We start from the raw sequence: 57,435 nt of genomic DNA, 5'->3' as shown, positions 1-57,435 counted from the left end.
TTCCTCCATCCCTGGTCCTGGTGGCACCCTGACGTCGTTCATTTAGGTGTACGAAGAAAGGAATGCCGCGGTGACGGAGCCGTACGTGACGGGGGCCGCGACAGCGGCCCCGGACACCCCACCCGCCCGCCGCGGCCCCGTAGTGGCCGCCCTGATGCTCGGCATGGGGCTCGCCGCCATCGACGGCACGATCGTGTCCACCGCCGTCCCGCAGATCGTCGGCGACCTCGGCGGACTCGCCGTCTTCTCCTGGCTGTTCTCCGGCTATCTGCTCGCCGTGACCGTCACCCTGCCGGTGTACGGGAAGCTCAGCGACACCTTCGGCCGCAAGCCGGTCCTGATCGCCGGGGTCGTCCTCTTCCTCATCGGCTCGCTCCTGTGCGCGGCCGCCTGGAACATGGCCTCCCTCATCGCCTTCCGCGTCGTCCAGGGCCTCGGCGGCGGCGCGCTCCAGGGCACGATCCAGACGATCGCCGCCGACCTGTACCCGCTGAAGGAACGCCCCAAGATCCAGGCGAAGCTCTCCTCCGTCTGGGCCGCCTCCTCAGTCGCCGGCCCGGCGGCCGGCGGCCTCCTCGCGGGCTACGCCGACTGGCGCTGGATCTTCCTGATCAACCTGCCGGTGGGGGCGGTGGCGCTGTGGCTGATCGTCAAGCACCTGAAGGAACCGGCCCGCACCACGCCACGCGCGCGCGTACGGATCGACTGGGCGGGCGCGCTCGCCATCTTCGCCACCGGGGCGCTGCTCCTCACCGCCCTGGTCCAGGGCGGCGTCGCCTGGCCCTGGCTGTCCGCCCCGTCCCTCGGCCTCCTGGCCGGAGCGGCGGCCCTCGGCGCGGCGACGGTGGCGATCGAACGGCGCGCGGCCGAACCGATCATCCCCGGCTGGGTCTGGCGCCGCCGCACGATATCCGCCGTCAACCTCGCCCTCGGCGCGCTGGGCCTGCTCATGGTCGCGCCGACCGTCTTCCTGCCCACGTACGCGCAGTCCGTCCTGGGCCTCGGGCCGATAGCGGCCGGTTTCGTGCTCTCGGTGATGACCCTGAGCTGGCCCATCAGCGCGGCGTTCTCGAACCGGATCTACGGCCGGATCGGCTTCCGCCTGACGGCCGTCATCGGCATCTCACTCGCCCTGGTCCTCCTCCTGGCGTTCCCGTTCCTCCCGTTCCCCGGCGAACCCTGGCAGCCGGCCCTGCTCATGCTGCTGCTCGGCGCCGCCCTCGGCCTCTTCCAACTGCCGCTGATCGTGGGCGTGCAGTCGACGGTCCCGTACGAGGAGAGGGGCACGACCACCGCCTCCGTCCTCTTCTGTCGCCAGGTGGGCCAGAGCGTGGGCGCGGCGCTGTTCGGCGCGGTGGCGAACGGCGTCCTGGCCGCCCGCCTGGGCGGCGGCGACCTGGACACCCTGGCCCGCGCGCTGGACGCCCCCGACTCCCTGACGGCAGGGGCGATGGACGGCCTGCGCCGCGCGGTCGACGCGGCGGTCGACTACGTCTTCGTCGGCGCGGCGGGGGCGGCGGCCCTGGCACTCCTGGTCCTGCTGACCCTGGCACCCCGCCGCTTCCCGGTCCTGAAGGAGGCGGCGGGCGAGGACCGGAACGCCCACCGTGACCCAGAGTGATGCCCGTTCGGGCTGGCGCCACGAGCCGTCGCCGTGGGCCGCTCCTAGCGTGAGGTAACGCATGCAGGGCCCTGAGAGGCCGGTTCGTGAGCCTTTGACCGCTCGGTCAGCGGCCATCAGGGCACCTACGAGATGCGCGAGATCGTCAACGCGATCCTCTACCAGGGCCGGACCGGCTGCCAGTGGGCCTACCTCCCGCACGACCTGCCGCAGAGGAGCGCGACGTACTACTACTTCGCCGCCTGGCGGGACGACGGCACCGACCAGGTCATCCACGAACTCCTGCGCTGCCAGGTCCGTGAACGGGCCCGGCGATGAGAGAACCCGACCCTGGTGGTGCTGGACACCCAGAGTGTCCACGCGGCCGTCGGGGTCCCCGCGTCCACGACCGGCCGGGACCCGGCGAAGAGGGTGCCGGGCCGCAAGCGGGGACTGGCCGTGGACGTGCTGGGCCTGGTCATCGCCGTCATCGTCATAGAGCTGCTAGAGCTAGGGCCAGCCCACGTTGGTGGAGATCGTTTCCCACGTTCCTGGCGTACTGCGTGGTGCTTACGGCGTAGCTTCGGGGCAGTCGGCTGGGACCCATGTGGTGGTGGAGGCTACGGATCGAGGGCGGCATGACCGCACACCTACACCCGGCCAGGCCCGAGACCTCAGCACCGGATGGCTTACCGCTGCCGCGTAAGGATGTACCGCTCACCCGAATCCGGCTCGCCGATCCAGGTGAAGACCGTCGGGTGTTCCTCCGTACCGCCGATGCCCCAGCCGGAGGACAGGCTCTCGCAGTCCGCGATGCTGAGCTCGAACGGCCGACCGGCACCGTCGTTCTCGGTCAGCTGCCACTTCCCGGTGCAGTTGGAGGCACCGGACTGCTCACCCGTGGCCTCGTACTCGTTGACGCCCTTCGCCGTCACCGTGCCGTCCGCCTCGAAGCGGAGGCTTCCGCCGTCGCTGTCCGTCCAGGTGCCGACCATGTCGGCTTCAGTGAGCCGGGGCGGTTCGTAGATCTTGAGGATCCCCGAGCTGTACGCCGCGACCCCGACCGCAAGCGTCACCGCGAGCAGCCCCAGACCGCCCAGCGCCACGCCCCCGAGCACCCGCCATCGGGCCCCGGGCTTTCCGGGGTTCCCCGCCGCCCGGGCGCACAGGGTCGCGGGTGCCAGCCCGACGATGAGGCTGAGGGCAAGGACGGGATAAACGAGCAGGTCGCCGGGGCCGCCGAAGCCGGCCAGGAGCATGCAGGAGCCGATGAGCAGCGCCAGGGCGGCGGCAACGACCGCCACAGTGGCCAGGGTGAGCTGCCAGCTGTCGCGCCGCCCCGTACGGCGGGCCACCGCACGCCCGAGGAGGACTAGGGGAAGCACCGCCATCGCCGAACCGGCCAGCCCTGCGATCATCGAAATGACTGCCAGCAGCACGAGCGCGAATATGGTGCCGAACAGCCATCCCAGGCCGCCTTCGCCTCCGTGGGACTCGGACTGCAAGCTGTACAGGACGGCGACCAGCGCGGCGATCACGGTCTCAGCCCCGATTGCCACAGCCCCGACGGTGAACACCGCAGCGTTCCCGCCGTCCGGAGGCCGCACGGGCATGAACCCCTGCGGCGGCACACCCGGATTCCCAGGAGCCCCCGACGGTGGCAGCCCCCATCCCGGCGGCGCGGTCTGCGTCATGCGTCCCCTCTATGTCCAGGCACATCATGCACCTAGGCACACCGGCGTGATCAAAGAGGGGGCAAAGCGCTCGCTTCCCGCGATCGAGCAGCGACCCCGGCAGGAGGTCCGGACGAACCACGAAAGGTGCCCCGCCACCAGCGACTTCCGTCACAGGGACGAAGCACCTTTCGTCGGTGCTTCGCGGGAGGCAGAGACCCACCTCGAACACCTCGCGATCACCCGGAAGACCCTCACTGGCCTCGCCGACCGGCTCCCGGCCGTCCCACCGCCTGGTCAAGCTCGGCATCCTCGCCGAGATCGACACGGGCAGCTTCGCCAGGAAGCAATAGCCGACCGAGCCCCGCGACCAGCGGTCCTGCCCAACCTCACCGGGAAACGGACATCAGACCACGAGCCGCCTTCTGAGGAGGTCGTCCGATGAGCAGTCGCAGCATGGTGGCCGGCCTAGCCCTGGCCATCGTCTCCGTCGCCCCCTGTCCGGCATCGCCCACGCCCAGGATCTCGACTGCGTGGACTTCCGCTACCAGGAAGACGCACAGGCCGAGTTCAACCGGAACACGAGTGACCCGCACCGGCTCGACGAGGACCAGGGCCCGACGACAACATCGCCTGCGAGAGGCTCCCGCGGCGCAGCGACGCGAACATGGTGCCGGTGAACCCGAGTCCCGCCACCGTCCCGACGCCGGCCCCCGTCGCCCCCACGGCGCTCCCCGTCGTACCGGCTCCCGTGGTCCCGACGCCCGTCGTCCCTGCCCCCGTCGTCTCTGCTCCCGTCGTCCCTGCTCCCGTCACACCCAGTCTCGGTACGCGGGCGGGGATCGGTGGAGCATCCGGTCCGACCGACCTCAGCGTGGCGATAGGCCTCACCCTGACCATCGGTGCCACAGCGGCAGTTGGATACCTCACAGCACGCCGCCTGGCCCGCAGACCGAAGCGGTCGTGACCGACGGACGCCCGGCGGTACTCCGATCAGACGTCGCCCTGGACCAGGGCGTGCAGATGCTCGTCGTGCCAGCCGTCGGCGTGCAGAAGCGCACTGCGCATGGTGCCTTCGAGGGAGTACCCCGCCTTCTCCGCCACGCGGCAGGAGGCCGGATTGGCCACCGAGTGGCACAACCGAAGGCGATGCAGGCCGAGATCGTCGAAAGCCCACCGGCTGACACGCTCCGTCGCCTCGGCGGCGACGCCCCCGCCCCGCGCCTCCGGCAGCAGCCAGTAGACGATCTCGGCGCTACCGCCCGCGAGATCGATGTCGCCCCAGCCGATCAGACCCGCCGCCTCGCGGCCCGGCCGGGCGATGGCCCAGATCGCGCTGAGCTCGCCCTGCCACCGCCGGCGCATGCGCTCGATCCTCTGACGGGCTCCTTCCGAGGAGTCCACCAGCAGACGGTTCCAGTGGCGGATCGCCTGGTCCTGGCCGGCAGCCAGCAACGCGTCGGCATCGCCGAACTCCCAGGGCCGCAGCTCCCACCCGCTGGGCAGGCCGAGTACGGGTTGCTCCATCCCGGCCAGACGGCCGGCGGGAACGACGGGAGGTATGAGCGAGGAGGCGGTCATCGCGGCATCGTGCCACACCGCCGGAGCCGGAAAGAGAGCCCTGCTGTCCGGCTCGGACGGCAGGGCTCTCACACGTACAACGGCGGGCTGTACTACTCCGCCGAGGCGAGCCCGACGAAGCCGGTCCACGCGTCGCGCGAGACGGTGAGGGCGGGCCGGGCCACGTCCTTGGAGTCACGGACGTGCACGGTTCCCGCACCGGTCGCGACCTCGATGCACTGGCCGCCCTCGCCACCGCTGTAGCTGCTCTTGAACCAGGCGAGGGATTCCATGTCGTTCATAGCTCTCCTAGCAACTTCTCGATGAACTGCAGCGACTCTCGCGGGGTGAGAGCCTGCGACCGGATGATCCCATAGCGGGCGGCGGCGAGAACGGCTGGCTTGGGGTCGGTCTCCAAGACGCTGGCGCCCTGGGCCTCGGCGTAGACGAACCGCTTGCCGTCCTCGCTCGTGATGACGGTGAACGGCCCGTCTACGCCCGCATTTTCCGCGCAGTCGAGCGGCATGACCTGCAGCTCGACGTTCTTCCGCTGCCCGACGAGAAGGAGCTGCTCCAGCTGCCCGCGCAACACGTCCTTCCCGCCGAACTGACGCCGCAGTACCGACTCGCACATGAGGAAGCTCAGCAGCGGTTCAGGACGTCGGTCGAAGATGTCCTGCCGGGCCAATCGGGCGGTCACCCGTTGCTCGATGGTCTCCGCGTCAAGCGGCGGACGACGATTGCCCATCATCGTCCGTCCGTACTCCTCGGTCTGGAGTAGACCGTTGACCACCAGCGTGTCGTACGCCAGTAGCTCTATCGCCCTCTTCTCCAGCTGCGCCATCCCCTGGAAGAACGCCGGATACTGCGCCTTCTCCAGCTGGTCCTTCCACACGCTCAACAGTCCGCCCGCGTCCAGCACTTCATCGCAGCGGTCGATCGCGCGCGGCGGGGGAATTCTCCGCCCCTGCTCGAACGAGGCGATGGTGGAGGCCGAGTAGCCCAGCCGCTTGCCGAACTCCTCCCGTTCCATCCCCGCCCGCGTCCGTAGCGTCTTCAGACTCTGCCCGAACGCGGCCACCACACCGCGCCCGGACTTGTCCGCCGCCTGGGCGCCGCCCTCCGCCTCATCGGCCTCGGGCTCCACCTGCTCATCCGCCATCGCACCCCACCTCTCGTACCGGCACCGACACCCCGCGTACAAGGCGGTCGCGTCAGCGCGTCACCACTGGTCACGCTACGCGACGAAGAGGAGCTTGGGGGGCATGACGAGCAACAACCTCAGCCCAACCGACACCACCCAACTCTCCGGCGCCTCCCCTTACTTGGGGAGCAGGGTCTTCGCCCTGCGGTTCACGTCGACCGCCCGGGGCGCCCGGCTCGCGCGCCGTCTCGTCGCCGTCCGGCTGGACGAGTGGGGTGTCCCGTACGGGACCGGGGCGCACGAGACCGTCGTCGTGGTCGCCTCCGAGCTGGCGACGAACGCCGTACGGCACGGGCACGTGCCGGGACGGGACTTCCACCTCTCCCTGCGCCTCACCGACGAACCGCCCGTCGCGCGGATCGAGGTGAGCGACACGAGGGCGGAGCGCGTACCGCCCCGGCCCGGAAAGCTCCCCGGCCCCGGCCCCGGTCCGGAACTGGCGGACGGGGGCCGGGGGTTGCGACTGGTGGAAGAGCTCAGCGCGCGTTGGGGGTGGCATCCCCGGCTCCGAGCCCCAGGGAAGACGGTCTGGGCCGAGTGCGCCCTGCCCTGACACGCCCCCGGCCCCCCTACTCCCAGGTCGCGGTGTCCGGGTCGATGCCGTGGGCGCGCGCCGAGGCGTCGACGATGCGGCGGAACCACGTGGCGAGGCCGGCGCGGATGCCGTCGTAGTGGGCGGCGAAGCCCGGATCGGACGCGTACATGCGGCCGAGGCAGACCTGCATCTGCCGGGTGAGGGGAAAGTACGAGCCGAAGACCTCGCGGTGCCGTTCGACGAGTCGATTCGCCTCCGGGCTGCCGGGTGCGACGCCGGCGTCCATCGCGTCCCCGAGCGCGCGGTCGAAGTCGGTCATGGTGTCGGCGACGGCCTGCCATTCCTCCGGGCCGCGCGAGGCGGCGCGTTCGGCGTACTGGCGCCATTGAGTCGTGTCGCCGTAGCGCCGGCGGGCTTGGGCGGGCGAGTCCGGGTCCCAGTCGGGGCCGAAGATCGCCGCCTGCTGCTCGGCGGTCAGCAGCAGTCCGCGTTCGTGGGCGTCGATCATCCGGTCCAGTCCGGCGCCGAGCCGCTGGAGGCGTTCGATCCGTTCGGCGACCTGGGCGCGCTGGGCGCGCAGTTCACCGGGCACGTCGGTGGCCGGGTGGTCGAGGACGGCGCCGATCCGGTCCAGGCCGAGGCCGATCTCCCGGTAGACGACGATGCGGTGCAGTCGTTCGAGGTCACCGGCGGTGTAGAGCCGGTATCCGGCGGCCGTGCGCAGCGAAGGCCGCGCCAGACCGATCTCGTCCCAGTGGTGCAGCGCGCGGACGGTCACGCCCAGGCGTGCCGAGACCTGGCCGACGGTCAGGCCATCGGCGTCGGCGTCGGTGGCATCAGGCATGCTCCCCATTGTCTCCGTCGCCATCTCCGTCTCCGTCGCCATCTCCGTCGCCGTCTCCGTCGTCGACGCCCGGCGGGGTGATCCCGATGGCCGCGAGGTTCCGTGCTTCCTGGCTGTCCGGGTCGAAGGGCTTCGCCGCGGTGAGGATGATCCGGGCGTTCTCGGGGGTGATCACGGTGATGTCGCGGGTGTTCCAGGGCGTGTCGCGTGGTCCGTCGACGGAGTCCGGGCGCAGGGCTCGGCAGGCCTCGGCCAGGGGCTCGGTCTGGCTGAGCACGCACGCGAAGCTGAGGCTCATCGTCGGCGCCTGCTCGGGCACGTTCCCCTCCGCGACGAGGAGCACGTCCTGGAAAGCCCACCGGCGCAGATGCACCAGCGTGCCGGGGATCCTGAACAGCTCGAAGAACCCGAGCCCGCGCCCCCAGAAGTCCACCGACGCGTCCAGGTCGTTCGTGGGGATCGTCGCGAACGCGGGCATTCCGTAGATGCCGTGGAACGGCTCCGGCGGAACGGTGTCCGGGCCGGGGGTGGGTACGGGGCTCATCTCGAACGCGTTGTAGTAGTCGCTCATGTGGTCCACCCTCCGGCCTCACGCAACGTGAGGGTCAAGCCGGATCCGTGGATCCGGCTCGACCCCCACGATGCGGCCGCGTGCTGTGGCCGGCCAGGACGCCTAGAAGGCGGTGTTGTAGGGGACGCCGCTCGTGACGTCGGTCTTCACGCCGCCCTTGAGGGGGGCCTTCCAGTCGCCCGTACCGGCGTAGAAGGTGGCGCCGCCGGACGAGGCGATCAGGTCGGCGCGGCCGTCGCCGTCGGCGTCTCCCACGCCGACGAGGTCCTTGAATCCGCCCCAGCCGGCGCCGATCCGGGTGCGGGCGGCGAATGTGCCGTCGCCCTTGCCGAGGTAGAGCCAGAGGACACCGGCGGTGTCCCGGGCGAGGAGGTCTCCGGCGGGGCCTCCGGCGAGGTTCCCGACGGCGGCGATCTCGTTGTAGACGGCCCAGCCGCTGCCGATCCGCTTGCGGGCGGCGAAGGGGGTGGTGGTGTTCCCGGTGCCGGGGTAGAGCCACAGGACGCCGGTCTTGTCGCTGGCGACGAGGTCGGGGCGGCCGTCGCCGGTGACGTCGCTGCCGGCGGCGAGCCGGTCGTACGCCTGCCAGCCGCCACCGATCCGGGTGCGGCCGGAGAGCGTCGTGTCCCGGTCGCTCGTGCCCTGGTAGAGCCAGAGGACGCCGGCGGTGTCCCGGGCGAGGACGTCGGGGGCGGTGGTGCCCGCGATGTTCCCGGCGGTTTCGACCCGGTCGTAGGCCTGCCAGCCGCCGCCGACCCGCGACCGGCCCAGCGATGTGACCGAACCGCCCGTCGCGGCGGGCAGGGTCCGGAGGGACCACAGCGTGCCGCCGGCCTCGCGGGCCAGCAGGTCGGCCGTTCCGTCGCCGTCGAAGTCGTGCGGCGCCGCGGGCCGGTTCACGGTGAACCGGCCGGTGGTGACCAGCTCCGGGCCGACGCCCTCCTCAGGCCGGACGGTGATCTCCCACTCGTACTCGCCCGCGCGGGCCGGGCCCGGCCCGTTCGTTCGGTCCGGGTCCTTGCCGTCCCAGTGCCAGGTGACCCGGCGCGCGGCCCCGTCGGCGGCGTCGGCGGGCCACTCCTGCGTGAGCGCGTTCCCGCCGCTGACGTGCTTCAGGCTGACGCGTACGGCCGCGTCGCCCCGCGACAGGTCCCAGCGGAAGTCGACGCCGCCCGCGAGCTGGTCGGCGGAGAGCGTCTTCGGGGTGTCCGAGCCGGTGAGGGTGACGACGGTGGTCTGACCGGTGGAGGCGACCAGCTCGACGTCCGGCCTGCCGCCGTCGGCGCGCGGCGAGATCCGGTACAGGCCCTCGCCGTGCTCGGGGGTGCCACCGCGCACCAGGATGCTGCCGCCGGGACCGGCGACGGCGGAGGAGAACGCGGTGAGGGCGACGGACTTCTCGCCGGTCTCGATCGACTGGAGGGTGAAGGGCCGCACGGTCGCGCTCGCCGAGGCGCCCGCGGCCGACGCGTCGATGTGGGCCTGCTGGCCGGTCGCCATCCAGCTGCCGACCAGGTACAGCGGGTCGTCCAGGTGTTCCGACGGGAACCACCGCTCGCCGTGCGTGCCACGCTGGTGGGCCACGATCCCGTTCCCCGACAGCCGTATCTCGCGCCAGGCCACGTGGGTGGCGGATATCGCGCCGTCCTGGGCGTACTCGTTCTCCATCTGCAGGTACATGGGCCCGTAGTCCGTGGCGAAGTCGACGACCACCCGGGTGGACATCCGCTCACTGCCGATCCAGCACTGGTAGAGCGCCGAACCGGTGTCGGTCCCGCCCCAGCCCTCCTTGCCCGAGAAGCAGTCGTACTGGGGATGCGCGAGCACGGCGCGGGGCTTCGGAGTGCCGCTGCCGAGGGCTGCGGCGTACTGCGACCACATGCCGTCTTCCTGCCGGGTGAGAAGGAGGGTGGAGCCGGCCAGGCCCGTCAGGTGGTAGCCACCGAGGGCGTCGAGATCGACCTCCACCGGCGCCGCGGCGGCCGTGGCGGGCGTCGACAGGTCGTGGACCTTCAGCCGGCGGCTGGTGTAGTCGCCGGACTGGTCGCCGGTGACGACGAGGTCCGTGCCGCCGCCGATCGCGTAGGCCCCGGGCAGCACGATCGACGAGCCGTCCGCGTACCAGGTCCAGCGGAACTCCGGCGTGCCGCCCCGGGTCTTCGACAGGAAGCCGCTCGGTCCCGCGCCGACGACGTCCGCGTCGAGCGGGAAGCGCACGGCGGTCTGCTGCTGGTCCTCCTGCGTGGCCCCCGGCGCGGGCGCTGCCGTGGCCGGGAGTGTGGTGAGCGTGCCGCCCGTGGCGGCGAGGACGATGGTGACGGCGACGGCCGCGAGACGGCGGCCGCGGGGATACGCGTGATTCACGTACGGGTTCTTTTCCCTGGGTGATGAATGAGTGGGGCCGGTTCGCACCGGCCAGGTGGGTCGGGTCCGCACCGGCCGGTCGGCCGGGTCCGCGGGACGGAATCCGCGGGACGGGCTGCGGGACGGGCGGCGGGACGGGCGGCGGGTCAGAAGATGCGGTCGGTCCCCAGCGTCGTGGAGGTGCGCCAAGGCCGGGCCCTGAAGGGGGTCTTCCAGTCGCCCGAGCCCAGGTAGTAAGAGACCACGGCCCCGTCGCGGGCGAGGAGGTCCTGACGGCCGTCGGCGTTCACGTCGCCGATCCCGATCAGCTCCTCGAACCCGCCCCAGCCGCCACCGACCCGCGTGCGCGCCGCGAAGGTGCCGTCGCCCTTGCCGAGGTACAGCCAGAGCACCCCGGCCCTGTCCCGGGCGAGGAGGTCACCGGCCGGGCCTCCGGCGAGGTTCCCGGTCGCGGTCACGTCGTTGTAGATCCCCCAGCCACCGCCGACCCGCTTGCGCGTGCCGAACGGGGACGTGGTGTCGCCGGTGCCCGGGTAGAGCCAGAGGACGCCGGTCTTGTCGGTGGCGACGAGGTCGGCCCGGCCGTCGCCGGTGACGTCGCTGCCGCCCGCCAGGTGGTCGTACGCGTTCCACCCGCCACCGACCCGCACGCGGTCGAGGAGCGGCCGCTGCCGGTCGCCGGAGCCCCGGTGCAGCCAGAGCACGCCGCTCCGGTCGCGGGTCACGAGGTCGGCAAGGGGCGACCCCGCGAGGTTGCCCGACGATTCCATCCGCTCGGTGCCGTCCCAGCGAATGACCGTCTTCTCCCGGAGGTCGGGCGGTGTCTCGAGCGTGCCGGGGACGATGTCGACGGACTTGAACGGCCCGCCGTTCCGCTCCAGCGCGAACAGTTCGGGCGCGCCGTTGCCATCGTAGTCGTGGAGGCCGGGGGTACGGCGGACGGTGAACGTGCCGGAGCCACGGACCGGTTCACCGACCCCGTCGCGCGGCTTCGCCTCGAACGTCCAGGTGTACGTGCCCGCCGGGGCGGGCCGCCCCGGGGTGACGAGGTCCTCGCCGTTCCAGTGGAAGCCGACGGCGTCGTCCCCCATGGCCTCCATGCCCCTGCGCTCGACGTAGTCGACTCTCCCGGTGCCGGTCCTGCGGGTGAGGGTGACGTGCGCGTACGCGTCCGGCCGGGACAGGCGCCAGCGGAGCGCGACGCCGTCCACCCGGTCGAAGTCGATCGTGGCGGGGAAGTCGGCTCCGCCGAACACGAGGGAGCTCGGTTCGCCTGTGGAGGCGACGAGTTCGGCGACCGGGGCGCCCTCCGCCCCTGCCGTGACGCGGTAGAGCCCCTCGCCGTGCGCGAGGGTCCCGCCCCTGACCAGCAGGGAGCCGTCCGGGCCCGGGGCCATCGAGTGCATGCGGTCGAGGATCCGCACCCAGCCGCCGGTGCCGCCGGTACCGTCGGTACCGTCGGCCCGCTCCGCGAACAGCCGGGACCCGTCCGCGCCGCCGGCACCGAAGACCAGCCACTCCCCGACCAGACCGTACTTGTAGTAGCTGGGGACGGTGGTCGTCCGCATGCTGTCGGAGCCCCGGGGGCCGACGGACACGTAGTACCCCGTCGGGTCGGCCCAGGCGACGTGCGATGCCGACACGGCCCCGGGCGAGCGATGGTCGCGGGAGGCGGGCACCGGGACGGCGTCGGTGACCGTGCCGGACGCGATGTCCAGGACCGCCCGGGTGGAGCGGCGGGCGTCCGCCGGACCCGCCAGCACGTACAGCAGGGCGGAGCCGGACGTGGGGCCGCCCTGATCCACGACGGTGAAGAGGGCCTGGTCGGCGGGCAGGCCGGCGATCACCCGCTCCTGCGGGGCCCCCGGCCCGGGGACGAGCAGCCGGCCCTCGACGGTGCCGTCCGCCTTGCGTACGGCGACGATGAGCGTGCCGCCGACGGCACCCCGGTAGTGATAGGTCGCGCCGTCCTTCTCCAGCGTGGCGAGGTCGACGACGTACGGCGCCGCCCCGGAGGCCAGGTCGCGGACCGTCAACACCCGGGACTGCCGCATGTCCGACGCGTGGTCCCCGGTCACCAGGACGTCCGACGCGTCGACGGCGTACGCGCCCGTGCCCGTGGGCGAGTACTGGCCCTCGATGACCGCCGTCGTGACACCGTCCGCGTACCGGGTCCAGCTGATCGTGCGCGTCTGCACGGCGTGGGTGAAGAAGCCTGCGGTGCCTCCGCCGAGGACGTCCACGTACCCCTTCGGGTACGGCACCACCGTCTGCTGGTCCTCCTGCGCGGCCCCCGGCGCGGGCGCGGCCGTGGCCGGGAGTGTGGTGAGCGTGCCGCCCGTGGCGGCGAGGACGATGGTGACGGCGACGGCCGCGAGACGGCGGCCGCGCGTGCGTGCGTGGTTCATTTACTTGTTCCCTCCCCTGGGAATCGGGAGGGTAGCGGACGGGCGACGTCCGCCCGTCACCGGCTGCCGCCAGGCGCCCCGCCGGGTACGAGGCTTACGGGAAGCGGGGCCCTTGGTGGCCTCGTCCGGCTGCGATACGCGGGCCCCGCCCCCTCCTACTCCTCGTCCGAAGCCTGGTCCGGGTCCTGAGCCTGCTCCGCCTCCGAAGCCTGGTCCAGGTCCTGAGCCTGCTCCGCCTCCGAAGCCTCGTCCGGGTCCTGTGCCCGGTCAGGTCCCACCCTTCCCGTCAGCGCCGCCAGCGAGTCGCGGATGTGGTCCATGTGGCCGTGGATCTCGTCCCGGGCCTCCTCGTGCTCCCGCAGCACCCGTTCCGTCTCCCGCTCGACGCGCTCCGCCTTCATCCGGGCCTCCGCGAGGAGTTCGGCCGCCCTCGCCTCCGCGTCCTCCCGGCCGTGCCGGGCCTGCTCCTCGGTCTCCGCCAGCGACCGCCGCGCCTCCGCGAGCCTCGCCTCCGCGGCGGCGGTCAGCTCCTCGTGGTGGGCGTCCTGGGCGGCCGCCCGGCCCTCCGCCGTACGCTCCGCCTCCTCCCGTACGGCAGTCTGCTCCGCGCCCTGCTCCGCGAGGAGATCCGCCGCGCGCCGCTCGGTCTCCTCGAAGGCCTCCCGCGCCCCGGTCAGCCGTTCCTCCGCCTCGCGCCGCGCCTCCGCCGTCAGCTCCTCGGCCCGCGCCCGCGCCGTCGCCAGGGTCGCGCCCGCCGCCGCGTCGGCCGCCGCCCGGACGCCCTCCGCGTACGCCCGCGCCGCCTCCGCCGCCTCCCGGCCCGCCGCCTCCGCCGCCTCCGCGAGGGACTGCGCCTCCGCCTCGGCGGCCCGTACGAGCGTCTCGTCCTCCAGCTCCGCCAGCTCCAGGATCTTCCCCGCCCGGTCACCGAGGACCTCGTACCGGTGCGGCGTCAGCGCCTCCACGGCCGCGCGCAGCCGGGCCGCCTCGGCCTCCATCTCCTTCGCGAGGACGGTGAGCCGCGCGGCCCGCTCCCAGGCGCCGTCACGGTCCTCCGAAAGCGCGGCCAGGTAGCGGTCGACCTGCTCGGGGCGATACCCACGCCCCCGTCCGACAGCGAAACTCATCCCCTGGCGCCCCTTCCTCTGACCCGACCCGAACGTCCAGGATGCTGCATCAGAACGGACAAAAGACGCCCAACGTGCATACACGTCGAGCGCCTTTCATCACATTCTGTCCAGCAGAGTCTGTCCAACGGCGTCAGCGGGAAACCCCGGCCCCACCTTCTACAGAAGCCCGTCCCACATCTGCTCCAGCAGCACCGACCACCAGTTCTCCGGCGACGACAGCGCCGCCGGGTCCAGCATCGCCAACTGCGCCTGGAAGTCGACCGTCCAGCGGCCCGCCTGCTCGGGGTTCAGCCCGAACCGCAGCCGCCACATCCGGCCGAGCAGCGCCATCGCGCGCGTGAACTCCGGCAGCCCGGTGTTCACGAACTGCGGCGGCACCGACTGCCCGCCCGGACCGGCCTCCACCGGCACCGCCACGATGTGCGCGGTCCCGTACTGGACACAGAGCGCCCGGCCGAAGTCCGACCCCAGGACGAGGTACGAACTCGCGTCCGGCGCCGCCGGAACCTGCCGCTGCGCCGCCAGCTCCGCCAGCGTCGGCACCACCGGCACCGCGGGCTGCGCCCAGAAGAACGGCCCGAAGTCCGCGGGCAGACCCGCCCACACCAGCGTGCGCGCCACCACCTCCGGCACGCCCTGCCGCGACACGGCGCGCTGGTCGAAGCGGAGGATGCCGGGACCGAACGCCCCGGCCAGCTCCTGCGCGATCGCCTCCGGCGGAACCGGCGGCGCGGGCTGCACCTGCGGCAGCGGCGCACGCACCGGCGCCGGCCGCGCCGGACCGTCCGCGACCTGGTGCAACTCGCCCTGATGGGTGAGGAGTTGCCGCATGCCCTGCTGACGGCCCGCGTGATCACGGCCGTACGGGGCGATGCTGGTGATCCGCGCCTGCGGCCAGGTCTCCCTGATCATCCGCGCGCAGTAACCACCCGGCAGCTCACAGGACTCCAGCTCCGTGTGCAGTTCGAGCACCTGCTGCGGCGGCACGTTCATCGCGCGCAGCTCGTGCAGGATCTGCCACTCCGGATGCGGGGTGCCCGGCGCCGAACGCCGGATGATCTGCGCCTCGGAACCGTCGGGCGCGCGATACCGCAGCACCGCCTGGTAGCCCGGACCGACCGTCGGCTGACCCGTCGGCTGCGGATACCCGTACGCGGGGGGTACGGCCCCGGGGGGTACGGCCCCGGGGGGTACGGCCCCGGGCACGGGACCCGGCGCCGGCGGCGACACGTGACCGCCGTGCAGCGGCGGCGGCGGAGCCGGCGGCCCCGGGGGCTGCGGCGCCGTCGGACCGGCCGGACCCGGGTGGGCCAGCATCGTCGCGGCGTGCTCGATACCGCCCGCGGGCGTACCGGGCGCACCCGGCATACCCGGCGGCGGCGGGGGCGGCGGAGGCGCGGCCGGACCGCCCTGGCTCGGATGCGCCAGCATCGTCGCCGCGTGGTGCACGGGCTGCGGCGGCGTCGGCGGACCGGGCGGGGCGGGCGCGGGCGGCGGACCGGGCGGACCCGGCTGCGCGGGCGGCTTGGGGCCGTCGGGCCCGAGCTGCGACACCAGCTGCGTGGGGATGTACGCCCCCGCACCCGACGACCCACCCGGGACACCCGGAGCTCCCGGCGGCGGCGGAGGGGCCGCCGGGCCGCGGCCGCTCTTCGGCGGCAGCGCGGCCTTGCTGGTCGCCGCGTCCGCGATGTCCCGGGCGGCCGGCGCCGAGGGCGCGGGCGCGGGCGGCGGCGGCGCACCGGGACCGGCGGCCTGCGGAGGCGCGGGCGACGCGTTCGGCACGGGCGACGCATTCGGCACGGGCGGGCCCGCCGGAGCAACACCCGCAGGAGCACCGCCCGGCGGCGGCGCGGACGGGTCGAGCCGGGGCGCCACGGCGGTCGGCGGCAGCGCGCTGCCGCCCTTCATCAGGGCGGTCGGCGCGTCGGCGCCCACCTGCGGCGGCGGGGTGTCCTCGTCGTCCGCCCCCGACAACGCAGGCGCGAACACGGTCGCGGGCAACGGCACCGCGCCGTCCGCACCACCGGAACTCGCGTTGGCATCGGCCCACGGACTCGGCGCGGGCGGCGGAGTCGACGCGGGTACGGAGACGGGCGCGGGCGCCGCCGAGGGCGAAGCCGGAGGCGCCACCGGAGCAACCGGAGCCGGCACCACCGGAGCCACCGGAGCCACAGGAGCCGCAGGGGCCGAAGCCGCACCCGCGCCCGGCGTCTCCGCCGGAACCCCGTCCATCGCGGTCGGCTCGTACGCGACGGCACCCGCCACCGCGGACACCCCCGCACCCTCCGACGCGGAGGACGACGAAGCGACCGAAGCCGAAGGCCCCGTCTCCGCCGCCGCCACCGGCGCCGACACGTCGTCCAACGAAGCCGACGAACTCCCGCTCTCCTGCGACGCGTTCGGCTGCTTCGGCAGCCCGATCCGGTCCGCCGCGTCCTGCAGCCACTCCGGCGGACTCAGCAGGAACGACGTCTGGTTCAGATCGATCCGGGCCGCCGGCACCGCCGCCTGCGCCGGAACCTCCTCCGAAGCCCCGTACTCCTCCTCGTACCGGCGGATCACCTCACCCACCGGCAACCCCGGCCACAACGTCGCCTCACCACTGTCCCGGGCGATCACAAGCCGCTGACGCCCGCCGTCCGACGTCGGACCGCCCTCGCGGTCCTCCGCCCACACCACGAACCCCAGCTCGAACTCCCGCACCCGCACCTCACGGTGCTGATACGACGGCAGGTCGCCGTTGATCCATTCCTCGGCGCGCTCCTGCGCCTGCGCGAACGTCACCACAGCCCACTCACTCCCCCACCGGGACGACCGGCACCGCACGCGCGAAGCCACCGTCCACCATCAGGTTCGCCACCGTCTCCAGCTCCGGCGGATTACCCGCGAGCCGCTGCAGAAACGCGTCGAAGTCCGCACCACAGGGCAGCAGCAGCCGCTCCACCCGCTCACCAACCGACCAGCCCGCCGCCACCTCGCCGGAGTCCCGGGCGTCGTCGTACGCGCAGAACCACACCGAACCGACCCCCTCACCCCGCACCTTCAGCGCGATCAGACCGCCCTGGACGAACGCCACGCCCAGATAGTCCTTGGTCAGATGGTCACGGAGACACTTGTTGACATAGACGAGGTCATTGACCCCCGCCTCCTCCCGCACCGTGAAGAACGGCTGGTCGACCAGGAGCCCCAGCTCCGCGTCGAGCGCCGCACCCACCGGAGCACAACCGCCCGCCGCCCGCAGGAACGACCGGTACGCACCCGGAAGCCGGTAACCGAGATCCTCCTCGACACCCTGGAGCTGCTGCTCCGACACCGACACCAGACCCTTCGGCAGCCCGAAGTGCGCCGGCCGGGTCTCCTGCAACGGACGCGTGCCCCGCTTCGCGTGGTCCACGGCCGCCGTCGCCACCCCGCCGTGATGACGCAGCAAGGCCTTCACCTCGACCGGAACCAACTCCATCCGACGACTGCGCGCCACGTGATGCCAGGTCCAGCCGTGCGGCGTCGCCACCGACGGAATCGTGTCCCACAGCTCATGACCGGTCGCCGCCATCGCCGCATTCGCCGACACGTAGTCCGTGAGCCGCAGCTCGTCCACGCCGAAACCCTGCGGCGGGTCGGCGATCTCCGCCGCCGCGCGCGCGTACGGCGAGAAATCCGGATGACCGAACTCGTCCACCCGCACCCCTCTCGGGTGACGGGAGGCCCGGACCGGGTCCGGGAAGTGCACGACCTGCCCGGCATAGGCCGCGTTCGGTGGCGCGGTGTCCTGCCCGAGCCGACCTGTCGTCATGGCGGTTGCCCCCTGCACTGGCGTCGCTGACTGCTACTACCCGCAGCCGCTGGCTGCTCCTGACTGATGCCGCACAGCCTATGCGCTGCCACAAGAGCCCGAACCGGCCCGATCCGACGGTGACCAACTGTCACGACGCCATGACAGGAGCACCATGATTACGACACACCGAAGCCGCGTTTCAGCGCCCCAGCTTCCCCATATGGCTCCCTATTTGGCAGGCTGTCCACGCAACTCGGGGGATTGCAGGAGGGGAAGACCAGCACCATGCACACAGCACCGACGCCCACACAGGGTGACCCACGCCTCAACTGGAGCAGCGACGCCGACGCCACCCGCGCGCCGTTACTGCGTCAACGCCGCGACGGCATCCTCCCCACCGTCGGGGCCGCCCTCTCCGTGCGCGGCGAGACGACCCTCACCTGCACGGCCGGCCGCGGCGACCGGCCGCCCGCCCTGCACGCCCTCGTCCAGGACTTCCTGGACACCCTCACCAGCGGCCAGCGCGAACGCTTCACCGGCCGCTGCCCCGAAGCGATCCTGCTCTCCCGGCACCTCACCGCCGCCGAGAACACCCGCTCCAAACGCGCCCAACGCAAACCGCTCACCCCCGGCGAAGCCCGCCGCTCCCTCAAACACGCCAAGCTCACCGCACGGCACATCCGCGAGGACGGCGACCCCCTGCACGGCAGCTACGCCGCACCCTGCCGCTCCTGTACGGCGATGCTCGCCCACTTCGGCGTCCGCACCGTCGACCCCACCACGCCTGTCGAGAACGGCTGACCGCACCCCCATGCCCGACCACCTCAGCACCACCCGGTTCCCGGTGAACGTCGACGCCGCCCTCCGCGAGGCCGGCTGGCAGCCCGGCCGCTGGGACATCAAGCTCGCCGAAGAATGGGCCGACACCCTCCGCGCCCACCTCTCCCCCGCCGGACACCGGCACAGCGTCTTCCCCGCCGTCGTCGAGGCCTGGGCCGAATTCGGCGGCCTGCGGATCACCGCGCCCGGCCACGGACGCCAGATAGCACCCGCGGCCATCCACTTCGACCCCCTCGCCGGACTCCACCTCTCCCGCACCCTCGCCGACCTCGGCCGAGCCCTGGACACGGAACTCGCACCGCTCGGCAAGGAGGGCGACCACCAGGCGATCCTCGCCATGGACATGGAGGGACGCGTCTACAGCCTCGACCACGCGGGCGACTGGTACCTCGGCAAGGACATCGACGCGGCGCTCTCCACCCTCGTCACGGGCGCGCAGCCGACCCGCCTGACGGCGGGATGACCGTCGGCAGCACCGCCGACACCTTGAACCCGCCCGCGTCGGTCGCCCCCGAGACGAACACCCCACCGAGCCGCAGCACACGCTCCCGCATGCCGACCAGCCCGTTCCCACCACTCGGCAGCCGTACGTCCGCGACACCCGCGTCCGAAGGACACGGACCGTTCTCCACCTGCATCGCGACCTCGGACTCCCGATGCGCCAGCCGCACCACGACCTCGGCACCCGCGGCGTGCTTGTGGACGTTGGTCAACGCCTCCTGCACCACCCGATACGCCGTCCGCTCCACCTCCGGCGGATAGGCCCGCGCGTCACCGATCACGACGAACTCCACCACCGCCCCCGCGAGCCGGGACTGCTCGCACAGCCCCTCCAACGCGTCCAGACAGGGCCCGTCCTCCGCAGCGGCCTCCGCCGCGGCGGCCGCGGCCCGCCCGACGGCCGCCAACGGCACGGGAGCGGGCGCCACCGGCACAGCCCCCTCCCGCAGCACCCCCAGCATCTCCCGCAACTCCGTCAACGCCTGCCGCCCCATGTCCCCCACCAGAGCAGCGTTCCGCACGGCCTTCTGCGGATCCTTCAACGCCACCGCCTGCAACGCCGCCGCGTGCACCACCATCAACGACACCCGGTGCGCCACCACGTCATGCATCTCACGGGCGATCCGCGTCCGCTCCTCCTGCCGCGCCCACTGCGCCCGCTGCTCCGCCCGGTCCGCGAGCAACGACAACTCCTGCTCCAGACTGTCCGCCCGCTCCCGCAGGCTCTCCATGAGCCGGCGGCGCGCCCCTATGTAGAGGCCGAAGAGGAGCGGCGGCGCGTTGAGCCCGAGGGTCATGAAGAGCGCGACGACCGGCACGTACCAGCCGCTGGGGTCGATGTCCGGCTGCCCGACGTCGGCCTGGGCGACGTCCTGCCGCATCCGCACCGCGGTCACGACGAACACGGCGACCGTCGACATCCCGGCGAGCAGGGCGGTGATCCGCCGGGGCACCTCGGAGGCGGCGAGCGAGTACAGCCCGACGATCCCCATGAGGAAGCCCATCTCGGCGGGCGCGACGGCGATCGACACGAGCACGACCACGATGGGCCACCGCCGCCGCACGAGCAGCACGGACCCGACGAGGAGCCCGAACACCACCCCGACAGGCACGGGCACCGAAGCCTGCTCGGCGAACCCGATCCCCTCGATCGCACACTCGACGGCGGACACGAGCGCAAGCCCCACATCGAGAACGGCACTCCGCCGTCTCCCCCACCACCATGTCCCGGCGCCCACGGCGCCCCGGTCTGCCCCCGTCGCGGTCATACCCACCACCCTACGGGCGCGCCCCTGCGTCAACGCTTTGGACACCAGTCCCCCGAACTGTTGAATCGCCCAGGCTTTCGACCCGGACGTCCGCATTCCGGACGATGGTGTTCGTATGACAGCCGCCACCAACAAGTACGCGGACTTCGAGAACCTGCGCGAACAGGCGATCGCCCTCCGTCGCGAGGGCCTCAGCCGCCGCCAGATCCGAGACCGTCTCCACGTCGACAACAACGACATCCTCAACCGCCTGCTCGAAGGAGAGCCTCCACCGGAGTGGACGAAACGCCCGAACGCGAAGGACGACCTCCGGGACCGAGCGAGGGAGCTCCGCCTCCAGGGCATGACCTACGACCAGATCCAGGTGGAACTGGGCTGCTCGAAGAGCTCGATCTCCCTGTGGGTACGGGACCTGCCGAAGCCGGAACGGAAACGCTCTCGCGAGGAGGCTTCCGAGATCGCCCGAAGGGGTTGGGAACCGATCATGCGCAGGCGTGAGGAGGAGCGCCAAGCCGCCAAGCGAGCGGCGACCGAGGAGGTCGGGGCCATGTCGGAGCGCGAGCTCTTCCTGCTGGGCGTCGGCCTCTACTGGGCAGAGGGCACGAAGGACAAGCCTCACGCCCGCCGAGAGCGCGTGACGTTCGTGAACAGCGACCCCGGGATGATCCAGGTGTTCACCGCCTGGCTGGACCTTCTCGGCATCGACCCCGCGAGGCGGAAGTACTACGTGATGATCCACGAGTCCGCCGACGCGGCTCGCGCCGAGCAGTACTGGAGCACTCTCGTCGGTGTCGACTCCTCGACGTTCAACAAGACGACTCTCAAGCGCCACAACCCCCGGACCAACCGCAAGAACGTGAACGACGGGTATCACGGCTGTCTCGTGATCCAAATCCTCGGGAGCGCCGATCTGTACCGTCGCATCGAGGGCGCCTGGTGCGGCATAGTAGGGGCGGTCCGAACTCCCAAGACGGGAAATCAGACATAGGGGGCGAACCATCCCGGATCGTCTAAGGGCAGGACAAATGGTTTTGGTCCATTGAATGAGGGTTCGAATCCTTCTCCGGGAGCCCACAGGTTCGGGTCCTGACCGTCCAGGTCAGGACCCGCACTCATGTCCGCCCCCTTGCCCCCCGGTATCCTTCGTGCGTCCACCACCCAAAGCCGAAGGGCATTCCCGTGAGCGCCAATCGCCCGGCAGCCGTCGTCGTCCTCGCAGCGGGTGAGGGCACCCGCATGAAGTCGAAGACCCCCAAGGTCCTCCATGAGATCGCCGGGCGGTCGCTCGTCGGGCATGTCGTGTCCGCCGCCCGGGAGCTGGAGCCCGAGCACCTCGTCGTGGTCGTCGGGCACGCACGCGAGCAGGTGAAGGGTCACCTCGACACCCACTACGCGGGGACCCGGACCGCCGTCCAGGAGGAGCAGAACGGCACCGGGCACGCGGTGCGGATGGCTCTCGAGGAGCTGGGCGCGGCCCCCGAGGGGACCGTCGTCGTCGTCTGCGGCGACACGCCGCTGCTCTCCGGCGAGACGCTCACGTCGCTCGCCGACACCCACGCCGCCGACGGCAACGCCGTCACCGTGCTGAGCGCCGAGGTCCCGGACTCCACCGGGTACGGGCGGATCGTGCGGGACCCGGCGACCGGGGCCGTGACCGAGATCGTCGAGCACAAGGACGCCTCCCCCGCGCAGCTCGCCATCCGCGAGATCAACTCCGGCGTGTTCGCCTTCGACGGGCAGCTGCTCGCCGACGCCCTCGGCAAGGTCCGGACGGACAACAGCCAGGGCGAGGAGTACCTCACCGACGTGCTGTCCATCCTGCGCGAGGCGGGGCACCGCGTCGGCGCCTCCGTCGCCGGCGACCATCGCGAGATCCTCGGGATCAACAATCGCGTGCAGCTCGCCGAGGCCCGCGCCCTGCTGAACCGGCGGCTGATCGAGCGGGCCATGCTCGCCGGTGTGACCGTGGTCGACCCCGCGTCCGTGTTCGTGGACGTCACCGTGACCTTCGAGGCCGACGCCGTCGTCCTGCCCGGTACGCAGCTCCTCGGGGCGACGCACATCGGCGAGGACGCCGTGGTCGGCCCGAACACCCGCCTGAAGGACACCCGCGTCGAGAAGGGCGCCCGGGTGGACAACACCGTCGCCGACTCCGCCGTGATCGGCGAGAGCGCCTCCGTGGGGCCGTTCGCGTACCTCCGTCCGGGCACGAACCTCGGCCGGAAGTCCAAGGCCGGCACGTACGTCGAGATGAAGAACGCGACGGTCGGCGAGGGCACCAAGGTCCCCCATCTGTCGTACGTGGGCGACGCCACGATCGGCGAGTACACGAACATCGGCGCGGCGAGCGTCTTCGTGAACTACGACGGCGAGGCGAAGCACCACACCACGATCGGGTCGCACTGCCGGACCGGGTCGGACAACATGTTTGTGGCTCCCATCACGATCGGGGACGGCGCGTACACCGCCGCGGGGTCCGTGATCACGAAGGATGTGCCGGCCGGTTCGCTCGCCGTCGCCCGGGGCCAGCAGCGGAATATCGAGGGTTGGGTGGCCAGGAAGCGTCCCGGCAGCGCTGCCGCGCAGGCCGCTCAGGCCGCATCGGAGGACTCCGCCGGCGAAAGCTGACCGGAAACGGGTACGTCGAACTCGGCGTACCGTGATACGTGCACACAAATTCGGCTGGCTCGCACACGCGCACGACAGCTCGTGGTTGGCGGCCAGACAACACGTCTGAGGAGACAGTGCTGTGACCGGGATCAAGACGACCGGCGAGAAGAAGCTGATGCTCTTCTCCGGCCGCGCCCACCCCGAGCTGGCCGAGGAGGTCGCGCACCAGCTGGGCGTCGGCCTCGTTCCGACCAAGGCGTTCGACTTCGCCAACGGTGAGATCTACGTCCGCTTCCAGGAGTCGGCCCGTGGCGCGGACTGCTTCCTGATCCAGAGCCACACGGCTCCGATCAACAAGTGGATCATGGAGCAGCTGATCATGATCGATGCTCTGAAGCGGGCCTCGGCCCGGAGCATCACCGTGATCATCCCGTCGTACGGCTATGCCCGTCAGGACAAGAAGCACCGCGGCCGTGAGCCGATCTCGGCGCGTCTGGTCGCGGACATGCTGAAGACGGCCGGCGCGGACCGCATCCTGACGGTGGACCTGCACACGGACCAGATCCAGGGCTTCTTCGACGGCCCGGTGGACCACCTGTCGGCGCTGCCGGTGCTGGCGGACTACGTGGGTGCGAAGGTCGACCGCTCGAAGCTGACGATCGTCTCCCCGGACGCGGGCCGCGTGCGGGTCGCCGACCGCTGGTGCGACCGTCTGGACGCGCCGCTGGCGATCGTGCACAAGCGTCGTGACAAGGACGTCGCCAACCAGGTCACCGTGCACGAGGTCGTCGGTGACGTGAAGGGCCGCGTCTGTGTCCTGGTGGACGACATGGTCGACACCGGCGGCACGATCTGCGCCGCGGCGGACGCGCTGTTCGCGCACGGCGCGGAGGACGTCATCGTGACGGCCACGCACGGCATCCTGTCGGGTCCGGCGGCGGACCGCCTGAAGAACTCCAAGGTGAGCGAGTTCGTGTTCACGGACACGCTGCCGGTGCCGGGTGCGCTGGAGCTGGACAAGATCACGGTGCTGTCGATCGCGCCGACGATCGCGCGTGCGGTGCGTGAGGTGTTCGAGGACGGTTCGGTGACGAGCCTCTTCGAGGAGCACTGAGCCGTGGCTCGGTAGGCATGAGGCATGAGGCATGAGGGCCGTTTCCCCGTTCGGGGGAGCGGCCCTCCGCCGTGTTTGAGTGATCGAATTGGGTGGTAGGGCGGTGGGCCGGTAGACTGCCGTAGTTGCTCGGCGAGGGAGGCCGTACCCGTACGGATGTACAGGGTCACGGCGGTCCGTTATCGACGCGCTCTTCGTAGCAGGCCATCGCCAGTCGTGGCCGGGTGACCCAGATTTTTCGTCACCTTTCTACGAGGAGTGCACCATGTCCGAGGTCAAGCTCGCCGCTGCCGTCCGTACCGAGTTCGGCAAGGGCGCCGCCCGCGCGATCCGCCGCAACTCCCAGGTTCCCGCCGTCGTCTACGGCCACGGCTCCGAGCCGGCGCACGTGACCCTCCCGGCCCACGACCTGGCCCTGGCCCTGCGTACGCCGAACGTCCTGCTGTCCCTGGACATCGACGGCAAGAACGAGCTGGCGATCCCGAAGGCCGTCCAGCGTGACGCCATCAAGGGCTTCCTCGTCCACGTCGACCTGCTCCTCGTGAAGCGTGGCGAGAAGGTCACCGTCGAGATCCCCGTGCAGGCCGAGGGCGAGCTCGCCGCCGGTGGCAACCTGCTGGAGCACGTGCTCAACACCCTCTCCATCGAGGCCGAGGCCACCCACCTCCCCGAGTCCGTCACGGTCTCCGTCGAGGGCCTGGAGGCCGGTGCCTCCGTCCTCGCCAAGGACATCGCCCTCCCGAAGGGCTCGACCCTGGTGACCGACGCCGACGCCGTCGTCCTCCAGGTCCTGGCCGCGCAGGCCGAGGAGCCGGCCGCCGAGGCCGAGACCGAGGCCGCCGAGGGCGCCGAGGCCTGAGCCGTAGGCTCTGCTTGACGTGACGGGGTGATGGGCCGCACGGCCCGTCACCCCGTTTTTCGTATCTGGACGTACCTGAACATCTGGACATCTGGACATCTGGACGAGGAGACGTGGATCGGATGACCGACGACGCGAACGCGCCCTGGCTGATCGTCGGCCTCGGCAATCCCGGGCCCGAGTACGCGGCCAACCGGCACAACATCGGGTTCATGGTGGTGGACCTGCTCGCCGAGCGGATGCGGGGCTCGTTCAAGCGGGCGGGGAAGGCGCAGGCGCAGGTCGTGGAGGGCCGGATGGGTCCGCCGGGACCCGCGAGCCGTCGGGTGATCCTGGCGAAGCCGATGTCGTACATGAACCTGTCGGGTGGCCCGGTGACGGCGTTGCGCGACTTCTACAAGGTGCCGACGGCGAACATCGTGGCGGTCCACGACGAGCTGGACATCGACTACTCGGTGCTGCGGCTGAAGATCGGCGGCGGCGACAACGGGCACAACGGTCTGAAGTCGATGACGAAGGCGATGGGTGCGGAGTACCACCGGGTGCGGTGCGGGATCGGGCGTCCGCCGGGCCGGATGCAGGTGGCGGACTTCGTCCTGAAGGACTTCTCGTCGACGGAGCGCAAGGACCTGGACTGGTTCGTGGACCGGGCGGCGGACTCGGTGGAGTGCCTGGTGGCGGAGGGTCTGGAGCGGGCCCAGTCGGCGTACAACTCCTAGGAGGCCTGGTCTCCGGAACGTACGACTGTACGATCGCGGGTCATGACGCACGTCCGTAACGCCGCCATGGCCCTGGTCGCCCTTCTTCTCGTCGTCGCGGGCGCCTGGGCCTCCTGGAACTCGGCCCAGCACGTTCTGCTCGCCAAGGGGCGGGAGCACGGCACGCTGACGGTGACCGGGTGCACCGACGACACGTGCAGCGGCCGCTACGCCCCGGAGGACGCCTCCTCGACGCGCCGGACGCTGACGATCGCGCGTTCGGTGGCGGCGGAGCAGGGCGCGACGATCCCGGTGGTGGTGAAGCCGGGTACGGACGAGGGCGTGCGGACGGGCTGGGGCGGTGGTCTGCACGCGTGGCTGCCGCTGGGCGGGGCGTTGTTGCTGGCGGCGCCGCTGATCGGGGGCGGTCTGCGGCTGCCGAGGGCGGCGTGGTCGGCGGCGGGGGTGGGCGGGGCGTTGCTCGTGGCGGCGTTCTTCGCGCTCTGAGAGTGGTTGAGGGCGCCTGAGGGTTGTGGCCTGATTCCACCAATTTCCCGGCGGGATCGTTATCGACCTCTGCCTTAAGGATGACTTGAAGCGACGGATAGGCTGCCCCCCTGCCACCCCCCACGGCATCCCTCATCCCATAGATGGACGACTGCACATGCGACGTTCTCTCATCCCTGCCGCCGCACTTGTCGCGGCCATGGCAGGTTCCCTCGTCCTGGCCCCGGTGGCCTCCGCCTCGGAAGGCCCCAAGCCGCTCCCGCTGCACCAGACGGTTCCCGTGACCGCCGCCGAGTTCGGCAAGCCCGGGGAGTGCAAGACCATTCCGGCCGACCAGGACGGCTGGCACTTCGTCATTCCCGGCAACAGTGCGGTGTTCACCAAGCTGACGGTGACCTTCGACAACGGCGACCCGATCGTCATCACCAAGTTCGGTCCGCCGAAGGACGACCACGCGTACGTGGCCTCCGCGCCGGGTGCCGAGCTGACCTCCGCGGTCGCGGAGGTCTCCGGTGAGGTCTCGCAGGGGTTCTTCAACCTCTCGCACACCTGCCCGGCGACCGTGAAGCCGACCCCGACCGGCACGCCGAGCACCAGCGCGCCGACGCCGACGGACACGCCGACGACCGAGACGCCCGGTACCGAGACCCCTGGTACCGAGACGCCCGGCACGGAGACCCCCGGGACCGAGTCGCCCGCTCCGTCGGAGACCCCCGGTGCCTCGGAGACCCCCGGTGGCACCGAGTCGCCGTCCGCGTCCGCCCCCGCGGGTGAGACCGGCACGGGCGGCACCGACAGCAAGGACGGCGACCTCGCCGAGACCGGCTCCAGCGCCCCCGTCGGCGTGCTCGCCGCCGTCGCCGTGGCCCTCGCGGGTGTCGGCGCGTTCCTGGTGACCCGCCGCCGCAAGGCCGGGCAGCAGGGCTGACGTACCCCGTCATGACGGAGCCCCCGCCGGATCCCCGGCGGGGGCTCTGTCGTGCGTGCGGGCAGGCGCGTCAGCCGGTGTTGCGGAGGCCCGCCGCGACACCGTTCACGGTGAGGAGCAGGGCCCGTGCGAGCAGCGGGTCCGGGTCCTCGCCGCGCTCGGCGGCACCGCGCTGGCGGGCCAGGAGGGCGACCTGGAGGTAGGAGATCGGGTCCAGGTAGGCGTCGCGGATGGCGAAGGTCTGCTGGAGGACCGGGTTGGAGTCCAGGAGCTTCTCGCCGCCGGTGACCTTGAGGACCTCGGCGACGGTCAGTGCGTGCTCGGCCTCGATGGTGTCGAAGACGTGCTTGAGGTCGTCGGGGACCAGGGTGTCGACGTAGTGGCGGGCGATCCGCAGGTCGGTCTTCGCGAGCGTCATCTCGACGTTGGAGAGGAAGTTGCGGAAGAAGTGCCACTGCTCGTACATCTCGCCGAGGACCGGGTCGAGGCCGGCCTCACGGAGGGCCTTGAGGCCGGAGCCGACGCCGAACCAGCCGGGGACGATCTGCCGGGACTGGGTCCAGCCGAAGACCCACGGGATGGCCCGCAGGCCGTCGAGGGAGACGCCCGAGCCGGGGCGGCGGGAGGGCCGCGAGCCCAGGTGCAGGTCGGCGAGCTGGTCGACCGGGGTCGAGGCGAGGAAGTACGTCGGCAGGTCCGGGTCCTCGACGAGCTTGCGGTACGCGGTGTGGGCGGCGTCCGAGACGGTGTCCATGGCCGCGTCCCAGCGGGCCAGGGCCTCGTCGGACTGGCGCGGCGCGGTGTGGAGGGCGGAGGCCTGGAGGGTGGCGGCGACCGTCAGTTCCAGGTTCTCGCGGGCCAGGGACGGGATGAGGTACTTGTCGGAGATGACCTCGCCCTGCTCGGTCACCTTGATCTCGCCCTCCAGGGTGCCCCAGGGCTGGGCGAGGATCGCGTCGTGCGAGGGGCCGCCGCCGCGGCCGACGGTGCCGCCGCGGCCGTGGAAGAGGCGGAGCCGTACGCCGTAGCGATGGGCGACGTCGCGGAGGCGACGCTGGGCGCGGTGGATCTCCCACTGGGAGGTCGTGATGCCGCCGAACTTCGACGAGTCCGAGTAGCCGAGCATGACCTCCTGGACGTCGCCGCGGAGCGAGACGAGGCGCCGGTAGGAGGGGTCGGCGAGCATGCCGTCGAGGATGACGTCGGCGGCCTTGAGCTCGTCGGTGGTCTCCAGGAGCGGCACGATGCCGATCTTGGCCCAGCCGCCGTGGAGGTCGATCAGGCCTGCCTCGCGGGCGAGGACGGCGGCGGCGAAGACGTCGTCGGCGCCCTGGCACATCGAGATGATGTAGGACTCGATGACCTCGGGGCCGAAGCGCTCGAAGGCTTCCTTGATGGTGTGGAAGACGCCGAGGGTCTTCTGTCCGGCCGCGTCGAGCGGGGCGGGCGTGGGTGCGAGCGGCCTCCTCGACCGCAGCTCCTTGGCGAGGAGCTTCTGCCGGTAGTCGCGCGGCATGTCGACGTACCGCCAGGACTCCTCGCCGAGGCGGTCGAAGAGCTGCCCGAGGGCGTGGTGGTGGGCGTCGGCGTGCTCGCGTACGTCCATGGTGGCGAGCTGGAGGCCGAAGGCGGAGAGGGTGCGGATGGTGCGGTCCATCCGGCCGTCGGCGAAGAGCGCGCCGCGGTGCTCGCGCAGCGAGGTCTGGATCAGGGTGAGGTCGTGGACGAGCTCGGCGGTGCCGAGGTAGTCGCGGCCGTCCTGGTGGGGGGTGCCGGAGGCGAGGCGCTCGCGGGTGTTGACGAGCTTCTGCCGGATGCAGGTGGCCTTGAGGCGGTACGGCTCCTCGGCGTTGAGGCGCTTGTAGCGGGGGCTGATCTCCGGGAGGAGTTCCAGGTCGCGCTGGAGGGAGTCCAGGAGTTCCTGGGTGGCTCCGGCGTAGCGGATGGAGTTGGAGAGGAGTCCGCGCAGGTAGTCGACGAGTTCGAGGGCGTCGGTGATGCCGTGCTCGTGCTGGAGGATCAGGATGTCCCTGGTCACCTGGGGGGTGACGTTGGGGTTGCCGTCGCGGTCGCCGCCGATCCAGGTGCCGAAGGTGAGCGGGCGGGTGCCGGCGGGGAGTTCGACGCCGACGCGCTCCAGTTCGGCGGCGAGGTCCTCCAGGACGTCGCCGACGGCGCCGGCGTGCAGCTCGTCGAGGTAGTAGATGGCGTTGCGGGCCTCGTCGGCGGGCTCGGGGCGGACGACCCGGAGTTCGTCGGTCTGCCAGATGAGGTCGATGTTCTCGGCGAGCCGCAGGTCGTGGCGGCGCCGGTCGGCCTCGATGACCGGGGTCTCCAGGAGGGCGGCGATGCGGCGCAGCTTGTTGAGGACGGAGCGGCGGGCGGCTTCGGTGGGGTGCGCGGTGAAGACGGGCCGGACGTTGAGGTTCTTGACCGTCTCGCGGACGTGCTCGGGGTCGCCGTCCTTGAGCATGTCGGCGGTGCGGGCGAGGAGGCCGCCCTCGGCGGCGCGCTTCTCGCGCATCTCGCGGCCGCGGTGGACCTGCTCGGTGACGTTCGCGAGGTGGAAGTAGGTGGAGAAGGCGCGTACCAGCTTGGCGGCCGTCTCCAGCTCGACGCCTCGGAGCAGCTCGGCGGCTGCCTCGCCGTTCTCGCGGGTGAGGCTGCGGACCCGCTCGACGAGGTCGAGGAGCTCGTGGCCCTCCTGGCGGACGAGGGTCTCGCCGAGGAGATCGCCCAGTCGGCGGATGTCGGCGCGCAGCTCGGTGCTGGCGGTGGGGGTCTGGTCGGCACTGCTCACAGGTGCGGCTCCTTGCAGTGTTTGAGCACGTCTGGAGGGGTACTGGAGGCTTGCGGACCGCGCTGTCCGACGCACCCAGGATAGGTGTCCATCTGTCGGACAGCGGTCAGGGTCCTCTTGTGCCCCCTTGCCGCGCGCCCCGGCGCTGCCATACTTACGACGCCGTAGGTTACGGAAGCGTAGCCTCGTGCTCGTTTCGTACCGTTCCGCTCCCTTTCATCCTTATCCCTCCCTCATCCCCAGGGGACATCCATGACCACGAGCCCTGAGTTGCTCGAAACCGATCAGGACCACCTGCCCTCCGGCACGCTCGGCGGGGACAAGAAGCGATCGATCGAGCAGATCACGCTGCTGCTGTTCATCACGGTGCCCTTCGTCGCGCTGATCGCGGCGGTGCCGCTGGCGTGGAGCTGGGGCGGCGTGTCGTGGCTCGATCTGGGTCTGATGGTGGCGATGTACTACATCGGCTGCCACGGCATCACGATCGGCTACCACCGTTACTTCACGCATGGTTCGTTCAAGGCCAAGCGGCCGCTGCGGATCGCGCTCGCGATCATGGGCTCGCTGGCCGTGGAGGGGCCACTGGTGCGCTGGGTGGCGGACCACCGCAAGCACCACAAGTTCTCGGACGCGGAGGGCGACCCGCACTCGCCGTGGCGTTTCGGTGAGACGGTGCCGGCCCTGATGAAGGGGCTGTGGTGGGCGCACATCGGCTGGATGTTCGACGAGGAGCGGACGCCGCAGGCGAAGTACGCGCCCGACCTGATCAAGGACCCGGCGCTCCGGCGGATCTCCCGTGACTTCATCTTCTGGACGATGCTGTCGCTCGCGATCCCGCCGCTGGTGGGCGGTCTGGTGACGATGTCCTGGTGGGGCGCGTTCACCGCGTTCTTCTGGGGTTCGCTGGTGCGGGTCGCGCTGCTGCACCACGTGACCTGGTCGATCAACTCGATCTGTCACGCGGTGGGCAAGCGTCCGTTCAAGTCGCGGGACCGTTCGGGCAACGTGTGGTGGCTGGCGGTGCTGTCCTGCGGCGAGTCCTGGCACAACCTGCACCACGCCGACCCGACGTCGGCGCGGCACGGGGTGCTGCGCGGCCAGGTCGACTCCAGCGCGCGGCTGATCCGCTGGTTCGAGCTGGCGGGCTGGGCGTACGACGTGCGCTGGCCGGCGAAGGAGCGCATCGAAGCCCGCCGCCAGAGCGCGCCCGCAGACGCGGCATGATGGAAGACGTGGCGATCGACGGCAGGACCAGTGGCACCGGCAGCGGCGAGCAGAAGCCCCGGCGGGGCCGCCGGGTGCGGATGACGGGTGCGGAGCGCCGGGAGCAGCTGCTGGACATCGGCCGGACACTCTTCGCCGAGAAGGGCTTCGAGGGCACGTCGGTGGAGGAGATCGCGGCGAAGGCCGGGGTCTCCAAGCCGGTGGTGTACGAGCACTTCGGGGGCAAGGAGGGGCTGTACGCGGTCGTGGTCGACCGGGAGATGCGCCAGCTTCTCGACGGGGTGACGGGCGCGCTGACGGCGGGGCATCCGCGGGAGCTCCTGGAGCAGGCGGCGTTCGCGCTGCTCGACTACATCGAGAACTACACGGACGGTTTCCGGATTCTCGTACGGGACTCCCCGGTGGCGCAGTCGACGGGCACGTTCGCGTCGCTGATCAGTGACATCGCCACGCAGGTGGAGGACATCCTGGGCCTGGAGTTCAAGGCCCGCGGTTTCGACCCGAAGCTGGCGCCGCTGTACGCGCAGGCGCTGGTGGGCAGTGTGGCGCTGACGGGTCAGTGGTGGCTGGACGTCCGCAAGCCGAAGAAGGCGGAGGTCGCGGCGCATCTGGTGAACCTGGCGTGGCACGGTCTGGACGGTCTGGAGCCGAAGCCGCGGTTGATAGGGCACCGGAAGAGCTGACCGGACGGTCGGACTCTCGGACCGGACGGTCGGATTCACCGAGTAAAGCCCTGGCATATGACGCGCCCGCGGGTAGAATCGCGTTCAACATCCGGGGGGGGTGTTCCGACCTTCTGACGAGGTCGTCTCCGCGTGCCCAGTGGGCCTGCGCTGACGCCGTCCGATGCCGTGCGAGCCCCCCTGTTTGGTTCCGTCGAACCTCTGGTCCCTGGGGGGATCTCTTGCTTTTCACGTACTCCAAGCGTGCCCGCCGTGTCGCCGCCTGCACCGCGCTCGCCGTCTCGGCCGGCATGCTGCTCGCGGGCACGGCGTCCGCCGACACCCCGGCGCCGGTTCCGTCGGTCGAGAAGGCGACGCCTTCGTTCGCGCCGCCGAAGCTGACGCTCCCGAAGAAGGACACCGCCCGCGCGGCCAAGGACGGTGCGCGGGCGGGCATCGCCTCGGCCGAGGCCACGCCCCTGCTGCTGTCCGACCTGGACCTGGACGGCGTCGAGGACATCATCTTCCGCACGGCGGACGGCGCGCTCTACTCGAGCACGACCACGGCGGCCGGTGGCGACTTCGAGCTCTACCGCTACGACGACGTCGCGAAGGACATCATCCCGATCGGCAACCAGGGCGGCAGCACGGCCGAACCCGAGGTGCTCGTCCTCTCCGAGACCGGCACGCTCACCCTGTACACCGACGCCGACCCGACCGGCACCCCGTACTCCTCGGTGGTGGGCGGTGGCTGGCAGGCCTACAACAAGATCGCCTCGCCCGGCGATGTGAACGGCGACGGCCGCGCCGACGTGATCGCCCGCACCCAGGACGGCGTCCTCTACCTGTACCTGGGCACCGGCAGCACGTCCGCGCCGCTGTCCGGCCGGATCCTGGTCGGCGGCGGCTGGGGCGTCTACGACCAGCTCGTGGGCCTCGGCGACGGCACCGGCGACGGCCGCGCCGACCTGTACGCCCGCGACACCACCGGCACGCTGTGGTTCTACGCCGGTACGGGCGACAAGAACAAGCCGTTCGGCACCCGCAAGTCCATCGGCGGCGGCTGGAACACCTACAACCAGATCCTGCCCAACGGCGGCGGCGACGTGCTGGCCCGGGACAACGCGGGCACGCTCTTCTACTACCCGGCCAACGGCGACGGCACCCTGGGCGGGCGCACGCAGACCGGTGACACGGGCGACCTGCTGGGCGTCGCGCAGCTCGCCGGCGCCGGCAACAACCCGTACACGGGCAAGGAGGGCGTCTACGCGACGACCCCCGGCGGGGCGCTGTACTGGTACACGAACTCCACCACCGGCAAGCTGATGCCGCGCGAGGAGTTCCTCGGTGCGGGCGGCATGAGCGGCCTGACCGTCACGAACCTCTCCTCGCTGAACGCGGACGGCCTCTCCGACCTGGCCGTCCAGGAGAACGGCGACCCGTCCGGCTTCCTGTACATCGAGGGCAACACGATCGGCAGCGGCTGGGGCGTCTACAACGCCCTCGTGGGCCCCGGCGACCTGAGCGGCGACGGCAAGGCCGACCTGCTGGCCCGTGACCGTTCCGGCGTCCTGTACCTGTACAAGGGCAACGGCAAGGGCACGGCTTTCGCGACGCGGATCAAGGTCGGCGGCGGCTGGGGTTCCTTCAACAAGATCGTCGGCGCCGGTGACTTCACCGGTGACGGCCGTACGGACATCGCGGCCCGCACCTCGGGCGGTGACCTGTACGTGTACCCGGGCACGGGTGTCGCGGCCACGCCGTTCGGTGCGCGGAAGTGGGTCGGCAGTGGCTGGAACACGTACACCAAGGTGGTCGCCCCCGGCGACCTGAACGCCGACGGCAAGGCCGACCTGCTGGGCGTGACCTCGGGCGGCGACCTGTACCGCTACCTGAACACGGCGCCGGGCAAGTTCGCGCCGCGGTTCAGGCTCGGTGGCGGCTTCCAGGTCTACAACACGATGTCGTAGCACCGCTTCCCGGACAGCCGGGGACGCCCCGTACCGGACACCGGTGCGGGGCGTCCCCCTTCCCGGGAACCTTCTGTCACCCCCGGGCGGTATGCTCCCGAAACACCCGGGGGGTGTTCGCCCTTCGTACGCGCTTTCTGCCGTACGGAGAGGCCGCGGACGCCCGTCCCCGGTCCGACGACATTCTGATCCCTGGGGGGGATCTCTTGCGTTCTGCGCACCTCACGCGTGCCCGCCTCGCGGCCTGCACCGCACTCGTTCTCTCCGCGGGCATGCTGCTCGCGACCCCGGCGTCGGCCGATCGGCCCGCGCCGCCCCACCCCGCCGTCGAGAAGCCGGCGGCCGACTTCACCCCGCCGCCGCTGACGCGGCCGGTGCCCGGCACGGCCCGCGCCGGTGCCGCCGGTACCGCCGAGGCCGACGGTGCCGCCGCCACGGGGTCCAGGGTCCCCGCGCCGCTGTCGGACTTCGACGGCGACGGCGTGAGCGACCTGATCTACCGCGGCTGGAACGGCAACGTCTACACCGCGACGGCCGCGGGCGAGGGCGGTGTCTTCAGCGCGGGCTCGCTGCCGAAGGACATCGTCCCGATCGGCAACCAGGACGCGGTCGGCGGCGGCCCCGAGGTCCTGATGCTCTCGGAGCAGGGCGCGCTCACGATGTACGCCGACGCCACGCCCACCTCGGCGGCGTACGCGTGGCAGGGCAAGGGCTGGCAGATCTACAACAAGCTCTTCTCGCCCGGCGACGTGAACGACGACAACCTGGCGGACCTGCTCGCCCGCGACACCGCCGGCAACCTGTGGCTGTACTACGCGACCGGCAAGCGCAGCGCGCCGTTCTCGGCGCGGGTGAAGCTCGGCCCCGGCTGGAACATCTACGACCAGCTCGTCGGCTTCGGCGACAACAACAGCGACGGCTGGACCGACTTCTACGCCCGTGACACCGCCGGCACCCTGTGGTTCTACGCCGGCACGGCCGACAAGAGCAGGCCCTTCGCGACCCGGGTGTCGGTCGGCCCCGGCTGGAACATCTACAACACGATCATTCCCGTCGGCGACGACAACGGCGACGGCAGCGGCGAGCTGCTCGCCCGCGACGCCAAGGGCACCTTCTGGTACTACACCGGCAAGGGCAACGGCACCCTGGCGACCCGTATACAGGCCGGCTCCGTGGGCGGCTGGGAAGGCGTCCCGCAGTTCGGCGGCGCGAGCAACAACCCGGTCGCCGCCACCAAGGAAGGCGTCCTGGCGCGGGACTCGGCCGGCACGATGTTCTGGTACGGCAGCCGGACCAACGGCTACCTCACCGCGCGCGACCAGTACGGCGACTCGGGCGGCTGGCGGGGTGCCGACTACACGCACCTGGCCTCGCTGGACCCGGACAACTCGTCCGACATCGCGCAGCTCTTCGACAACGGCCTGTACATCGACGGCGTCCTCATCGGTACGGGCTGGGGCGTCTACAACGCGCTCGTCGGTCCGGGCGACCTGAGCGGCGACGGCAAGGGCGATCTGCTGGCCCGCGACCGCTCCGGCAACCTGTACCTCTACCAGGGCAACGGGCAGAGCACGGCGTTCGCGACGCGGATCAAGGTCGGCGGCGGCTGGGGTTCCTTCAACAAGATCGTCGGCGCCGGTGACTACACCGGTGACGGCCGTACGGACATCGCGGCCCGCACCTCGGGCGGCGACCTGTACGTGTACCCGGGCACGGGTGTCGCGGCCACGCCGTTCGGTGCGCGGAAGTGGGTCGGCAGCGGCTGGAACACGTACACCAAGCTGGTCGCGCCGGGCGACCTGAACGCCGACGGCAAGGGTGACCTGCTGGGCGTGGCCTCGAACGGCGACCTCTACAGCTACCTGAACACCGCCCCGGGCAAGTTCGGCAACCGGAACAGGCTCGGCCCCGGCTTCCAGATCTACAACGCCATGTCGTAGCACCTCGCCATGGACACACGCGGGCGCCCCGCACCGGAACTCCGGTGCGGGGCGTCCGCGTCCACGGGCCGCTGGTGCCGGCCCGCGCGCGTCAGTGGGGCTTGCGGGCCACGGCGAAGATCCGCCGGAACGGGAACACCGTGCCGTGCGGGCCCCGGGGGTAGGCCTCCCGGAGGAGGTCCCGGTACTGGCCGAGGAAGGCGTCGATCGCGTCCTGGTCGTCGCCCAGGGTGGTGAGGACGGGCCGCAGTGCCGTGCCCTTGACCCAGTCGAGGACGGGGTCCTCGCCCTGGAGCAGCTGGCAGTACGTGGTCTCCCAGACATCCGTCTCGCAGCCGAGGTCGGTGAGGCGGGTGAGGTAGTCGGGGGCGTCGAGGATATGGACGAAGCGCCGGCCCTGGTCGCCGAGCCGGCCGCGCCACTCGGGGGTGTCGCAGAGTTCGCCGAGCAGGGCGTGGCTGGGCGAGGTGAAGTTGCCGGGGACCTGGAAGGCGAGGGTGCCGCCGGGCCGGAGTCCGTCGATCCAGCCGGCGAAGGACTCGGGGTGGTTGGGCACCCACTGGAGGGCGGCGTTGGAGACGATCAGGTCGTAGGGCTCGGTGGGGGTCCAGTGGGCGGCGTCGGCGGGCCGGAAGTCGATCCAGCCGCCGCCGCGGGTGGTGCCGGACCAGTCCTTCTCGGCCTGCTGCAGCATCTCGGGCGAGAGGTCGAAGCCGGTGATGTGGGCGTCCGCCCAGCGGTCGGCGAGGAGGACCGTCACGTTGCCCGGGCCGCACCCGAGGTCGGCGATCCGGGCGGGCCGGTCCTGGGCGGGCAGGTGCGGTATTCGGGTGAGCAGGTCGAGGAAGGGCCGTGTGCGGTGGCCCGAGTGCCGGAGGTACTGCTGTGGATCCCATGTCGGCGCGGATGGTGCGGCGGATTCCACGGAATGCATGTTCGAAGCCCCCTTGCTGGAACGAGTTGCCGAAGCGGAACGGAGTTCCGGCCGGGTCCCTTCCCCGTAGTCCAGGGAAATATATCTCGATTCGAAGATACTTGATATCGAGAAACTTGACCCCAAGAGACTTTATGTCAACAGACCCTCTACACTGATCGACATGGAGGACGAGGTCGACCGACTGGTCGCAGCATGGCGCCGCGAGCGCCCCGACCTCGACGTGGAACCGCTCGAGGTGCTCAGCCGCGTCTCGCGGCTCGCCCGGCACCTCGACCGCGCCCGTCGGCTCGCCTTCTCCGAGCACCAGCTGGAGCCCTGGGAGTTCGACGTCCTCACCTCCCTGCGCCGCGCCGGAGCCCCGTACCAGCTCTCCCCCGGCCAGCTCCTGACCCAGACGCTGGTCACCTCCGGCACCATGACCAACCGCATCGACCGGCTCACCAAGAAGGGCCTCGTCGAGCGGCTCCCCGACCCCAGCGACCGGCGCGGCGTCCTGGTCCGGCTCACCCCCGAGGGCCGCGACCGCGCCGACGAGGCGCTCGCCGGACTGCTCGCCCAGGAGCGGGCCATCCTGGCCCAGCTCTCCCGGGGCCAGCGCGGCGAACTGGCCGCGCTGCTACGCCAGCTGACCGCCCCGTTCGACAACGTCCCCGGATAGTCCGGACAGCGGCGCCCCACCCAGCTGGGCCGGCCCCACCCCCGCCCGGCGGGCCAGGGCGACCGCCGCCAGGGTCGAGTGCACGCCCAGCTTCCCCAGCACGTTCTGCATATGCGTACGGACGGTGTGCGGGGACAGGAAGAGGCGCTCGGCGACCGCCTTGCGCCCCAGGCCCGCCACCATGCAGCGCAGCACCTCCCGCTCGCGCGGGGTCAGCGACTCCACCAGCCGCTCGCTGTCCGTGCGGTGCTTGCGGGCCGCGGTCAGCTCCCGCAGGACACCCGTGAGCAGCGCGGGCGGCAGATGCGTCTCGTCCCGCAGCACCCCGCGGACCACCGCGAGGAGTCGCTGGAGCGAGCAGTCCTTCGCGACCCAGCCGGAGGCCCCGGCCTGGAGGGCGAGGGCCGCCCGGTGCGGGTCGTCCTTCTCCGCCAGGACGACGGTACGGACCGCGGGCTGGACCCTGCGCACCCCCGCGACCAGGGAGATCCCGTCGACGGCGCCCTCGGCGTCGTCCGGCACCGCGCGGGCCACGGCCCCGGCGGGACCGGCGCCCAGCTCGGCGTCGACGAGCAGCACGTCGAACCTGCGGCCCTCCGCGGCGCCGCGCTCCAGGCAGCGCAGGGCGGCCGGACCGCTTCCCGCGGCGGCGACGTCGACATCGGGCTCGGCCGCGAGTGCGGCGGCCAGCGATTCGGCGAAGACGCGGTGGTCGTCCACCACGAGGACACGGATACGTGCCACGGACACCCCCAAGTGTCGAGGAACGGAGAACCGACGCGGGCACGGCGTCGGAGACGGGTCCGTCATCCGCGCGGCCGCCGCCGTGCGTTGACTGTTTACCCCGCTTCCGGCGCCGTACCCGACCGGGTCTCGCCCCCTGAACAGCACCGGCCCCCACCGGCGCTGCCCCTCAGAGTAGGGGCGGGGCGTCACGGCGGGGGCCGATTCACGGAACTGTCCGAAGTCGTACGGGAGTACGGGGGGTGTCAGCGGTGCCGTACGGGGCGACCGGGGCGCCGTACGGCGGTGTCCGGGGGCCCGTACGGCGGTGTCCGGGGGTGGCGTACGGCGGTGTCCGCGGGTGCCGTACGGCGGTGTCCTCGGGTGTGTCAGAGGCGCCGCGCACCCGCCGAGGGGACGGCCGGAAAGATGCCGGGGGCCGCGTGGCCGGCCTCGGCGAAGGCCTTCTCGACGGCGGCGGCGACCGCGTCCGCCCGGTCGGTGTCGACGAGGACGACGGCGGAGCCGCCGAAGCCGCCGCCGGTCATCCGGGCGCCCAGCGCCCCGGCGGCGTTCGCCGCCCCGACGACCAGGTCGAGCTCCGGGCAGGAGACCCGCAGATCGTCCCGGAGGGAGGCATGGCCCTCGGTGAGGACGGGACCGACGGCCCGGGTGTCCCCGGCGTCGAGCAGCGCGATCGTCCGCTCCACACGGGCGTTGTCGGTGACGACGTGCCGCACGTAGCGCAGAATCGCCTCGTCGCCCAGCAGTCCGAGGGCTTCGGGCAGATTCGCGGCGCTCACGTCACGCAGGGCCCGGGCGCCGAGCGCCCGCGCACCGGCTTCGCAACCGGCGCGCCGTTCGGCGTACGCGCCGTCGCCCAGCGCGTGCTTCACGCGGGTGTCGACGACGAGCAGCCGCAGCCCCTCCCGGGCCAGGTCGAAGGGGACCTGACGGTACGAGAGGTCCCGGGTGTCCAGATACAGGGCGTGGCCCTCCTCGGCGCAGGCGGAGGCCATCTGGTCCATCACCCCGCAGGGGACGCCGACGAAGGCGTTCTCGGCGCGCTGGGCGAGCCGGGCGAGCTCGGGCCGGGAGAGCCCGAGCGCGAACAGGTCGTTCAGGGCGAGCGCGGTGACGACCTCCAGGGCCGCCGAGGAGGAGAGCCCGGCGCCGGTCGGCACGGTCGAGGTGAGGTGGACGTCCGCGCCGGTGACCGGGTGCCCGGCCTCCCGCAGCGCCCAGACGACACCGGCCGGATACGCGGCCCAGCCGCCGCCGGAGAGCGGTTCGAGGGAGTCGACCGCGAGCTGCACGATGCCGCCGTCGATGTCGGCGGAGTGCAGGCGCAGCACCCCGTCGTCGCGGCGGGCGACGGCGGCGACGGTGGTGTGCGGCAGCGCGAGCGGCAGCACGAACCCGTCGTTGAAGTCGGTGTACTCCCCGATGAGGTTGACCCGGCCGGGGGCGGCCCAGACACCGTCGGGGGCGGCGCCGTAGAGCGCCTCGAAGTCGGCGGCGACGCTCATGCCCGGCCCCCCTCGTGCCGCGTCCGCGCGAAGGCCCAGGCGTCGGCGACGACGTCCGCCAGGTCCGGGCGGGAGGGCGTCCAGCCGAGCCGTTCGCGGGCGGCCTCGGCGGAGGCGACGAGGACGGCGGGGTCGCCGGCCCGGCGCGGGGCGGTGATCTCCGGGATCGGGTGCCCGGTGACCTTCCGTACGGTCTCGACGACCTCGCGGACGGAGAAGCCGTTGCCGTTGCCGAGGTTGCAGACCAGGTGCTCGCCGGCCGGTACGGCGTCCGAGGTCATCGCGTCGAGCGCCAGGAGGTGGGCCTCGGCGAGGTCGGCGACGTGGATGTAGTCGCGGACGCAGGTGCCGTCGGGGGTCGGGTAGTCGTCGCCGTACACGGAGATCGCCTCGCGGTCGCCGAGGGCGACCTGGAGGACGAGCGGGATGAGGTGCGACTCGGGATCGTGGCGCTCGCCGAGGGAGCCGTACGCCCCCGCGACGTTGAAGTAGCGCAGGGAGACGGCGGCGAGGCCGTGGGCGGTGCACTCCCCGCCGATCATGTGGTCGACGGCGAGCTTGCTCGCTCCGTACGGGCTGGTGGGGGCGGTCGGCGCGGTCTCGGTGATCGGTACGGTCTCCGGCTCGCCGTAGGTCGCGGCGGTGGAGGAGAAGACCAGCCTGCGGACGCCGGCGGAGCGCATGGCGGCGAGCAGGGCCATGCTGCCGCCGACGTTGTTCTCCCAGTACTTCTCGGGCTTGGCGACGGACTCGCCGACCTGGGAGAAGGCGGCGAAGTGCAGGACGCCGTCGTAGGAGCCGTCCAGCCATCGGGCCACGTCCTGGATGCGGCCCTCGATGAACTCGGCGCCCGCCGGGACGGCTTCGGCGAAGCCGGTGGAGAGGTCGTCGAGGACGGTGACCCGGTGGCCCCGCTCCAGGAGGTGGGCGGCGACGACGCTGCCCACGTATCCGGCCCCGCCGGTCACCAGGTACTTCTTCACCGTCTCGGGATCCACGGTCTCGGTCACTTGCCTGCCACCTCTCGGAGTCGCCGGGCCGCCGTCTCCGGCGGCACGTCGTTGCTGAACGCGCTCATGCCGGACTCCGTGCCCGCGAGGTACTTGAGCCTGCCGGACGTCCGGCGGACGGTGAAGAGTTCCAGGTGCAGGGCGAACTCCTCGCGGTCCGCACCGGTGAACGGCGCCTGGTGCCAGGCGGAGATGTACGGCGTCGGCGGCTCCCCCGGTCCGAAGATCCGGTCGAAGCGCCTCAAGAGTTCCAGATAGATCTGTGGGAACTCTGTGCGGGCCCCCTCGTCGAGCACCCGCAGGTCGGGCACCCGGCGGGTCGGGTAGAGGTGGACCTCGTACGGCCAGTGGGCGGCGTACGGCACGAAGGCGATCCAGTGCTCGGTCTCCAGGACGATCCGCTCGCCGTCGGCGCGTTCGCGGGCGACGACGTCGTCGAAGAGGTTGCCGCCGGTGCGGGCCCGGTGCTCGGCCGCGCTGCGCTGCATGAGGGCGGTGCGGGGCGTGGCGGCCGGGTAGGCGTAGATCTGCCCGTGGGGGTGGGCGAGGGTGACGCCGATCTCGGCGCCGCGGTTCTCGAAGCAGTACACCTGCTCGACGCCGGGGCGGGCGGCGAGTTCGGTGGTGCGGTCGGTCCAGGCGTCGAGCACGAGGGCGGCCCGCTCGGGGGTGAGGTCGGCGAAGGAGGCCTCGTGGTCGGCGGTGAAGCAGACGACCTCGCAGCGGCCCGACTCCCCGGCGAGGGTGGGGAAGCGGTTCTCGAAGACGGCGACCTCGTAGTCGGGGGCCGGGATCTCGCTCTGCCGTCCGTCGCCGGAGGGGCAGAGCGGGCACTCGCCGACGGGCGGGTGGTACGTCCGGCCCTGCCGGTGCGAGGCGACGGCGACGGTGTCCCCGAGGAGCGCGTCGTACCGGAGCTCGGTGGCGGAGGTGACGGGGTCGAGCGGCCGGGTGTCGACGGCGGTGCGGACGGCGTCGTCGCGGGTGTCGTAGTAGATCAGCTCGCGCCCGTCGGCGAGCGCGGTGACGGTCTTCTTCACGGGGTACCCTCCGGCGGTTCAAACATAACCACGCACAAGGAACCACATTCCAACATCGCCGTCAACGGCGAAGCCCGGCCCCTCCCACGAACGGAGGGACCGGGCTTCATCCGGGCGTCAGAAGGCCCGAGCGTCAGACGGCCCGAACGTCAGAGGGACGGGCCCCGCTGCATCGGCACCGCGCGGTCGAGCAGCCCCGTACGGGCCGCGAGCGCCGCCGCCTCCAGGCGCGACCCCACCCCCAGCTTCATCAGGACCCGCTGCACATGCGTCCGGGCCGTGCTCGGCGCGATCCCCATCCCCTCCGCGATCAGCCGGGTGTCCTCCCCCTCCGCGACCCGGACGAGGACCTCCACCTCCCGCTGCGTCAGGAGCCGCAGCAGCCGCTGGCCCTCGTCGTCCGGCTGCGCGGTGGGGTGCAGCAGCTCCGCGAAGGCCGACTGGAGGAGCTGCGGCGCCACCGCCGACTCCCCCGCCCTCGCCTTCACCAGGGCGCGCTCGACGCCCTCGATGCGCTCGTCGTGCCGGACGTACCCCGAGGCCCCGGCGGCGAACGCCGCCGCGATCCCGCGCGGCGAGGGCACCGGGCCGAGCACCACCACGGCCACCTGCGGCCGCTCGCGCTTGATCCGTACGACCACGTCGAAGGCCCCCGGCTCGGCCGGGGCCGCCGTGCCCAGGAGGCAGACCTCCGGCGCCCGGCTCACGACGAGCTCCGCCGCCCCCGCCACCGGCGCGGCCGCCGCGAGCACCCGGTGCCCGCGCAGCTTCAGCGCCGAGGCGAGCGCCTCCGCGAGCAGGCGGTGATCGTCCACCACCACGAGCCGTACGCCCATCCCGGTCATCCCCCATCCTCCGGGCCGCCGTCCACCGGCCGCCCGCTCGACCCCGAATTCCTCACCCACCGGCACCCCGCGCAAACGGCCCGGCGCGTCGGGGTGAACCGACGCGCCGGGCCGCGCGAACCTCACGGACATCCGTGCGATGTCAACGAGTTCAGTGGGTGCTGAACGACACCGCCAGATACTCCTTGTCGTTCGGCGACGCCGACGCCCGCGGCTTGGAGAGCATCATGTCGGACATGAACAGCCGCCCGTCGCGGTAGAGGATCTCCGAGTACTGCGGAGTGAAGGCGCGCTCCAGGTTCCGGAGGGTCTTGTCCGCCGGGTTCTCCAGGAGCACGGTCTCCTTCATCGTGCCGCCGTCGATGGAGACGATCCGGCCGCCCTTGTCGTAGGGCGGCTCCTTGTACGCGATGATGTTGCCGCCGTCCATCCGGAGCGGGACCAGGGTGTACTTGTCACCCGCGTCCGCCTTCTCCGGCGCCGTCCTTCCGGTGGCCAGGTCGAAGGCGATCAGCTCGTTCGTCTCGTCGCCGTACTCGCCGGTGGAGCCCTCGTGCTCCTCGGTCGACACGTACAGCCGGCCGTTGCCGACCAGCGCCTGCGAGCAGGACTCGACCTTGGTCGAGCGGCAGCGGGCCGCATACTGGTCGGCGTCCGCCGTGATCTTCGCCTTCAGCTTCCCGGTCTTCTCGTCGAGGGAGAAGAAGTCCGAGATGCCGCTGCCGTCGCCCGCACTGTCGCCGACGTCGGCCGCGACGACCAGCGGCTTGGTGGAGATGACCGACGCGTACTTCACCCCGGTCGGCATCTTGAACTGCGAGACCGGGGCGCCCGTCATCGGGTCGAGGTTCTGGATCATCACGTACTGGGCGTCGTACGAGCCGCACTTGCGGACCGCGACGAGACCTTCGCCGCCGCCGTATCCCAGGTCGTAGCAGCTCTGGTCGTTGGCCTGCGGCTTCCAGCGCGGGTTGCCGTTGGCGACGTCGAAGGCGGCGCCGCCGTCGGTGCCGCCGGCCGCGACCGTCTTCCCGCTGATCGTGACCTCGCCGAACCGGACCTTCTGGTCGCCGGCGGTGCCGCCGGTGACCGAGGTGGACCACAGCAGCTTTCCGGCGTTCAGGTCGACCACACCGACCTCGGTGCACTGCTGGAAGTAGCGCGGCGCGACCCGCTTCTTGGCCTCGAAGAGGATCGCCAGCTTGTTGTCGGCCGTCAGATGACGCGAGCTGCCGCAGACCTGACCGGTCAGGGGCAGCGTCCACAGGACGGAGCCCTTGTCACGGTCGTGGGCGACGATCGAGTTGACGCCCGTCTTCACGTACGCCTTGTCGGTCACCCAGGAACCGGTGACATCGGTGACGTCCGGGACCTTCGGCGTGTCCAGCCGGAAGGCCTCCTTCGCCTGGGTGTTCGCCGGCGGCTGCTCCTTGCCGCCGCCACCGATGCCCTTGGTGTCACCGGAACCGCCGTCGCCCGTGGCGCCCTGCGAGGTGCCGGCCGTGCCCTTGGCCTCTTCCTCCTTGCCACCGCCGTCACCGGAGTTGGCGTACCAGATGCCGACGCCGACGATCAGGACGACGGCGACGACCGCCGCGATGACGATCTGGAGCTGCGCCGACAGCTTCTTGCCGCCGCCCGCCGCGGCCGGGACCGCGGCCGTGGTGGGCTGCTGGTAGCCGCCGTAGGGCTGCTGCTGGGGCGGATAGCCGTACGGGGGCTGGGCCGGCTGCTGGTAGCCGGCGCCGTAGGGCTGCTGCGGCTGCGTGGGCGGCTGGCCCGGGTAGCCGTACGGCTGCTGCTGCGGGGCCGCCGGGGGCTGCTGCGGGTAGCCGTACCCCGGGTCCGGCTGCGGCGGCGGTGCCTGCTGCGGGTAGCCGTAACCGGGCTCGGGCTGCTGCTGCGGGTAGCCGTAACCGGGCTCCGGCTGCTGCGGCGTCGGCGCGCCGAAGCCGCCCTGCGGCTCGGGGGGTTGGTTCGGTGGGGGTGGGGGTGGCTGCGTCATCGGTCCGTGTACCTCACTTGCTGAACGCCATCATCGTCTTGACCAGCTTTTCTTCCTTGTCGTTCGAGGCGGAGACGCGCCCGCTCGCCACGACGAAGGTGCCGGCGCCGTACGCGTAGCCCGGACTGTAGAAGTTGTTCTCGACCTGGGCCGTCGACGCCGGGTGCTGGAGCACGGTCTTCGGCGCACCGCCGGTGGGGGCGATCGTCGCGACGGCGCCGCCCTTGTCGTACGAGGGGTCCACGTACACCAGGACCTGGCCGCCCTCCATGCGGAGCGGGATCATCGACTGCTCACCGGGCGCCTTGGAGCGCCACTTGGCCTTGCCGGTCTTCAGGTCGAAGGCGACGACCTCGTTGGGGGTGCCGTACGAGGTCTCGGTGGCCATGTAGAAGGTGTTCGCGTCGGCCGCGACTCCCGTGCAGCCCTGGAGGTTCTTGCCGAAGATGACGAAGCCGCCGCCGCACGAGGGGGCGAACTTGTCCTTGCCGCCCTGGATCTGCGAGCGGAGCGAACCGTTCGGGTTGAGCGCGAAGATGGTCCACTTCTTCTGCTCGCGCTGGGTGGCGGAGACGACCAGCGGGTCGACCGAGTAGACCCGGTCCACCTCCCAGTCGGCCTCCAGCTTGAAGGTCCACTTGGGCTTGCCCGTGTTCGGGTCGACCTGGCTGACGCCCTGGAGCTTCTTGGTGGTGCTGCCCGACGGGCAGTCCACGGCGGCGATCAGCTTGCTGCCGCCGGCGTACGCGAAGGGCTTGCAGCCGGTCGTCGCGCCGGTGAAGAGCTGCTTGCCGTCGGTCAGCGAGAAGCCGTAGGAGCTGCTGGTGCCGGAGACGGTCAGCGTGTTGCCGCTGATGGACAGGGTGTTGTCCGAGAAGGCGAACAGGCCCTTGGGCTTGGGTACGGCCTTCTTCCAGCCCGCCTTGCCGGTCTTCAGGTCGATCTGCTGGAGCGAGGTGCACTTGGCGCCGTCCTTGGCGCTCTCGGCGTAGGCGAAGACCATGACGCCGTTCGCCGAGGGTTCGGCGGGCGCGGCGCACAGCTCGAACGGCACGTCGACGTGCCACTTCGGGGCGCCGTCGCTCAGGTTGTAGCCGGAGACGCCCTTGTACATGGCCTTGACGACGGTGTCGCCGACGATCCACGGGCCGAGGACGTCGGCGCCGTTGCGGGGCAGGTCGACGTCGTTCTGGAGCAGCCAGTTGACCTTGGCCTCGCCGGCCTGGCGGCCCGCGTTGAGGTCGCCGCCGTCGCCCTTGGAGCCGTCGCCCGAGCCGTCGCCCTTGTCCACCGACTCGGTGGGCTTGGGGGCGCTGGACGAGGAGCTCGCGCTGGCGGTCGGCCCGGCGATCGGCTTCTCGTCGTCGCCACCGCCGACGACGGCCCAGGTGGTGACGGCGGCCACGAGGACGGCACCGGCGGCCACGGCGGCGACGAGACCGGTACGGCCCTTGAGGCCGCCGCCGGAGGACGGCGGGGTGGGGGCGCCCTGGTACATCGGCTGGGTGGGGTACCCGCCGTACGGGCTCTGCTGCTGGCCGTACGGTCCCGGCTGCTGCGGCTGGCCGTAGCCGGGCTGCTGGCCCTGCTGCGGGTAGCCGTACGGCTGCTGGCCGTAAGGGCCGGGCTGTCCGGGCTGGCCCGGCTGGCCGTACGGGCCCGGCTGACCGGGCTGGCCCTGCTGCGGGTACCCGTAACCGGGCTGCGGCTGCTGCTGCGGCTGCTGGCTGTACGGTCCGGGCGCGGCGGGCGGCGCGCCGGGCGGGCCGGCGGGCGGCGGTGGGGTCTGCGGTGCCTGCGGCGGGGCGGGCGGCACGGGCGGCGTGCCCTGGTGCGGGCCCTGGTTCGGATCCTGGGGAGCTCCGAAGCCCCCCGGCGGCTGGTTGCTGGGCGGCTGGGTCATCAGCAGTTCCCCCTTGACGTGAGCGGGTTTTCTTTCTACCACTCACGCGCTGGCGCAAAAGCGACCGGTCCGCCCCTTGTACCCAAGGGAGGACCGGCCTGTGATGCCCTCGTTATGCGTCCTCGGCCAGTTCGAGCCAGCGCATCTCCAATTCCTCGCGTTCACCCGCGAGTTCCCGGAGCTCCGCGTCGAGCTTCGCGACCTTCTCGAAATCGGTCGCGTTGTCGGCGATCTGCGTGTGCAGCTTGGCCTCCTTCTGGGAGACCTTGTCGAGCTGTCGCTCGACCTTCTGCAGCTCCTTCTTCGCGGCGCGGCTGTCGGCGGCCGAGACGCCGGGCTTCGTCTGCGCGGGCGCGGCGGCGGGCGTCGGGACGGACGCCTCGATCATCTTCCGGCGCCGCTCCAGGTACTCGTCGATGCCGCGGGGCAGCATCCGCAGGGTCCGGTCGCCGAGCAGCGCGAGCGTCCGGTCGGTGGTGCGCTCGATGAAGAACCGGTCGTGGGAGATGACGACCATGGAGCCCGGCCAGCCGTCGAGGAGGTCCTCCAGCTGGGTGAGGGTCTCGATGTCGAGGTCGTTGGTGGGCTCGTCGAGGAAGAGGACGTTCGGCTCGTCCATCAGCAGGCGGAGCAGCTGGAGGCGGCGGCGCTCACCACCGGAGAGGTCTCCGACGGGCGTCCACTGCTTCTCCTTGGAGAAGCCGAACTGCTCGCAGAGCTGCCCGGCGGTCATCTCGCGGCCCTTGCCGAGGTCGACCCGGTCGCGGATCTGCTGGACGGCCTCCAGGACCCGCAGGGTGGCGGGGAGCTCGGTGACGTCCTGGGAGAGGTAGGCGAGCCGGACGGTCTTGCCGACGGTGACGGTGCCGGCCGCGGGCTGGATCTCGCCCTGGCTGACGGCGGCGTCGGCGAGTGCGCGCAGGAGTGAGGTCTTGCCCGCGCCGTTGACGCCGACGAGGCCGATCCGGTCGCCGGGGCCCAGCTGCCAGGTGAGGTGCTGGAGGAGGGTCTTGGGACCGGCGGTGACGGTCACGTCCTCCAGGTCGAAGACGGTCTTGCCGAGCCGGGCGTTGGCGAACTTCATCAGCTCGGAGGTGTCGCGCGGCGGCGGCACGTCGGCGATCAGCTCGTTGGCGGCCTCGATGCGGTAGCGGGGCTTGGAGGTACGGGCGGGGGCGCCGCGCCGCAGCCAGGCCAGCTCCTTGCGCATCAGGTTCTGCCGCTTGGTCTCCTCGGTGGCGGCGATGCGCTCGCGCTCGGCGCGGGCGAAGACGTAGTCGGAGTAGCCGCCCTCGTACTCGTGGACGTCACCGCGCTGCACGTCCCACATGCGGGTGCAGACCTGGTCGAGGAACCAGCGGTCGTGGGTGACGCAGACGAGCGCGGAGCGGCGCTCCTGGAGGTGCTTGGCGAGCCAGGAGATGCCCTCGACGTCGAGGTGGTTGGTGGGCTCGTCGAGGACGATCAGGTCCTGGTCGTCGATGAGGAGCTTGGCGAGCGCGATGCGGCGGCGCTCGCCGCCGGAGAGCGGGCCGATGACGGTGTCGAGGCCGTTCTCGAAGCCGGGCAGGTCGAGCCCGCCGAAGAGCCCGGTGAGCACGTCGCGGATCTTGGCGCTGCCGGCCCACTCGTGGTCGGCCATGACGCCGATGACCTCGTGCCGGATGGTGGCCTTCGGGTCGAGCGAGTCGTGCTGGGTGAGCACGCCGAGGCGCAGCCCGCCGCTGTGGGTGACGCGGCCGGTGTCGGCCTCCTCCAGCTTCGCGAGCATCCGGATGAGGGTGGTCTTGCCGTCGCCGTTGCGGCCCACGACCCCGATCCGGTCCCCTTCGGAGACGCCGAGCGAGACGCCGTCGAGCAGTGCACGGGTTCCGTACACCTTGCTGACAGCCTCGACATTGACCAGATTGACGGCCACTTTGACTCCTGTACGGGGGGATCGTTCGACGTCCCAGGGTAGACGGTGGGGTGACCGGTCACTCTTTGTGATGACGTGATCGGGATCGGCGGCTACTGTGAAGAGCGGGTCGCAGAATCCCACCCATGGGAGGAACCATGACTGCCGAGCCGATGACCAGGCCGGAGCAGGAGTGCGCCGGGCGTTGGCCGAAGCCGCCGCAGGACGGCTGGACGGTCGACGACCTGCTCACGCTGCCCGACCTCCCGCCGCACACCGAGCTGATCGACGGGAGCCTGGTTTTCGTGAGTCCGCAGCGCCACTTCCACAGTGTGGCAATCGACCTGCTGGTGAGCGGGCTCCGCAGCACGGTGCCACCGGAGCTTCGGGTGAGCCGGGAGATGACCGTGATCATCGACCGCCGAAACGGGCCCGAACCCGATGTATCGGTCATCCGCAAGGAGGCTCTCAAGAATCGCACTCAGACCTCGTTCGAAGTCGCTGACGTTCTGCTCGCCGTCGAGGTCGTATCGCCTGAATCCGAGGCGCGGGACCGTAACGCCAAACCGCCCAAGTACGCGGCTGCGGGCATCGAGCACTTCTGGCTCGTCGAGATGGAGGGCAAGGACGAGCACCTGGTCGTGCGGGTCTACGAGCTCGACCCTCTCACCAAGACCTACAACTCGACCGGAACCTACCGCGACCGGCTGAAGGTCGCCGTCCCCTTCCCCGTCGACATCGACCTCACCGCGATCGACGAGATGTAGGGCGCTCGACGAGCAGCCAGCCCGCGAGGGCCATCGCCACCGCCGCCGGGGCGGTGACCTCGAACGCGATCAGGGTCGCGGTGTGACCCTCCAGGAGGCCGCCGAGGCCGGTCGCCGAGAGGCCGAGGATCCCGAGGAGCGCCAGGGTGATGCCGAGGGCCGCGAGCGGCCCGGAACCGCCGTCCCGGCGGGTGGGTCCCGGCGCCTCGAAGCGGCGGAAGACGGCGACGAGTGCGGCGGTCAGGGCGGCCGCCGCGGCGAACCGGAGCGGCACCTGCGCCCACCAGGCGCCCGAGGCGGGGGCGGGCAGCCCCGCACCGAAGCCGAGCATCGCCCCGTACACCCCGAGCATCGCCGTCAGGTGCCACAGGAACGCCGTCATCGCGATCCCGTTGGCCGCGACCACCGCCCGCCACACCCCGGCCCGGGCCACGAGCCGCGCCCCGGGCCCCTTGAGCAGCTCGACCGCGCCGACCAGCCACAGGCCGTGGCAGAGCAGGGCGAGGGTCGGCGGTGCCATGTTGGAGACCTTCTCGCCGGGCATCCCCACCATCGACAGCGGATACGGCCCCAGGGCGACGAGCGCGGTCGCGCCGAGCAGGCCCGCGCCGGCGAGCAGGGCCGGGCGGCGGATCATTCCGTCGGCGCGGAGGAAGCCCAGCTGGTGGACCGCCAGCCACACGAACGCGAAGTTCAGGAACTCGACGAACGGCACGTCCGCCGCGAACCGCAGCACGTCCACCGCGACCGCGCCGCCCGCGAGCACCGCGAACGCGCCCCAGCCCCATCGCTCGTGCAGCCGCAGCAGCGGCGGGGTGAACGCGACCATCGCCAGATAGATCCCGATGAACCAGAGCGGCTGGGTGACCAGCCGCAGCGCGACCCCGGTGAGCCCCCCGTCCGCTCCGGACAGCTGGAGGACGAGTGCGGCCGCGCCCCAGACCCCGACGAAGACCATCGTCGGCCGGAGCAGCCGCTGGAGCCGGGCCCGCAGGAAGGCCGCGTACTGCGGGCGGGAGCGGTGGGCGAGGGCGTGCGAGAAGCCGCCGACGAAGAAGAACACCGGCATCACCTGGAACAGCCAGGTCACCACCTGGAGTTCGGGCACGACGGCGAGCAGATTGCCGACCTGCCCGTCGACGGTGACGGCCGCCATCAGCCAGTGCCCGAGTACGACGACGGCGAGCGAGGCCACCCGAAGCAGATCGACGTACCGGTCCCGCGTCGCGGGCGTGGCGGCGGCGAGTTCGCGAGCACTGATTCCCATACGGGTACGGTCCCGCGACCGCCCGGCCCGTCGTCAGCGCGCGGATACTCAACCGGCGGCTGAGTACGGGCACCCCCGGCCACGGCACAGTGCCAACCGGCCCCATGCCGTCGGCCGCGCGGGCGACCCCCCGGCCCCGGCTGCCGCACCCGACGACTGACGACCCGTCATCTTCTCCTCAGGTCACCACCACTCCGAGGAGAAGCCCATGTCGAGCCATCCACGCCTCACCGCCGTCGCCACCGCCACCGCCGCCCTCGCCGTGCTCGCGGCGGGCCCCGCGTCGGGCGGCGATCCGACCGTGTCCGATCCCCGCGTCGTCGCCCACTTCGACTCCGCCGCCGGTCAGAACGCGGAGAACATCGCCCTGGAGCCCGACGGCTCCGCCGACATCACCTTCGCCTTCGCCCACCAGGTCGCCCGCGTCACCAAGGAGGGCGACACCACGATCCTCGCCACCCTGCCCGAGGTGCCGGACGCGCAGACGCCCGTCGGCGGGGCCGTGACCCTGGGCATCGCCCGCGCCCACGACGGCACCCTGTACGTCACCTACGCCACCGGCAGGAAGGAGACCGGCATCTGGCGCATCGCGCCCGGCGGCGGCGCGCCGGAGCAGATCGGCTTCTTCCCTGCGGACGCCTTCCCCAACGGGCTCGCCCTCGACGAGAAGTGCGGCACCCTCTACACCGCCGACTCGCGGCTCGGCACGGTGTGGTCCCTGCCGGTGACCGGCGGCACGCCCACGGCCTGGGCCACCGGGGCCGCGCTCGAACCCACCGAGCAGATCCCCTTCGGCGCCAACGGCCTCAAGGTCCACGACGGCGCCGTCTGGGTGTCCAACACCGCCCACGCGACCCTGCTGCGCATCCCGATCGGTCCCGGTCCCGACCGCGCCGCCGGCCCGATCGAGACCCGGGCGACCGGGCTGACGTTCATCGACGACTTCGCCTTCACCGGGCACGGGGACACGGTCCTCGCCGCGCTGCACCAGGACAACGAGCTGGAGCTCGTACGGCCCGACGGCACCCACAAGACCGTGCTCACCCGGGCGGACGGGCTCGACGGCCCGACCTCCGTGGCGGTCCGCGCCAAGACCGTCTACGTGAACAGCGCGGCCTTCTTCAACACCGAGAACCCGGACCCGAACCTGCTCCTGGCCCGGATCTCCAAGAACAAGCTCTAGAGGACGACCGCGCCCGCCGCCGGCGACGTCGCCACGCGGGCGGTGCGGCAGGTGCCCGAGGCGATCAGGGCGGCGGCGACCGTCTCCGCGGCCTCCGCGTCCTTCACCAGGAACGCGGTCGTCGGGCCCGAGCCCGACACCAGGGCCGCGAGGGCACCCGCCTCCGTGCCCGCCGTCAGCGTCTCGGCGAGCGAGGGACGCAGGGAGAGCGCCGCCGCCTGGAGGTCGTTGGCGAGGGTGGCCGCGAGAGCGGTCGTGTCGCCGGTGCGCAGGGCGTCCAGGAGGACCGGGGAGGCGGCCGGCTCGGGGACCTCGGTCCCCTCGGTGAGCCGGTCGAACTCGCCGAACACCACCGGGGTCGAGAGCCCTCCGTCGGCGACGGCGAACACCCAGTGGAAGCCGCCGCCGACCGGCAGCTCCGTCAGCTTCTCGCCGCGCCCGGTGCCGAGCGCCGCCCCGCCCACCAGGCTGAAGGGGACATCGCTGCCGAGCTCGGCGCAGATCTCCAGGAGTTCCTCGCGCGAGGAGTTCAGGCCCCAGAGCGCGTCGCAGGCGAGCAGGGCGCCCGCGCCGTCCGCGCTGCCGCCGGCCATGCCGCCCGCGACCGGGATGTCCTTGGCGATGTGCAGGTGCACGTCCGGGGCGATGCCGTGCCGGGCGGCGAGCAGCTCGGCGGCGCGCGCGGCCAGGTTGGTGCGGTCGAGCGGCACCTTGTCGGCGTCGGGACCCTCGCAGGTGACCGTCAGCTCGGCGGCCGGGGTCGCGGTCACCTCGTCGTACAGGGACACCGCGAGGAAGACGTTGGCCAGGTCGTGGAAGCCGTCGGGGCGGGCCGCGCCCACCGCCAGCTGGACGTTGACCTTGGCGGGGACGCGGACGGTGACGCTTCCCGCGGCGGTCATGCCTTCGCCTCCGCGATCCGGGCGAACTCCTCCACCGTCAGGCCCTCGCCGCGCGCCTGCGGCGAGATCCCGGCCTTCACCAGGGCCTCCTCCGCCGCCGCGGGCGAGCCCGCCCACGTCGCGAGGGCCGCGCGCAGCGTCTTGCGGCGCTGGGCGAAGGCCGCGTCGACGACCGCGAAGACCTCCTGCCGGGTGGCGGTGGTCGCCAGCGGCTCGGTGCGGCGGACGAGGGAGACGAGGCCGGAGTCGACGTTCGGCGCGGGCCAGAAGACGTTGCGGCCGATGGACCCGGCGCGCTTGACCTCCGCGTACCAGTTGGCCTTGACCGACGGCACGCCGTACACCTTGTTGCCCGGCTTGGCGGCGAGCCGGTCGGCGACCTCGGCCTGGACCATGACGAGGGTCCGCTCGATGCTCGGGAACCGCTCCAGCATGTGGAGCAGGACCGGCACGGCCACGTTGTACGGCAGGTTCGCGACGAGCGCGGTCGGCGCCGGGCCCGGCAGCTCCTGGACGTGCATCGCGTCGGAGTGCACGAGCGCGAAGCGGTCGGCGCGGGCCGGCATGCGGGCGGCGATCGTGGCGGGCAGCGCGGCGGCGAGCACGTCGTCGATCTCGACGGCCGTCACCCGGTCCGCGGCCTCCAGGAGGGCCAGGGTGAGGGAGCCGAGTCCGGGCCCCACCTCCACGACCACGTCGTCGGGCCGTACCCCGGCCGTGCGGACGATCCGCCGGACGGTGTTGGCGTCGATGACGAAGTTCTGGCCCTTCTGCTTCGTGGGGCGTACGCCGAGGGCGGCCGCCAGTTCACGGATGTCGGCGGGGCCGAGGAGGGCGTCGGGGCTTTCGGGGCCGGTGGTGGTGCTCACCGGTACAGCCTACGGGGCACGGGTCGGCCGGCCCTACGACTCACCCCGTCTCATCCGTGCAGCCGCCGTCCGCAGTGGGGCCATGGACTCGCCCCGCGCTGCACGTACAGCTTCTTCGCCCGGAACGTCTGCTCGGCGGCGGGCGCGTTCTGGGCGACTCCGCTGCCGCCGAGGGAGCGCCAGGTGCCGGGGTCGAACTGGTAGAGCCCTCCGTACGTCCCCGAGGGGTCGACGGCGTTCGGGCGGCCACCGGACTCGCAGGCGGCGAGCGCGCCCCAGTCGAGGCCGTCGGCGCCGGCGACGGAGGTCGGCATCGGCCTGGTGCCGACCCGGACCCGCCGGCTGACGGGTTCGCGGACGATCTCCTCGCCGATCCGGCGGGGCTTCTGCCGGACGCCGTTGACGGTCCGCAGGCTGTACGTGACGCGGCGGACGCCGGCCGCGCCCTGCCGGTCGACGACCTCGGTGCCGACGAAGAGCTCCGGGTCGCGGGTCCGCTCGACGGCGTACGGCACGGCCTCCTCGCGCGTCTGCTTCGAGCCGGTGATCCGCAGCACGGTGACCGTCTGGCCGTCGCGCGGGAAGGACTCGGGGACGACGGAGACGGCGTCCTGCGCGGAGAGGGTGATCCCGGCCTCGGCGAGGGCCTCGCGGACGGTGGCGGCGTTCGTCCGCACGGTCCGCTCTCGCCCGTCGGCGAGGAAGGTCACCGCCCGCTCGGTCCGTACGTCGAGGGCGAGGCCGTCGCGGGAGATGGGGGCGCCGCGGGAGACCGAGAGGTACGCGCCCTCCGCGCGGACCCCGAGCTGGCGCAGCGCGCCCTCGACGGTCCTGGCGGTCGTCCAGACCTGGCGGCGCTGCCCGTCGACGGTGAGGGCGACGGGCCGGCCGTACCGGACGACGATCTCGTCGCCGCTGGCCAGGGCCTCGGCGGGGGCGGGGGCGACGATGTCGTGGGCGCCGACGGCCAGGCCCTCGTCGGCGAGCAGTTCCTCGACGTCGTCGGCGAAGGTGTGGAGGGTGCGCGGGACGCCGTCGACGGAGAGCAGGACGGCCTTGTCGTCGGCGACGAAGGCGCTGGTGCCGCCGGCGAGGAAGGCGACGACGAGGGCCTGCGGGACGAGCCGTCGCAGCCCCTCCCCGGTGGGGCCCGAGGCCTTGCGGCGGCGGGCGGCCCGGCGGGACCCGGCGCGGGAGCCCTGACCGGGGACGGTGCCGGCGGCGGGGGCGACGAGGGGCGCCACCTGGGTCGGCTGCTCGTGGACGGGCAGGGTCGCGCCCCGTCGTCCGGCGCGGTGACTGCCCTGGGATGTGCTCACGAGGCCGGGACACTAGCCCCGGCGGTGATCACCCAGCCGAACGACTCGACCACGAAACGTAATCGTTATGGATCAGTAGTCGAAGGCGCGGGCCGTGTTCACCGCGATCGCCTCGGCCATCTCGTTCTCGTCGATGCCGCGTACCTCCGCCATCGCCCGGAGGGTGACCGGGATCAGGTACGGGGCGTTCGGCCGGCCGCGGTAGGGCGCCGGGGTGAGGAAGGGGGCGTCGGTCTCGACGAGGACGAGTTCCAGCGGGGCGACGGCGAGCGCGTCGCGCAGGTGCTGGGCGTTCTTGAAGGTGACGTTGCCGGCGAAGGACATGTAGTAGCCCTTGGCGGCGCAGATCTCGGCCATGGCGGCGTCGCCGGAGTAGCAGTGGAAGACGGTCCGCTCGGGGGCGCCCTCCTCGTCCAGGACGCGCAGCACGTCGGCGTGGGCCTCGCGGTCGTGGATGACGAGCGCCTTGCCGTGCCGCTTGGCGATCTCGATGTGGGCACGGAAGGAACGCTCCTGCGCGGCGATGCCCTCGGGGCCCGTACGGAAGAAGTCGAGGCCGGTCTCGCCGACGCCGCGGACGTACGGCAGGGCGGCGAGGCGGTCGATCTCGGCGAGCGCGTCGTCGAGGGCCGCGTCGCCGCCGCCCTCGCGCGCGCCCTGCCGGGACCATCCGTCGGGGTCGCCGAGAACGATCCGGGGTGCTTCGTTGGGGTGGAGGGCGACGGCGGCGTGGACGTGCTCGTGGGCGGCGGCGGTCTCCGCGGCCCACTGGGAGCCCTTCACGTCGCAGCCGACCTGGACGACCGTGGTCACCCCGACGGCGGCGGCCTTGACCAGCGCCTCCTCGACGGTCCCGGACTGGAGGTCCAGATGGGTGTGCGAGTCCGCGACCTCCACGAGGAGGGGTTCGGGCAGCGGCGGCGGGGCGTCCTTGGCACTCATGCCCCCGATCGTACGAGGGTCATGAGTGCCGGCGCGCGGGGATATGCCGGGCCCGGAGCGGGTTCGGCCCCGGGCCCGGGGCGGGGTCGCTGCGGGGGGCTACTGGCGGCGCCTGAAGGGGTGCAGGAGGTCGGAAAGGTGCCAGTGGTGCGGCACCGGGGGCTGCTCGGAGCCGTCCTCGGTCAGCTCCTGACCGATGGGACCGGCCATCGAGACGGGCTTGGTGGCCCGCGCCCCCTGCTGGTGCTTCTCCGTCGCGGCGATCAGGTCGAGCACCGACGACACCTGCCCCGCGCGCATGATGCGGACGACATGGCCGCCGCAGTTCATGCAGGTGGGGCTGGACAGCGGGGACGGGACCCGCTCCCCGTCGGCCTTGTAGACGACGAATTCGTGGCCGGCGGCGTCGACGTGGTGCTCGATGTCGTACGCCTGCTCCCAGCCGTATCCACAACGCATGCAGGCGAAGGCGTACGCCTCATGGGCGACGGATATGCCGGTGCCGGTGATCTCGGTCATGCCAGCTCCTCTCCACTGATCCAGTGGACGCCTTTTCGGGCCGGAGCGCATCAGCGCGGGTCGAACCATGGAAGGCTTTTGGCTCTTCCCTTGCCAAGCGCCCTGCGAAGAGTCCCGGCGCCGGGTTCGGCTTTGCCTTTCAGATTAGTCCTTTACCGTTTCCAGGGCCTTGTCCAGCCGCGTTCTTTGCCGCCACGACGGCATCGAACACCTCCCGCTTGGGAAGCCCCGCGTCGGCGGCGACCGCGGCGATCGCCTCCTTGCGCCGCTCGCCCGCCTCCTCGCGCACCCGCACCCTGCGGACCAGCTCCTCGGCGTCGAGTTCGGCCGGTCCCGTCTCGGGGGCGCCCTCGACGACGACGGTGATCTCGCCCCGTACGCCCTCGGCCGCCCAGGCGGCGAGCTCGGCCAGCGGGCCGCGCTTGACCTCCTCGTACGTCTTGGTCAGCTCGCGGCAGACGGCGGCGCGGCGCTCGGCGCCGAAGACCTCGGCCATCGCGGCGAGGGTGTCGTCGAGCCGGTGCGGGGCCTCGAAGTAGACGAGGGTGCGGCGCTCGTCGGCGACCTCACGGAGCCGGCCGAGGCGCTCGCCCGCCTTCCTGGGCAGGAAGCCCTCGAAGCAGAAGCGGTCCACGGGCAGGCCGGAGAGGGCGAGCGCGGTGAGGACGGCGGACGGGCCGGGGACGGCCGTCACCTTGATGTCCTGCTCGACGGCGGCGGCGACGAGCCGGTAGCCGGGGTCCGACACGGACGGCATGCCCGCATCGGTGACGAGCAGCACACGGGCGCCGCCGACCAGGGCTTCGACCAGCTCCGGCGTACGGGCGGACTCGTTGCCCTCGAAGTAGGAGACGACACGGCCCGTGGTGTGGATGCCCAGGGCGCGGGTCAGCCCGCGCAGCCTCCGGGTGTCCTCGGCGGCCACGATGTCCGCGTTCTCCAGTTCGGTGGCGAGTCGGGGCGGAGCGTCCGCGATGTCACCGATGGGGGTCCCTGCGAGTACCAGCGTTCCTGTCACACGGCCCATCCTCCCAGCCCGGAGAGGCGACGCGCACAGGCGCGTTCCCTACGATGGCGCGGTGACCAGTACCGCACCCGAGGCCCTGGAGGGCCAGCACCCCATGGCAGAGCCCGTGGCAGAGCCCTCTTCGTGGCAAAAGCGGCTTCGGCGTTTCGGCTACGCGCCGCCCGCCGGCAGCGCCGCCCCCATCGGGCTGCGGGAGCGGCTCGTCCCCTCGTACGTCCGCCCGTCCCCGCGCGTGATGTCGCTCCTCGGCATCGGCCCCGACCGGTCCGAGCGGCTGTGGCGGCTGCTGGCCTGGGGCGGTCCGCTCCTGGTCACGGCGGTCGCGGGGCTGCTGAGGTTCTGGAACCTGGGCAAGCCGAACGCGGTGATATTCGACGAGACGTACTACGCCAAGGACTCCTGGGCCCTGATCAACCAGGGGTACGAGGGGGCGTGGCCGAAGGACATCGACAAGACGGTCCTCAGCGACCCCGGCGCGGTCCTCGTGCCGACCGACCCCGGCTAT

48 protein-coding genes, 1 tRNA gene and 1 pseudogene (1 of these 50 only partly in view) are annotated in these 57,435 nt (G+C 71.9%); 21 read left to right on the top strand and 29 right to left on the bottom strand.

The window, feature by feature from the left end:
• The first annotated feature begins 70 nt into the window (after positions 1-70).
• Together N5875_RS23245 and N5875_RS23240 are read left to right on the top strand one after the other, a co-directional pair.
• On the top strand, positions 71-1,621 hold the full coding sequence (locus tag N5875_RS23245) for an MFS transporter (RefSeq protein ID WP_338495684.1): 1,551 nt from the start codon (positions 71-73) through the stop codon (positions 1,619-1,621).
• A 99-nt stretch (positions 1,622-1,720) separates the two neighbouring features.
• A pseudogene (locus N5875_RS23240) lies at positions 1,721-2,098 on the top strand (transposase); the annotation flags it as partial.
• Positions 2,099-2,289: 191 nt separating this feature from the next.
• Here N5875_RS23240 and N5875_RS23235 read toward each other — a convergent pair.
• The 4 genes from N5875_RS23235 to N5875_RS23220 all read right to left on the bottom strand — a co-directional run bounded on the left by N5875_RS23235 (position 2,290) and on the right by N5875_RS23220 (position 5,995).
• Positions 2,290-3,159 carry a hypothetical protein gene (locus N5875_RS23235; protein WP_338495682.1) on the bottom strand — a complete coding sequence of 290 codons (870 nt, stop codon included), beginning with the start codon at positions 3,157-3,159 and terminating at the stop codon, positions 2,290-2,292.
• Between the two features lie 1,107 nt (positions 3,160-4,266).
• A complete protein-coding gene (locus N5875_RS23230; protein WP_338495681.1) occupies positions 4,267-4,854 on the bottom strand; it encodes a GNAT family protein in 588 nt (195 codons plus the stop codon).
• 92 nt (positions 4,855-4,946) lie between these two features.
• The gene (locus N5875_RS23225; RefSeq protein ID WP_318210909.1) at positions 4,947-5,135 is read right to left on the bottom strand and encodes a DUF397 domain-containing protein; all 189 of its coding nucleotides are present in this window, start codon (positions 5,133-5,135) and stop codon (positions 4,947-4,949) included.
• Positions 5,132-5,995: a helix-turn-helix transcriptional regulator gene (locus N5875_RS23220; RefSeq protein WP_318210908.1), complete on the bottom strand. Its 864-nt coding sequence runs from the start codon at positions 5,993-5,995 to the stop codon at positions 5,132-5,134. Before N5875_RS23220 ends, N5875_RS23225 begins: the two co-directional genes overlap by 4 nt.
• Before the next feature lie 103 nt (positions 5,996-6,098).
• Between N5875_RS23220 and N5875_RS23215 the strand changes: the two genes are divergently transcribed.
• Complete coding sequence (locus N5875_RS23215; RefSeq protein ID WP_338495680.1) at positions 6,099-6,590, top strand: ATP-binding protein; 492 nt, start codon at positions 6,099-6,101, stop codon at positions 6,588-6,590.
• 16 nt (positions 6,591-6,606) lie between these two features.
• Here N5875_RS23215 and N5875_RS23210 read toward each other — a convergent pair whose 3' ends face one another.
• The 7 genes from N5875_RS23210 to N5875_RS23180 all read right to left on the bottom strand — a co-directional run bounded on the left by N5875_RS23210 (position 6,607) and on the right by N5875_RS23180 (position 17,685).
• Positions 6,607-7,416 (bottom strand): MerR family transcriptional regulator, encoded by an 810-nt coding sequence (locus N5875_RS23210; RefSeq protein WP_338495678.1) that lies wholly within the window; start codon positions 7,414-7,416, stop codon positions 6,607-6,609.
• Positions 7,409-7,987, bottom strand: a complete 579-nt coding sequence (locus N5875_RS23205; protein ID WP_338495677.1) for a VOC family protein — start codon at positions 7,985-7,987, stop codon at positions 7,409-7,411. The genes N5875_RS23210 and N5875_RS23205 overlap by 8 nt, the downstream gene beginning before the upstream one ends.
• 102 nt (positions 7,988-8,089) lie before the next feature.
• Positions 8,090-10,351: a VCBS repeat-containing protein gene (locus N5875_RS23200; RefSeq protein ID WP_338495676.1), complete on the bottom strand. Its 2,262-nt coding sequence runs from the start codon at positions 10,349-10,351 to the stop codon at positions 8,090-8,092.
• Positions 10,352-10,497: 146 nt separating this feature from the next.
• Entirely contained in the window at positions 10,498-12,759 is a 2,262-nt protein-coding gene (locus N5875_RS23195) for a VCBS repeat-containing protein (RefSeq protein ID WP_338495675.1), read from the bottom strand.
• A 155-nt stretch (positions 12,760-12,914) separates the two neighbouring features.
• Positions 12,915-13,886 carry a cellulose-binding protein gene (locus N5875_RS23190; RefSeq protein WP_338495674.1) on the bottom strand — a complete coding sequence of 324 codons (972 nt, stop codon included), beginning with the start codon at positions 13,884-13,886 and terminating at the stop codon, positions 12,915-12,917.
• A gap of 159 nt (positions 13,887-14,045) precedes the next feature.
• Positions 14,046-16,679, bottom strand: coding sequence for an SUKH-4 family immunity protein (locus tag N5875_RS23185; RefSeq protein WP_338495673.1), 2,634 nt, complete (start codon positions 16,677-16,679; stop codon positions 14,046-14,048).
• A 7-nt stretch (positions 16,680-16,686) separates the two neighbouring features.
• Positions 16,687-17,685, bottom strand: a complete 999-nt coding sequence (locus tag N5875_RS23180; protein WP_318210901.1) for an SMI1/KNR4 family protein — start codon at positions 17,683-17,685, stop codon at positions 16,687-16,689.
• Positions 17,686-17,952: 267 nt separating this feature from the next.
• Between N5875_RS23180 and N5875_RS23175 the strand changes: the two genes are divergently transcribed.
• Both N5875_RS23175 and N5875_RS23170 read left to right on the top strand, forming a co-directional pair.
• The gene (locus N5875_RS23175) at positions 17,953-18,468 is read left to right on the top strand and encodes a YwqJ-related putative deaminase (protein ID WP_338495671.1); all 516 of its coding nucleotides are present in this window, start codon (positions 17,953-17,955) and stop codon (positions 18,466-18,468) included.
• A gap of 10 nt (positions 18,469-18,478) precedes the next feature.
• A complete protein-coding gene (locus tag N5875_RS23170) occupies positions 18,479-18,970 on the top strand; it encodes an SUKH-3 domain-containing protein (RefSeq protein ID WP_318210899.1) in 492 nt (163 codons plus the stop codon).
• On the opposite strand, the gene N5875_RS23165 is transcribed toward N5875_RS23170, so the two are convergent.
• Positions 18,933-20,276 (bottom strand): histidine kinase, encoded by a 1,344-nt coding sequence (locus N5875_RS23165; RefSeq protein ID WP_338495669.1) that lies wholly within the window; start codon positions 20,274-20,276, stop codon positions 18,933-18,935. The two genes, N5875_RS23170 and N5875_RS23165, sit on opposite strands and share 38 nt — an antisense overlap.
• A gap of 115 nt (positions 20,277-20,391) precedes the next feature.
• Here N5875_RS23165 and N5875_RS23160 point away from each other — a divergent pair, with 115 nt between their 5' ends.
• The 8 genes from N5875_RS23160 (at position 20,392) to N5875_RS23125 (ending at position 26,992) form a co-directional block, all read left to right on the top strand.
• Positions 20,392-21,264, top strand: a complete 873-nt coding sequence (locus tag N5875_RS23160; RefSeq protein ID WP_338495667.1) for a hypothetical protein — start codon at positions 20,392-20,394, stop codon at positions 21,262-21,264.
• An 11-nt stretch (positions 21,265-21,275) separates the two neighbouring features.
• Positions 21,276-21,346 (top strand) — tRNA-Gln (locus N5875_RS23155).
• 109 nt (positions 21,347-21,455) lie between these two features.
• Positions 21,456-22,904 (top strand): bifunctional UDP-N-acetylglucosamine diphosphorylase/glucosamine-1-phosphate N-acetyltransferase GlmU, encoded by a 1,449-nt coding sequence (gene glmU, locus N5875_RS23150; RefSeq protein ID WP_318210896.1) that lies wholly within the window; start codon positions 21,456-21,458, stop codon positions 22,902-22,904.
• Positions 22,905-23,025: 121 nt separating this feature from the next.
• Positions 23,026-24,000, top strand: coding sequence for a ribose-phosphate diphosphokinase (locus tag N5875_RS23145; protein ID WP_030315367.1), 975 nt, complete (start codon positions 23,026-23,028; stop codon positions 23,998-24,000).
• Between the two features lie 265 nt (positions 24,001-24,265).
• Complete coding sequence (locus N5875_RS23140) at positions 24,266-24,859, top strand: 50S ribosomal protein L25/general stress protein Ctc (protein WP_318210895.1); 594 nt, start codon at positions 24,266-24,268, stop codon at positions 24,857-24,859.
• A 122-nt stretch (positions 24,860-24,981) separates the two neighbouring features.
• A complete protein-coding gene (gene pth, locus N5875_RS23135) occupies positions 24,982-25,578 on the top strand; it encodes an aminoacyl-tRNA hydrolase (protein ID WP_318210894.1) in 597 nt (198 codons plus the stop codon).
• A 42-nt stretch (positions 25,579-25,620) separates the two neighbouring features.
• Positions 25,621-26,064 carry a hypothetical protein gene (locus N5875_RS23130; protein WP_318210893.1) on the top strand — a complete coding sequence of 148 codons (444 nt, stop codon included), beginning with the start codon at positions 25,621-25,623 and terminating at the stop codon, positions 26,062-26,064.
• A gap of 157 nt (positions 26,065-26,221) precedes the next feature.
• Positions 26,222-26,992 (top strand): LPXTG cell wall anchor domain-containing protein, encoded by a 771-nt coding sequence (locus N5875_RS23125; protein ID WP_318210892.1) that lies wholly within the window; start codon positions 26,222-26,224, stop codon positions 26,990-26,992.
• A 70-nt stretch (positions 26,993-27,062) separates the two neighbouring features.
• On the opposite strand, the gene ppc is transcribed toward N5875_RS23125, so the two are convergent.
• Entirely contained in the window at positions 27,063-29,792 is a 2,730-nt protein-coding gene (ppc, locus tag N5875_RS23120) for a phosphoenolpyruvate carboxylase (RefSeq protein WP_318210891.1), read from the bottom strand.
• A gap of 252 nt (positions 29,793-30,044) precedes the next feature.
• Between ppc and N5875_RS23115 the strand changes: the two genes are divergently transcribed.
• The 4 genes from N5875_RS23115 (at position 30,045) to N5875_RS23100 (ending at position 35,588) form a co-directional block, all read left to right on the top strand.
• Positions 30,045-31,016 (top strand): fatty acid desaturase, encoded by a 972-nt coding sequence (locus tag N5875_RS23115; protein WP_318210890.1) that lies wholly within the window; start codon positions 30,045-30,047, stop codon positions 31,014-31,016.
• Positions 31,016-31,699 (top strand): TetR/AcrR family transcriptional regulator, encoded by a 684-nt coding sequence (locus N5875_RS23110; protein ID WP_318210955.1) that lies wholly within the window; start codon positions 31,016-31,018, stop codon positions 31,697-31,699. Before N5875_RS23115 ends, N5875_RS23110 begins: the two co-directional genes overlap by 1 nt.
• 221 nt (positions 31,700-31,920) lie before the next feature.
• Positions 31,921-33,648 carry a VCBS repeat-containing protein gene (locus tag N5875_RS23105; RefSeq protein ID WP_318210889.1) on the top strand — a complete coding sequence of 576 codons (1,728 nt, stop codon included), beginning with the start codon at positions 31,921-31,923 and terminating at the stop codon, positions 33,646-33,648.
• Between the two features lie 206 nt (positions 33,649-33,854).
• Positions 33,855-35,588, top strand: coding sequence for a VCBS repeat-containing protein (locus N5875_RS23100; RefSeq protein WP_338495663.1), 1,734 nt, complete (start codon positions 33,855-33,857; stop codon positions 35,586-35,588).
• Between the two features lie 91 nt (positions 35,589-35,679).
• On the opposite strand, the gene N5875_RS23095 is transcribed toward N5875_RS23100, so the two are convergent.
• Positions 35,680-36,522: a trans-aconitate 2-methyltransferase gene (locus tag N5875_RS23095; protein WP_318210887.1), complete on the bottom strand. Its 843-nt coding sequence runs from the start codon at positions 36,520-36,522 to the stop codon at positions 35,680-35,682.
• A 163-nt stretch (positions 36,523-36,685) separates the two neighbouring features.
• On the opposite strand from N5875_RS23095, the gene N5875_RS23090 reads away from it, so the two are divergent.
• Positions 36,686-37,183 carry a MarR family transcriptional regulator gene (locus N5875_RS23090; RefSeq protein ID WP_030315385.1) on the top strand — a complete coding sequence of 166 codons (498 nt, stop codon included), beginning with the start codon at positions 36,686-36,688 and terminating at the stop codon, positions 37,181-37,183.
• Here N5875_RS23090 and N5875_RS23085 read toward each other — a convergent pair.
• The 8 genes from N5875_RS23085 to N5875_RS23050 all read right to left on the bottom strand — a co-directional run bounded on the left by N5875_RS23085 (position 37,142) and on the right by N5875_RS23050 (position 48,156).
• Positions 37,142-37,927, bottom strand: a complete 786-nt coding sequence (locus N5875_RS23085; RefSeq protein ID WP_318210886.1) for a response regulator transcription factor — start codon at positions 37,925-37,927, stop codon at positions 37,142-37,144. The genes N5875_RS23090 and N5875_RS23085 overlap by 42 nt on opposite strands.
• 368 nt (positions 37,928-38,295) lie before the next feature.
• Entirely contained in the window at positions 38,296-39,435 is a 1,140-nt protein-coding gene (gene galK, locus N5875_RS23080) for a galactokinase (protein WP_338495658.1), read from the bottom strand.
• On the bottom strand, positions 39,432-40,418 hold the full coding sequence (gene galE, locus N5875_RS23075; RefSeq protein ID WP_338499240.1) for a UDP-glucose 4-epimerase GalE: 987 nt from the start codon (positions 40,416-40,418) through the stop codon (positions 39,432-39,434). The genes galK and galE overlap by 4 nt, the downstream gene beginning before the upstream one ends.
• Before the next feature lie 23 nt (positions 40,419-40,441).
• Positions 40,442-41,485 (bottom strand): galactose-1-phosphate uridylyltransferase, encoded by a 1,044-nt coding sequence (galT, locus tag N5875_RS23070; RefSeq protein WP_318210883.1) that lies wholly within the window; start codon positions 41,483-41,485, stop codon positions 40,442-40,444.
• Between the two features lie 149 nt (positions 41,486-41,634).
• A complete protein-coding gene (locus tag N5875_RS23065) occupies positions 41,635-42,321 on the bottom strand; it encodes a response regulator transcription factor (protein WP_318210954.1) in 687 nt (228 codons plus the stop codon).
• Between the two features lie 160 nt (positions 42,322-42,481).
• Positions 42,482-44,335, bottom strand: a complete 1,854-nt coding sequence (locus N5875_RS23060; RefSeq protein WP_338495657.1) for a PQQ-binding-like beta-propeller repeat protein — start codon at positions 44,333-44,335, stop codon at positions 42,482-42,484.
• A gap of 13 nt (positions 44,336-44,348) precedes the next feature.
• Entirely contained in the window at positions 44,349-46,238 is a 1,890-nt protein-coding gene (locus N5875_RS23055) for a PQQ-binding-like beta-propeller repeat protein (RefSeq protein ID WP_338495655.1), read from the bottom strand.
• Positions 46,239-46,350: 112 nt separating this feature from the next.
• A complete protein-coding gene (locus N5875_RS23050) occupies positions 46,351-48,156 on the bottom strand; it encodes an ABC-F family ATP-binding cassette domain-containing protein (RefSeq protein WP_338495653.1) in 1,806 nt (601 codons plus the stop codon).
• Between the two features lie 137 nt (positions 48,157-48,293).
• Here N5875_RS23050 and N5875_RS23045 point away from each other — a divergent pair, with 137 nt between their 5' ends.
• A complete protein-coding gene (locus tag N5875_RS23045; protein ID WP_318210879.1) occupies positions 48,294-48,902 on the top strand; it encodes a Uma2 family endonuclease in 609 nt (202 codons plus the stop codon).
• On the opposite strand, the gene N5875_RS23040 is transcribed toward N5875_RS23045, so the two are convergent.
• Complete coding sequence (locus N5875_RS23040; RefSeq protein WP_338495652.1) at positions 48,880-50,169, bottom strand: acyltransferase; 1,290 nt, start codon at positions 50,167-50,169, stop codon at positions 48,880-48,882. The genes N5875_RS23045 and N5875_RS23040 overlap by 23 nt on opposite strands.
• Before the next feature lie 208 nt (positions 50,170-50,377).
• Between N5875_RS23040 and N5875_RS23035 the strand changes: the two genes are divergently transcribed.
• Entirely contained in the window at positions 50,378-51,352 is a 975-nt protein-coding gene (locus N5875_RS23035; protein WP_338495651.1) for a hypothetical protein, read from the top strand.
• Here the strand turns inward: N5875_RS23035 and N5875_RS23030 are convergent.
• The 6 genes from N5875_RS23030 to rsmI form a co-directional block, all read right to left on the bottom strand.
• Positions 51,349-52,254: a 4-(cytidine 5'-diphospho)-2-C-methyl-D-erythritol kinase gene (locus N5875_RS23030; protein WP_338495649.1), complete on the bottom strand. Its 906-nt coding sequence runs from the start codon at positions 52,252-52,254 to the stop codon at positions 51,349-51,351. The two genes, N5875_RS23035 and N5875_RS23030, sit on opposite strands and share 4 nt — an antisense overlap.
• Positions 52,251-53,123 (bottom strand): 16S rRNA (adenine(1518)-N(6)/adenine(1519)-N(6))-dimethyltransferase RsmA, encoded by an 873-nt coding sequence (gene rsmA / locus N5875_RS23025; RefSeq protein ID WP_318210875.1) that lies wholly within the window; start codon positions 53,121-53,123, stop codon positions 52,251-52,253. Before rsmA ends, N5875_RS23030 begins: the two co-directional genes overlap by 4 nt.
• 50 nt (positions 53,124-53,173) lie before the next feature.
• Entirely contained in the window at positions 53,174-54,442 is a 1,269-nt protein-coding gene (locus N5875_RS23020; protein WP_318210874.1) for a ubiquitin-like domain-containing protein, read from the bottom strand.
• A 72-nt stretch (positions 54,443-54,514) separates the two neighbouring features.
• Positions 54,515-55,384, bottom strand: coding sequence for a TatD family hydrolase (locus N5875_RS23015; RefSeq protein ID WP_338495647.1), 870 nt, complete (start codon positions 55,382-55,384; stop codon positions 54,515-54,517).
• Positions 55,385-55,483: 99 nt separating this feature from the next.
• A complete protein-coding gene (locus N5875_RS23010; protein WP_318210872.1) occupies positions 55,484-55,903 on the bottom strand; it encodes a hypothetical protein in 420 nt (139 codons plus the stop codon).
• 139 nt (positions 55,904-56,042) lie between these two features.
• Positions 56,043-56,930 carry a 16S rRNA (cytidine(1402)-2'-O)-methyltransferase gene (gene rsmI, locus N5875_RS23005; RefSeq protein ID WP_318210871.1) on the bottom strand — a complete coding sequence of 296 codons (888 nt, stop codon included), beginning with the start codon at positions 56,928-56,930 and terminating at the stop codon, positions 56,043-56,045.
• Between the two features lie 52 nt (positions 56,931-56,982).
• On the opposite strand from rsmI, the gene N5875_RS23000 reads away from it, so the two are divergent.
• Positions 56,983-57,435: the 5' end (the start) of a phospholipid carrier-dependent glycosyltransferase gene (locus N5875_RS23000; protein ID WP_318210870.1), read on the top strand. 1,302 nt of this gene lie beyond the right edge of the window; the window shows 453 of its 1,755 coding nt (coding positions 1-453); its start codon is at positions 56,983-56,985; its stop codon lies beyond the right edge, outside the window.

It is taken from the genome of Streptomyces sp. SJL17-4, assembly GCF_036826855.1.
Classification (GTDB): domain Bacteria; phylum Actinomycetota; class Actinomycetes; order Streptomycetales; family Streptomycetaceae; genus Streptomyces.
Note: the sequence above shows the minus strand (reverse complement) of the source record. Positions and strands in the feature narration are given on the sequence as shown.

What these genes read in the sequence shown, in the direction of transcription:
- N5875_RS23160 (WP_338495667.1), top strand. Translation starts at nt 20,392, where the DNA reads ATGACAGCCGCCACCAACAAGTACGCGGACTTCGAGAACCTGCGCGAA.
- N5875_RS23035 (WP_338495651.1), top strand. Translation starts at nt 50,378, where the DNA reads ATGTCGAGCCATCCACGCCTCACCGCCGTCGCCACCGCCACCGCCGCC.
- N5875_RS23015 (WP_338495647.1), bottom strand. Translation starts at nt 55,384, where the DNA reads ATGAGTGCCAAGGACGCCCCGCCGCCGCTGCCCGAACCCCTCCTCGTG.
- N5875_RS23060 (WP_338495657.1), bottom strand. Translation starts at nt 44,335, where the DNA reads ATGACGCAGCCACCCCCACCCCCACCGAACCAACCCCCCGAGCCGCAG.
- N5875_RS23045 (WP_318210879.1), top strand. Translation starts at nt 48,294, where the DNA reads ATGACTGCCGAGCCGATGACCAGGCCGGAGCAGGAGTGCGCCGGGCGT.
- N5875_RS23175 (WP_338495671.1), top strand. Translation starts at nt 17,953, where the DNA reads ATGCACACAGCACCGACGCCCACACAGGGTGACCCACGCCTCAACTGG.
- N5875_RS23130 (WP_318210893.1), top strand. Translation starts at nt 25,621, where the DNA reads ATGACGCACGTCCGTAACGCCGCCATGGCCCTGGTCGCCCTTCTTCTC.
- N5875_RS23140 (WP_318210895.1), top strand. Translation starts at nt 24,266, where the DNA reads ATGTCCGAGGTCAAGCTCGCCGCTGCCGTCCGTACCGAGTTCGGCAAG.
- N5875_RS23030 (WP_338495649.1), bottom strand. Translation starts at nt 52,254, where the DNA reads ATGACCGCCGCGGGAAGCGTCACCGTCCGCGTCCCCGCCAAGGTCAAC.
- N5875_RS23220 (WP_318210908.1), bottom strand. Translation starts at nt 5,995, where the DNA reads ATGGCGGATGAGCAGGTGGAGCCCGAGGCCGATGAGGCGGAGGGCGGC.
- galK (WP_338495658.1), bottom strand. Translation starts at nt 39,435, where the DNA reads ATGAGCGTCGCCGCCGACTTCGAGGCGCTCTACGGCGCCGCCCCCGAC.
- N5875_RS23195 (WP_338495675.1), bottom strand. Translation starts at nt 12,759, where the DNA reads ATGAACCACGCACGCACGCGCGGCCGCCGTCTCGCGGCCGTCGCCGTC.
- N5875_RS23055 (WP_338495655.1), bottom strand. Translation starts at nt 46,238, where the DNA reads ATGACCCAGCCGCCCAGCAACCAGCCGCCGGGGGGCTTCGGAGCTCCC.
- pth (WP_318210894.1), top strand. Translation starts at nt 24,982, where the DNA reads ATGACCGACGACGCGAACGCGCCCTGGCTGATCGTCGGCCTCGGCAAT.
- N5875_RS23170 (WP_318210899.1), top strand. Translation starts at nt 18,479, where the DNA reads ATGCCCGACCACCTCAGCACCACCCGGTTCCCGGTGAACGTCGACGCC.
- N5875_RS23190 (WP_338495674.1), bottom strand. Translation starts at nt 13,886, where the DNA reads ATGAGTTTCGCTGTCGGACGGGGGCGTGGGTATCGCCCCGAGCAGGTC.
- N5875_RS23095 (WP_318210887.1), bottom strand. Translation starts at nt 36,522, where the DNA reads ATGCATTCCGTGGAATCCGCCGCACCATCCGCGCCGACATGGGATCCA.
- N5875_RS23215 (WP_338495680.1), top strand. Translation starts at nt 6,099, where the DNA reads ATGACGAGCAACAACCTCAGCCCAACCGACACCACCCAACTCTCCGGC.
- N5875_RS23090 (WP_030315385.1), top strand. Translation starts at nt 36,686, where the DNA reads ATGGAGGACGAGGTCGACCGACTGGTCGCAGCATGGCGCCGCGAGCGC.
- N5875_RS23165 (WP_338495669.1), bottom strand. Translation starts at nt 20,276, where the DNA reads ATGACCGCGACGGGGGCAGACCGGGGCGCCGTGGGCGCCGGGACATGG.
- N5875_RS23115 (WP_318210890.1), top strand. Translation starts at nt 30,045, where the DNA reads ATGACCACGAGCCCTGAGTTGCTCGAAACCGATCAGGACCACCTGCCC.
- N5875_RS23110 (WP_318210955.1), top strand. Translation starts at nt 31,016, where the DNA reads ATGGAAGACGTGGCGATCGACGGCAGGACCAGTGGCACCGGCAGCGGC.
- N5875_RS23180 (WP_318210901.1), bottom strand. Translation starts at nt 17,685, where the DNA reads ATGACGACAGGTCGGCTCGGGCAGGACACCGCGCCACCGAACGCGGCC.
- rsmI (WP_318210871.1), bottom strand. Translation starts at nt 56,930, where the DNA reads ATGGGCCGTGTGACAGGAACGCTGGTACTCGCAGGGACCCCCATCGGT.
- N5875_RS23065 (WP_318210954.1), bottom strand. Translation starts at nt 42,321, where the DNA reads ATGGGCGTACGGCTCGTGGTGGTGGACGATCACCGCCTGCTCGCGGAG.
- N5875_RS23210 (WP_338495678.1), bottom strand. Translation starts at nt 7,416, where the DNA reads ATGCCTGATGCCACCGACGCCGACGCCGATGGCCTGACCGTCGGCCAG.
- N5875_RS23225 (WP_318210909.1), bottom strand. Translation starts at nt 5,135, where the DNA reads ATGAACGACATGGAATCCCTCGCCTGGTTCAAGAGCAGCTACAGCGGT.
- N5875_RS23125 (WP_318210892.1), top strand. Translation starts at nt 26,222, where the DNA reads ATGCGACGTTCTCTCATCCCTGCCGCCGCACTTGTCGCGGCCATGGCA.
- N5875_RS23230 (WP_338495681.1), bottom strand. Translation starts at nt 4,854, where the DNA reads ATGACCGCCTCCTCGCTCATACCTCCCGTCGTTCCCGCCGGCCGTCTG.
- N5875_RS23010 (WP_318210872.1), bottom strand. Translation starts at nt 55,903, where the DNA reads ATGACCGAGATCACCGGCACCGGCATATCCGTCGCCCATGAGGCGTAC.
- N5875_RS23205 (WP_338495677.1), bottom strand. Translation starts at nt 7,987, where the DNA reads ATGAGCGACTACTACAACGCGTTCGAGATGAGCCCCGTACCCACCCCC.
- N5875_RS23040 (WP_338495652.1), bottom strand. Translation starts at nt 50,169, where the DNA reads ATGGGAATCAGTGCTCGCGAACTCGCCGCCGCCACGCCCGCGACGCGG.